At 70.6% G+C, this 57,671-nt stretch carries 37 protein-coding genes and 2 pseudogenes; 15 read left to right on the top strand and 24 right to left on the bottom strand.

Annotated features, from left to right (window positions below; translation table 11 throughout):
* Positions 1-46: 46 nt before the first annotated feature.
* Positions 47-268, bottom strand: a pseudogene (locus A5711_RS27085) (HNH endonuclease signature motif containing protein); the annotation flags it as partial.
* A 564-nt stretch (positions 269-832) separates the two neighbouring features.
* Between A5711_RS27085 and A5711_RS25135 the strand changes: the two are divergent.
* The 8 genes from A5711_RS25135 to A5711_RS25100 all read left to right on the top strand — a co-directional run bounded on the left by A5711_RS25135 (position 833) and on the right by A5711_RS25100 (position 10,277).
* Positions 833-1,303 carry a hypothetical protein gene (locus A5711_RS25135; RefSeq protein WP_067951271.1) on the top strand — a complete coding sequence of 157 codons (471 nt, stop codon included), beginning with the start codon at positions 833-835 and terminating at the stop codon, positions 1,301-1,303.
* Between the two features lie 6 nt (positions 1,304-1,309).
* Positions 1,310-2,053, top strand: coding sequence for a gluconate 2-dehydrogenase subunit 3 family protein (locus tag A5711_RS25130; RefSeq protein ID WP_067951269.1), 744 nt, complete (start codon positions 1,310-1,312; stop codon positions 2,051-2,053).
* Entirely contained in the window at positions 2,053-3,756 is a 1,704-nt protein-coding gene (locus tag A5711_RS25125; RefSeq protein WP_067951268.1) for a GMC family oxidoreductase, read from the top strand. The genes A5711_RS25130 and A5711_RS25125 overlap by 1 nt, the downstream gene beginning before the upstream one ends.
* The gene (locus tag A5711_RS25120) at positions 3,749-5,539 is read left to right on the top strand and encodes a glycoside hydrolase family 15 protein (protein WP_067951266.1); all 1,791 of its coding nucleotides are present in this window, start codon (positions 3,749-3,751) and stop codon (positions 5,537-5,539) included. The genes A5711_RS25125 and A5711_RS25120 overlap by 8 nt, the downstream gene beginning before the upstream one ends.
* 19 nt (positions 5,540-5,558) lie before the next feature.
* Positions 5,559-6,566 carry an SDR family oxidoreductase gene (locus A5711_RS25115; RefSeq protein WP_067951265.1) on the top strand — a complete coding sequence of 336 codons (1,008 nt, stop codon included), beginning with the start codon at positions 5,559-5,561 and terminating at the stop codon, positions 6,564-6,566.
* A complete protein-coding gene (locus tag A5711_RS25110) occupies positions 6,563-7,669 on the top strand; it encodes an enolase C-terminal domain-like protein (RefSeq protein WP_067951308.1) in 1,107 nt (368 codons plus the stop codon). The genes A5711_RS25115 and A5711_RS25110 overlap by 4 nt, the downstream gene beginning before the upstream one ends.
* Before the next feature lie 75 nt (positions 7,670-7,744).
* A complete protein-coding gene (locus A5711_RS25105) occupies positions 7,745-8,473 on the top strand; it encodes a PAS and ANTAR domain-containing protein (RefSeq protein WP_067951263.1) in 729 nt (242 codons plus the stop codon).
* Between the two features lie 19 nt (positions 8,474-8,492).
* Positions 8,493-10,277, top strand: coding sequence for an ABC-F family ATP-binding cassette domain-containing protein (locus A5711_RS25100; protein WP_067951262.1), 1,785 nt, complete (start codon positions 8,493-8,495; stop codon positions 10,275-10,277).
* 9 nt (positions 10,278-10,286) lie between these two features.
* On the opposite strand, the gene A5711_RS25095 is transcribed toward A5711_RS25100, so the two are convergent.
* From A5711_RS25095 to A5711_RS25015, 17 genes and pseudogenes are all read right to left on the bottom strand, one after another.
* Positions 10,287-11,348, bottom strand: a complete 1,062-nt coding sequence (locus tag A5711_RS25095) for a type III polyketide synthase (RefSeq protein WP_067951260.1) — start codon at positions 11,346-11,348, stop codon at positions 10,287-10,289.
* A gap of 127 nt (positions 11,349-11,475) precedes the next feature.
* Complete coding sequence (locus tag A5711_RS25090; RefSeq protein ID WP_067951259.1) at positions 11,476-14,523, bottom strand: type I polyketide synthase; 3,048 nt, start codon at positions 14,521-14,523, stop codon at positions 11,476-11,478.
* Between the two features lies 1 nt (position 14,524).
* Complete coding sequence (locus tag A5711_RS25085) at positions 14,525-20,854, bottom strand: type I polyketide synthase (RefSeq protein WP_067951257.1); 6,330 nt, start codon at positions 20,852-20,854, stop codon at positions 14,525-14,527.
* A 4-nt stretch (positions 20,855-20,858) separates the two neighbouring features.
* Entirely contained in the window at positions 20,859-27,224 is a 6,366-nt protein-coding gene (locus A5711_RS25080; RefSeq protein ID WP_067951255.1) for a type I polyketide synthase, read from the bottom strand.
* A 51-nt stretch (positions 27,225-27,275) separates the two neighbouring features.
* A complete protein-coding gene (locus A5711_RS25075; protein ID WP_067951254.1) occupies positions 27,276-28,337 on the bottom strand; it encodes a type III polyketide synthase in 1,062 nt (353 codons plus the stop codon).
* 109 nt (positions 28,338-28,446) lie between these two features.
* Positions 28,447-29,865, bottom strand: coding sequence for an argininosuccinate lyase (argH, locus tag A5711_RS25070; protein WP_067951249.1), 1,419 nt, complete (start codon positions 29,863-29,865; stop codon positions 28,447-28,449).
* Positions 29,862-31,082, bottom strand: a complete 1,221-nt coding sequence (locus A5711_RS25065; RefSeq protein WP_067951247.1) for an argininosuccinate synthase — start codon at positions 31,080-31,082, stop codon at positions 29,862-29,864. The genes argH and A5711_RS25065 overlap by 4 nt, the downstream gene beginning before the upstream one ends.
* Positions 31,083-31,098: 16 nt before the next feature.
* Positions 31,099-31,593, bottom strand: coding sequence for an arginine repressor (locus A5711_RS25060; RefSeq protein ID WP_067951245.1), 495 nt, complete (start codon positions 31,591-31,593; stop codon positions 31,099-31,101).
* Positions 31,590-32,519, bottom strand: coding sequence for an ornithine carbamoyltransferase (argF, locus tag A5711_RS25055; RefSeq protein ID WP_067951243.1), 930 nt, complete (start codon positions 32,517-32,519; stop codon positions 31,590-31,592). Before argF ends, A5711_RS25060 begins: the two co-directional genes overlap by 4 nt.
* The gene (locus A5711_RS25050; RefSeq protein WP_231972071.1) at positions 32,509-33,690 is read right to left on the bottom strand and encodes an acetylornithine transaminase; all 1,182 of its coding nucleotides are present in this window, start codon (positions 33,688-33,690) and stop codon (positions 32,509-32,511) included. The genes argF and A5711_RS25050 overlap by 11 nt, the downstream gene beginning before the upstream one ends.
* 14 nt (positions 33,691-33,704) lie before the next feature.
* The gene (gene argB, locus A5711_RS25045) at positions 33,705-34,592 is read right to left on the bottom strand and encodes an acetylglutamate kinase (RefSeq protein ID WP_067951239.1); all 888 of its coding nucleotides are present in this window, start codon (positions 34,590-34,592) and stop codon (positions 33,705-33,707) included.
* Positions 34,589-35,842: a bifunctional glutamate N-acetyltransferase/amino-acid acetyltransferase ArgJ gene (gene argJ, locus A5711_RS25040; protein ID WP_231987546.1), complete on the bottom strand. Its 1,254-nt coding sequence runs from the start codon at positions 35,840-35,842 to the stop codon at positions 34,589-34,591. Before argJ ends, argB begins: the two co-directional genes overlap by 4 nt.
* A pseudogene (argC, locus tag A5711_RS25035) lies at positions 35,797-36,856 on the bottom strand (N-acetyl-gamma-glutamyl-phosphate reductase). Before argC ends, argJ begins: the two are co-directional and overlap by 46 nt.
* 40 nt (positions 36,857-36,896) lie before the next feature.
* Positions 36,897-39,383, bottom strand: a complete 2,487-nt coding sequence (pheT, locus tag A5711_RS25030) for a phenylalanine--tRNA ligase subunit beta (RefSeq protein ID WP_067951234.1) — start codon at positions 39,381-39,383, stop codon at positions 36,897-36,899.
* Positions 39,383-40,426 carry a phenylalanine--tRNA ligase subunit alpha gene (gene pheS, locus A5711_RS25025; protein ID WP_067951231.1) on the bottom strand — a complete coding sequence of 348 codons (1,044 nt, stop codon included), beginning with the start codon at positions 40,424-40,426 and terminating at the stop codon, positions 39,383-39,385. The genes pheT and pheS overlap by 1 nt, the downstream gene beginning before the upstream one ends.
* 120 nt (positions 40,427-40,546) lie before the next feature.
* The gene (locus tag A5711_RS25020; RefSeq protein WP_067951307.1) at positions 40,547-41,350 is read right to left on the bottom strand and encodes a rhomboid-like protein; all 804 of its coding nucleotides are present in this window, start codon (positions 41,348-41,350) and stop codon (positions 40,547-40,549) included.
* Between the two features lie 17 nt (positions 41,351-41,367).
* Positions 41,368-42,282: an adenylate/guanylate cyclase domain-containing protein gene (locus A5711_RS25015; protein ID WP_067951229.1), complete on the bottom strand. Its 915-nt coding sequence runs from the start codon at positions 42,280-42,282 to the stop codon at positions 41,368-41,370.
* 191 nt (positions 42,283-42,473) lie between these two features.
* On the opposite strand from A5711_RS25015, the gene A5711_RS25010 reads away from it, so the two are divergent.
* Entirely contained in the window at positions 42,474-43,517 is a 1,044-nt protein-coding gene (locus tag A5711_RS25010) for an oxygenase MpaB family protein (RefSeq protein WP_067951228.1), read from the top strand.
* Here A5711_RS25010 and A5711_RS25005 read toward each other — a convergent pair.
* The 4 genes from A5711_RS25005 to infC form a co-directional block, all read right to left on the bottom strand.
* Positions 43,504-44,295: an RNA methyltransferase gene (locus A5711_RS25005; RefSeq protein WP_067951227.1), complete on the bottom strand. Its 792-nt coding sequence runs from the start codon at positions 44,293-44,295 to the stop codon at positions 43,504-43,506. The two genes, A5711_RS25010 and A5711_RS25005, sit on opposite strands and share 14 nt — an antisense overlap.
* Before the next feature lie 3 nt (positions 44,296-44,298).
* Entirely contained in the window at positions 44,299-44,694 is a 396-nt protein-coding gene (gene rplT, locus A5711_RS25000) for a 50S ribosomal protein L20 (protein ID WP_046184507.1), read from the bottom strand.
* A gap of 76 nt (positions 44,695-44,770) precedes the next feature.
* Positions 44,771-44,965: a 50S ribosomal protein L35 gene (gene rpmI, locus A5711_RS24995; RefSeq protein ID WP_067951226.1), complete on the bottom strand. Its 195-nt coding sequence runs from the start codon at positions 44,963-44,965 to the stop codon at positions 44,771-44,773.
* A 40-nt stretch (positions 44,966-45,005) separates the two neighbouring features.
* Complete coding sequence (infC, locus tag A5711_RS24990; RefSeq protein ID WP_082939437.1) at positions 45,006-45,611, bottom strand: translation initiation factor IF-3; 606 nt, start codon at positions 45,609-45,611, stop codon at positions 45,006-45,008.
* 439 nt (positions 45,612-46,050) lie between these two features.
* On the opposite strand from infC, the gene lysX reads away from it, so the two are divergent.
* The 5 genes from lysX (at position 46,051) to A5711_RS24965 (ending at position 53,416) form a co-directional block, all read left to right on the top strand.
* Entirely contained in the window at positions 46,051-49,386 is a 3,336-nt protein-coding gene (gene lysX, locus A5711_RS24985) for a bifunctional lysylphosphatidylglycerol synthetase/lysine--tRNA ligase LysX (protein WP_082975840.1), read from the top strand.
* A 76-nt stretch (positions 49,387-49,462) separates the two neighbouring features.
* Positions 49,463-50,947: an alpha/beta hydrolase family protein gene (locus A5711_RS24980; protein WP_197520860.1), complete on the top strand. Its 1,485-nt coding sequence runs from the start codon at positions 49,463-49,465 to the stop codon at positions 50,945-50,947.
* Positions 50,948-50,954: 7 nt separating this feature from the next.
* Positions 50,955-51,398, top strand: a complete 444-nt coding sequence (locus A5711_RS24975; RefSeq protein WP_231987545.1) for a DUF6653 family protein — start codon at positions 50,955-50,957, stop codon at positions 51,396-51,398.
* A gap of 5 nt (positions 51,399-51,403) precedes the next feature.
* Positions 51,404-51,637 carry a hypothetical protein gene (locus tag A5711_RS24970; RefSeq protein ID WP_067951302.1) on the top strand — a complete coding sequence of 78 codons (234 nt, stop codon included), beginning with the start codon at positions 51,404-51,406 and terminating at the stop codon, positions 51,635-51,637.
* Positions 51,638-51,667: 30 nt separating this feature from the next.
* Positions 51,668-53,416 (top strand): serine/threonine-protein kinase PknH/PknJ, encoded by a 1,749-nt coding sequence (locus A5711_RS24965; protein WP_067951221.1) that lies wholly within the window; start codon positions 51,668-51,670, stop codon positions 53,414-53,416.
* Between the two features lie 3 nt (positions 53,417-53,419).
* Here the strand turns inward: A5711_RS24965 and uvrA are convergent, their stop codons facing one another.
* Positions 53,420-56,323, bottom strand: coding sequence for an excinuclease ABC subunit UvrA (gene uvrA / locus A5711_RS24960; RefSeq protein ID WP_067951301.1), 2,904 nt, complete (start codon positions 56,321-56,323; stop codon positions 53,420-53,422).
* Between the two features lie 111 nt (positions 56,324-56,434).
* Between uvrA and A5711_RS24955 the strand changes: the two genes are divergently transcribed.
* A complete protein-coding gene (locus A5711_RS24955) occupies positions 56,435-57,121 on the top strand; it encodes an MBL fold metallo-hydrolase (RefSeq protein ID WP_067951217.1) in 687 nt (228 codons plus the stop codon).
* Between the two features lie 7 nt (positions 57,122-57,128).
* Here A5711_RS24955 and A5711_RS24950 read toward each other — a convergent pair whose 3' ends face one another.
* Positions 57,129-57,572 carry a universal stress protein gene (locus tag A5711_RS24950; RefSeq protein ID WP_067951216.1) on the bottom strand — a complete coding sequence of 148 codons (444 nt, stop codon included), beginning with the start codon at positions 57,570-57,572 and terminating at the stop codon, positions 57,129-57,131.
* Between the last annotated feature and the right edge of the window lie 99 nt (positions 57,573-57,671).

Raw genomic sequence — 57,671 nt, 5'->3', positions numbered from 1 at the left:
CCGTCGCGCGGCAGCAGCCAAGAAACCTTGCCGCACCGTCGATTCCGACCTGCTCGTCGCGCCAGCCCCAGAACGTCTTGAGCAAATGATGTTGGCGGCAAAGACATTTGAGGTTCGACGAATGCGTCGGGCCGCCATCGGCGTACGGGATCGTATGGTCGATGTCGCAGTCGACGGCCGGCCGGTCACACCCCGGCGCCCGACACGTCAGGTCCCGGCACCGCACGAAATCGGCCAGCCGGGCCGAGGGGATGTAGCGCGGTTCGGCCCGCTCCCCCGAATCGCGGCACCGCAATACCAGCAAGTCCGCCACCGCCCCCAGCCGTTCCGCTGCCGCCCGGGCCTCGGCACGCCCGGCCGCCCGCACCCGAGCCAGCAATACCGCCGACTCCGGGGTGGACCGCGACGCCAACGCATATTCGAACATAGGTTCGATAGTAGATCGACGGTCCGACAAGTTCGAGCGACACCGCTAGTCCCAGATCCACCGACGGTTTGCGCCGATCGAAAGCGGGTACGCACCCCATGCGCTTCGGTCACGACGCGCCGTCGGGACCACCTCGGTTGAAACACACAGCTGGGCGCTAACCAGTTCTCTGGCAGCCATCGCGAATCTTCATCGCGTGGTGGCTGCTCGAGCGTGTTTCGTTTCAGAAGTGAGGTGACGGATGGGCATGACGGCGGGAGATCTCCGCTGCGGGCGGCTCCCAGTGTCTGATCGCCCGAAACCCGAACGCGCTTGCCTCGCAATACCTTTCGTACGTCCGCGTCGATCAGTGCGCGGAACCGAGCCATGACGCAGGCCAATCGACGAGCTAGGAAGGGAAACCAAATGTTGTTGTTAGGCAACGGAGGAGGCGAGGCCCAACACCTCGCCGAGCGGGCGTTGTACGACGTCGCGCACGGTCGCTTCGAACGCTCGCTGTCCGGGCTGACGGCCATCGCGGCCGTCGTCACGACGGCCGAAATCTATTTCGAGCACTACAAGGCCAGCTTCGGCAACAAGTGGATGTGGAGCCCGATCGTGGTGACGCCGCCGGTGGTGGTGGCCGGGGTCGGCGGGGTGTTCTCCCGGCGCTGGGCCAAAACGTGGCTCCCGATCACCGCGGGGATCTACACCGCCAACGGCCTGATGGGCGAATACCTGCATGCCCGCGGCGTCGCGCGCAAGCCGGGCGGCTGGAAGAACGCGTCCTACAACGTGCCCATGGGGCCGCCGATCGCGGCGCCCGGGTTGATGTGCATGGTCGGGGGGATGGGCCTGCTGGCCTCGGTCCTGCGTCGCGAGCGGTTCCGGGGCTGAGCGGCGATGGCGGACACCTCGCGCCCCGACCACCTGCCCAACCTGCGCGCGGATCGCAAACCGCCGCACCCGTCCTGGCTGCCCAAGCAACGCCGTGGCGTCACGCCCCAAATGATCGGCCGCTACCCGGATTACGACGTGCTGGAAACGACCGACACGTGGGACGGCGCCACCAAGAAGGTGGTGCTGGCCCGGCTGGAACCGCCCGGCCCGCTGCGGTTCTTCACGCCGGAGGAGGAGCCGTGCCTGCGGGCGTTCTGCGACACGGTGCTGGCTCAGGACCGCGAGCCACGAGTGCCCGTGCCCGAGTCCGTCGATTCCAAGCTCGCCGACGGCCGCCTCGACGGCTACCAGTACGCCGACATGCCCGACGACCGCGACACGTGGCGGCTGGTGCTGCGCGCGCTCGACGAGACCGCGTCCCGCCGGTACAGCAAGACCTTCGCCGAAGCCGACCCGGACGCCCGCGAAGCGATCATCGACGAGTTCTCGCAGGGCGCCCTGGAGGGCGGGAGCTGGGAACGCCTCAACGTCAAACGCGCGTGGTCGGTGTGCATGCGAATGACGTTGTCCGGGTTCTACTCCCACCCGTGGGCGTGGAACGAGATCGGCTTCGGGGGTCCGGCCTACCCGCGCGGGTTCATGCGCCTCGGCGGTGCCACCGGACCCGCCGCCGCGCGCGAACCGTTCGAAACCCCGGGCGCCACCGACGAGGACCCGGTCCGCGTGGTCCAAGAGGGAGAGTTGTGATGGGCGACCGACTCCGCGGGCTATTCAAAGGCGCGATCGGGCCGAAGGACAACGAGTCCCGGTTCCTGCTCGACGTGCACTCGCGCGACCTGCCCGGCGAAAAGACCATGCAACGCTACAGCGACGACGACGAGGTCGACCTCGTGGTCGTCGGTGCCGGCGCCGGCGGATCCGTGCTCGCGCAACGGCTGGCGCGGGCCGGCTGGCGGGTCGTGATCCTCGAGGCGGGGCCGTTCTGGCATCCCGACGAGGACTGGGTCTCCGACGAGGCGGGATCGCACTCCCTGTACTGGACGCAGAAGCGGATCATCGGCGGCGACGACCCGATCGAGCTGGGCAAGAACAACTCCGGGCGAGGGGTCGGCGGTTCGATGGTGCACTACGCCGGCTACACGCCGCGGTTCCATCCCAGCGACTTCCGCACCTACACCCTCGACGGGGTCGGAGCGGACTGGCCGATCGGCTACGAAGACGTCCGCCCCCATTACGAGCGGATCGAGCTCGAGTTGCCGGTGGCCGGGCAGAACTGGCCCTGGGGCTACCCACATCGGTATCCCTTTTCCCCGCACCCGATTTCGGGTGCCGCGGCCAAGCTGTGGCGCGGGGCGATGCAGCTCGGCATCGAGATGCGGGTCGGGCCCGTCGGCATCGTCAACGGCACCTTCGGTAACCGCCCGCACTGCATCTACCGCGGCTACTGCTTACAGGGTTGCAAGGTCAACGCGAAAGCCAGCCCGTACGTCACGCACCTGCCCGACGCCTTGGCCCACGCCGTGGAGATCCGCGCCAATTGCATGGCCGCCCGCGTCGAGCTCGACGAGGCCGGCTCCGCGCGCGGGGTGGTCTACTACGACGAGACCGGCGGCACCGAGCGGCTGCAGCGGGCCAAGGTCGTCGCGGTCGCCGGGTATTCCATCGAAACGCCGCGCCTGCTGCTGAACTCGGCGTGCGATCGCTTCCCGAATGGGCTGGGCAACAACGACGACCAGGTCGGGCGTTACGTGATGGTGCAGGGCGCCACCCAGTCCGCGGGTCGGTGGTCGGAAGAGGTCCGGATGTACAAGGCCCCGCCACCGGAGGTGTCCTCGGAGCAGTTCTACGAGACCGACTCCTCGCGCGGGTTCGCCCGCGGCTTCGCCATCCAGACGGTTTCGCCGCTGCCCATCGGGTGGGCCGAACATGTGCTCGCCGACGGCCATTGGGGCCGCGCGCTGCGCGAATACATGCGCGACTACAACCACTGGGCGACCATCGGTGTGCTCAACGAGCTGCTGCCGTGTCCGGACAATCGGGTCACCCTCGCCCAGGAGACGGACACCTACGGCATCCCGGTGGCCCGGTTCGACTACACGTTGTGCGACAACGACAAGGCCAACATGGCCTACTCCACCAACGTGATCGGCGACATCCTGCACGCTGCCGGCGCCCAGGACGTGCTGACCATCGAGCGGTTCGCCCACCTGATCGGCGGCGCCCGGATGGGCACCCGCCCGGACAACTCCGTGGTCGACTCCGATCACCGGGTGTGGGGCGTGCCTAACCTGTTTCTGGCCGACGGCTCGGTGTGTCCGACGCAGGGCTCGGCGAACCCGGCGCTGACCATCATGGCGCTGGCCTCCCGGCTCGCCGAACGGCTGGCGACCGGCAAGATCGACAGCGCCGCCCCGGCCAGGCGCCCATCGGAGGCGGGGGTCCGTGGCTGACCGCACGATCGACATCGAGGCGACCTTCTCGCCGCGGGTGTTGCGCGAGTACGCCCTGCTCGCCGACGGCGAGCGGGGTGCCCTGCTCGGGCCGCAGGGCGACGTCGCGTGGATGTGCGCGCCGCGCTGGGATTCCGACGGCGTGTTCTCCAATCTCATTGGGGGCGGCGGCGTTTACGCGATCACCCCGACCGACGTCCGGCATGTGTGGGGCGGCTATTACGAGCCGGGCAGCCTGATCTGGCGCAATCGCTGGATCACCCGCGACGGCATCGTGGAGTGCCGCGAGGCGCTGGCCTTCCCGGGCGATCCCGACCGGGTGGTGCTGCTGCGCCGCCTCATCGGCTGCCGCGGGACCGCGCGCGTGCGAGTGGTGCTGCAGCCGAGTGCGGAGTTCGGCCGGCACGGTCCCGGCGACATGAGCGTCGACGGCGGGGTATGGAGCGGAAAGTCGGGGCGGTTGCGCTGGCGCTGGCTGGGCGGCTGCGACGTGCGGTCCGTGAAGGCGGCGCGCGGGCGCGGCGAACTGCTCACGTGCGAGATCATCGTCGACGAGGGCGGTCAGCACGACTTCGTGCTGGAGCTCTCCGAGCGGACTCTCCCCGACCTGCCGCCCGACGCCGACATCACCTGGGACGCAACGGAAGCCGCCTGGCATCGCAGCATGCCCGAGCTGAACTGCAGCATCGCGCCCCGCGACGGGCGGCATTCCTACGCGGTGCTGCGCGGGCTGACCAGCAGCGGCGGCGGCATGGTGGCCGCCGCCACGATGAGCCTGCCCGAACGCGCCCACACCAACCAGAACTACGACTACCGCTACGCGTGGATCCGCGATCAGGTCTACGCCGGCATCGCCGCGGCGACCGTGGGGGCGACCGAGTTGCTCGACTGCGCGGTCGAATTCGTCGGGGCCCGGCTGCTCGAACACGGTCCCGATCTCAAGCCGGCCTACACCGTCACGGGTGACAGCGTGCCCGGCGAGGAGACGCTCGACCTGCCGGGCTACCCCGGGGGCGCCGACAAGGTGGGCAACTGGGTCAACCAGCAATTCCAGCTCGACGTCTTCGGCGAGGCGCTGCAGCTGCTGGCATGGGCGGCCAACGCCGACCGGCTCGACGCCGACGGCTGGCGCGCCGCGCAGACCGCCATCGGCGCCATCGAAAAGCGCTGGCGCGAACCGGATGCGGGCATCTGGGAGATCGACGACGAGCACTGGACGCAGTCCCGCCTGGCGTGCGTGGCCGGGCTACGCGCCATCGCGAAGGTTTCCGGCGGCGGCCACGAGGTGGCAGCCTGCGCGTCGCTGGCCGACGCGATCCTGGCCGACACCGCGGCCAGCAGCCTGCACCCGCACGGCGGCTACTGGCAACGCAGCCCGCGGCTGCCCGGCGTCGACGCGTCGCTGCTGCTGCCACCCGTGCGCGGCGCCGTGCCCGCCGACGACCCGCGCACCCGGGCCACACTGGACGCCGTCCGCAAGCAGCTCAGCCACGACGGGTTCGTGTACCGCTTCCGGCACGACGAGCGCGACCTCGGTGACGCCGAGGGCGCCTTCCTGCTCTGCGGATTCATGATGGCGCTCGCCGAACATCAACTGGGGCACGCCCATTGCGCGATGCGCTGGTTCGAACGCAACCGCGCCGCCTGCGGGCCCCCCGGCTTGTTCTGCGAGGAATACGACGTCCGGCAGCGCCAGCTCCGCGGCAACCTCCCCCAGGCGTTCGCGCACGCGCTGATGCTGGAATGCACGGCCACCCTCGCCGACGACGCCGACCACGGCTGAACGAAAGGAGATCTCCACGATGACACAGACTGTGGTAGTCACCGGAGCCAGCGCCGGCATCGGCCGGGCCACCGCCCAACTGTTCGGGCAACGCGGGGCGAACGTCGCCCTGCTCGCCCGCGGGTCCGCCGGGCTGGACGGCGCGGCCCGCGACGTCGAATCCGGTGGCGGCAAGGCGCTCAGCATTCCCACCGACGTCGCCGACCACGCGGCCGTGGCCGCCGCCGCCGACGAGACCGAGGCGACGTTCGGCCCCATCGACGTCTGGGTGAACGTCGCGTTCACCTCCGTGTTCGCGCCGTTCAGCGAGATCAGCGCCGAGGAGTTCAAGCGCGTGACCGAGGTGTCCTACCTCGGATACGTGCACGGCACCATGGCGGCGCTGGCGAAGATGCGGCCACGCGACCGCGGCACCATCGTGCAGGTCGGCTCCGCGCTCAGCCAGCGATCCATCCCGCTGCAATCGGCCTACTGCGGTGCCAAGCACGCCATCAACGGTTTCACCGAATCGGTGCGTTGCGAACTGCTGCACGAGCACTCCAAGGTGCGGATCACCGTGGCGCAGATGCCCGCGGTCAACACCCCGCAGTTCTCCTGGGTGCTGTCCCGGCTGCCGCGCCATCCCCAACCCGTGCCGCCGATCTACCAGCCGGAGGTCGCCGCCCGCGGCGTCGTGTATGCCGCCGATCATCCGGAGCGCAAACAGTATTGGGTCGGCGACAGCACCATGGTGACGCTGCTGGCGCAGAAGTTCGTCGCGCCGCTGCTGGACCGCTACCTGGGCCGCACCGGTTACGACTCGCAGCAGACCGAGCAGCATGTGCGCCCGGGGCGACCGCACAACCTGTGGCATCCGCTGGACGAAGAGCCCGGCAGCGACCACGGCGCCCACGGCGGGTTCGACGACAAGTCCCACACGCTGAGCCCGCAGCTGTGGGCGTCGCAGCACCCGGTCGTCAGCGGTACGAGCGCGCTCGGCGCGGCCGGACTGGGCGCGTGGCTCGCCGCGCGCCGGTGGACGCGATGACCCTCGACGCACGCATCGACGAGGTCACCGCACGGGTCTACGAAATCCCCACCGACGCACCGGAAGCCGATGGCACCCTGCCCTGGTCGTCGACCACCCTGGTGCTGGCCGAGGTTGCCGCGGACGGGCGGCGCGGGATCGGCTACACCTACGCCGACGGCGCGTGCGGCGCGCTGATCAACGGGCCGCTCGCCGGCACGGTCACCGGGCGCAGCGCCCTCGACATCCCCGGCGGGTGGCAGGCGATGGTCCGGTCGATGCGCAACAACGGGCGCCCGGGTCTGGTGTCGTGCGCGATCTCGGCGGTCGACACCGCGCTGTGGGACCTCAAGGGCAAACTCCTGGGCCTACCGGTATGCCGCCTGCTCGGCATGGCGCACGACCGGGTTCCGATCTACGGCAGCGGCGGCTTCACCACCTACGACGAGAACACCACCCGCACCCAACTCGAACGCTGGGTGCAGGAGTGGAAGATCCCACGAGTCAAGATCAAGATCGGCGAGTCGTGGGGCTCCGACGAGCGCCGTGACCTTGACCGCATCGCGCTCTCGCGCAAGGTGATCGGGCCGGACGTCGAGCTATATGTGGACGCCAACGGCGCCTACCGCCGCAAGCAGGCCATTCGGATGGCCCACGCAATGTCCGCCCACGACGTCACATGGTTCGAGGAACCCGTCTCCTCCGACGACCTGGCCGGGCTGCGGGAAGTGCGCGACCAGGTCACCCCGGACGTCACCGCGGGCGAGTACGGCTACGACCTGGCCTACTTCAACCGGATGCTCGCCGCCGACGCGATCGACTGCCTGCAGATCGACGTCACCCGCTGCGGCGGGATCACCGACTGGCTGCGCGCCGCCGCCGTGGCCGCCGCCCGCAACGTCGACGTGTCCGGCCACTGCGCCCCCAACCTGCACGCCCACGTGGCCAGCGCCATCCCGAATCTGCGGCACCTGGAGTACTTCCACGACCACCACCGCATCGAGCACATGCTGTTCGACGGCGCCCTGCCGCCCGACGGTGGGGCGCTGCGGCCGGACCAGGACCGGCCCGGGCTGGGCCTCGAGTTCAAACACGCTGACGCCGAGCCGTATCGAAAAGCCTGATCCATGAATGGACCCGCGCGAAAGTGGGCATTGATATGCGAGGGACATAGTTACGGATCTGAAGGGGCATGCGCGATGACCGTTGACTTTGAAGACGAGGCTGTGGACAGGCCCAACGAGGAGCCCGCCCATCACGGTTCGGCCGACTCGGCGTGCGAGGCGTTCATGTCCGATGCCGTCGACGAGCAAGACCTGAACGCGGTCGACTTGGTCCTGGGCCTCGGCGAGCCGCAGAGTGTCGGCCGGTTCCGGTTCTTCCTGGACGGCCACCGCTGGGAGTGGTCGGCGGCGGTCGCCCGCATGCACGGATACAAGCCGGGACAGGTGCAGCCCACCACCGAGCTGCTGCTCAAACACAAGCACCCAGACGACCGCGAGCGCGTCGCCGCCGTCCTGGAACGCGTGATGCACGGCAAGCCGTTCAGCAGCCGCCACCGCATCATCGACACCGGCGGGCGCACCCACTGCGTCGTCGTCGCGGGCGACCGGATGCTCGACGACCACGGCACCCCGCTCGGGACGTCCGGCTTCTACGTCGACGTCACCGACTCGCTGCAGACCGACATCAACAACGTGCTGTCGGCGGTCGCCGACGCCCGGGCCCGAATCGAACAGGCGAAGGGCGTCCTCATGGCCGCCTATGGCATCTCCGCGGAGCGGGCGTTCGACATCCTGGTCTGGCGATCCCAGGAAACCAACCTGAAACTGCGCGACCTCGCCAGCCGCTTCCTGGACGCGGTGGCCAGCAAGGCATCGGCGGAGACCCAGAGCGAAGTCGACCGGGCGCTGCTGACCCTCGAATAGCCGCAGTAGGGTCGGGCCGGTGGCACACCTATTGGGAGCCGAGGCCATCCACCTCGAATACCCGACCCAGCTGGTATTCGAATCGGTGACGCTGGGCGTGAACGACGGCGCCCGCATCGGCATCGTCGGACGCAACGGGGACGGCAAATCCAGCCTGCTGCGGTTGCTGACCGGCCAGCTGCAGCCCGACTCCGGCCGCGTCACCCGCCGCAGCGGGTTGCGGGTGGGCGCGCTGAGCCAGGCGGACACCCTGGACCCGGACCACACCGTGGGCTGGACGCTGGTCGGCGACACGGCCGAACACCAATGGGCCGGTGACCCGCGGGTGCGCGACGTGGTCGGCGGCCTGGTCTCCGACATCGGCTGGGACGCCGCGATCTCGACGCTGAGCGGCGGCCAGCGCAGGCGCGTCCAGCTGGCCAGGCTGCTGGTCGGCGAGTGGGACGTCATCGCGCTCGACGAGCCCACCAACCACCTGGACATCGAGGGCATCGCCTGGCTCGCGGAACACCTACGCCAACGCTGGGCACGCAATACCGGCGGGCTGCTGCTGGTGACGCACGACCGCTGGTTCCTGGACGAGGTCGCCACCACGACGTGGGAGGTGCACGACGGGATCGTGGAGCCGTTCGAGGGCGGTTACGCGGCCTACGTGCTGCAGCGCGTCGAGCGCGACCGGATGGCCGCCGCCACCGAAGCCAAGCGGCAGAACCTGATGCGCAAGGAGCTGGCCTGGCTGCGGCGCGGCGCGCCAGCCCGCACCTCGAAGCCCAAGTTCCGCATCGAGGCGGCCAACCAGCTGATCGCCGACGTGCCCCCGCTGCGAAACAACGTCGAGCTGGCCAAGCTGGCGACCGCCCGGCTCGGCAAGGACGTCATCGATCTGCTCGACGTGTCGGTCGCGTTCGACGGCCACCCGGTGCTGCGCGACGTCGAATGGCGGATCGCCCCGGGCGAACGCACCGGCATCGCCGGCGCCAACGGCGCCGGGAAGTCGACGCTGCTGGGGCTGATCGCCGGGAGCATCAAGCCGGACACCGGACGCGTCAAGCGCGGCAAAACCGTCCAGCTGGCCGTGCTCGACCAGCAGGGCGACGCCCTGGCCGGGCTCGCCGACGACCGCATCGCCGACGTGCTGGGCCGGCTCCCCGGCGGGTACGAGGTCGAGGGCCGCGAGGTGACGCCCGCCCAACTGCTGGAGCGGCTCGGCTTCGGCCGGGGACAGCTCTCGGCCCGGATCGGCGAACTCTCCGGCGGGCAGCGGCGGCGCCTGCAGCTGATGCTCACGCTGCTCTCCGAGCCCAACGTGCTGCTCCTCGACGAGCCGACCAACGACGTCGACACCGACATGCTCACCGCCATGGAAGACCTGCTCGACTCCTGGCCCGGCACCCTGATCGTCGTCTCCCACGACCGCTACCTGCTCGAGCGGATCACCGACCAGCAGTACGCCGTTCTCGACGGCCGGTTGCGGCACCTGCCCGGCGGCATCGACGAGTACCTGCGGCTGGCCCCCCACCGGGCGGCCCAGGCGGAGGCCGAGCCGCCTGCCGCCGCCGCTCCGGTTGAGCTGGCGGGGATTTCGGGAGCCGAGCGGCGGGCCGCGGAGAAGGAGCTGGCCGGCGTCGACCGCCAGCTCGCGCGGCTGGCCGGGCGGATCGCGGACAAACACCACGAACTGGCCGAGCACGACCAGGCGGACCACGTCGGCATCACCCGGCTCACCCAGGAGTTGCGTGCGCTCGAAGACGAGGTTGCCGCGACGGAGAGCCGCTGGCTGGATCTGTCGGAGGCGCTGGAGTGAGGCGCGCGCTCAGCGCCAGCGCAAGAGCACGAGCTCGGAGCTGAATCCCGGGCCCATCGCGAGCATCAGCCCGGGGCTGCCGCCGGGCGGCGGCTTGGCGATGGTGTCACGCAGGATGTGCAGCACCGAGGCCGACGACAGGTTCGCGATCTCGCCCAGCGAGCGCCAGGTCAGCTCGAGGGCGTCCGGTGCCAGCCCGAGGCTGTTGCCGATCGCGTTGATGACCTTGGGTCCGCCGGGGTGCGCCACCCAGGCGCCGACGTCGTCCGTCGTCAACCCGTGGGCGCCCAGGAACCTGCTCACGTCGCCCGCCAGGTGGCGGTCGATGAGGTTCGTCAGCTCGGGCGACATCACCAGGTGCAACCCGGTCGGGCTGACGTTCCAGGACATGATGTGCAGCGATTCGGGATAGAGCCGACTGCGGGAGTCGACGATGTCGGGCCCGCCGGGGCTCATGCGGTCGGCGCGACGGTCGCCGACAGCTACCACGGCGGCGGCCCCATCGCCGAACATGGCGGTTCCCACCAGACCGGAGACGGTCGGCTTGACCGCGGGGAAGGTGAGGGAGCACAGCTCGACCGACACCAGGACCGCGACGCCGTCCGGCGCGCCGCGCAGGTAGTCGTGCAGTTGGCCCACGCCCGCCGCCCCGGCCGCGCAACCCAGACCGAACAGCGGAACCCGGCGCACGTCCGAGCGCAGTCCGAGCCGGCCGGCGATCCTCGCGTCGAGTGACGGCACGGCAACGCCGGTGACCGTGGTGGTGGCGATCATGTCGATGTCCTGTGGCCGCAGGCCCGCCTCGTCCAGCGCGCCCAGCAACGCTTCGCAGCCGAGTTCGACGGCGCGTTCGATGAAGACCTCGTTCGCCTCGCCGAAATCGGTCAGCGACGGGTACCGCTCCAGCGGCAGGACCAAGTGGCGGCTGTTGACCTTGGCGGCGGCGTGCAACCGCCGAACGACCTCTTCGTGCTCCTTCAATGCGGGGAATTCGACGATCTGGTCGGTGATTTCGGCCTGGCTGTAACGATGCGGCGGCAACGCTCCGCACACGCCCGCGATGACGCTCATGCCCAACCCTCTTGCTTGCGTCCCAGCTCAAAAGGGACTTTCATCAATTCCCGAAGTCTAGGCCGTTCCGAGTGGCCCGGCAAAAAAACGGCGTATTCGACATGTGTTGTATTGCATCGAGATTCCGTCATTCGGCGTCCTCGTCGTCGCCGGAATTCAGCGCCATCGCGATCAGGGCGTCGGGGCTCAACGAGTCGATCATGTCGATGACCGGTTCGGCGACAACGCTTTCCGGGCCCCCGGCGAGCAGCAGAAGTTTGTCGAGCAATCCCGTTCTTCGAAGCTCGGCGAGCGGGATGCCGCGCAGCGTCGACCACACCTTTTCCTCGTCCGATTCGTCGTCTTCGCCGCGGAACAACTGCCGGCGCAGATGATCGGCCAGCGCCGCGGGGGTGGGATAGTCGAAGATCAGGGTCCGCGAAAGCGCCAGCCCGGTCGCCGTGGTCAGCCGGTTGCGCAGTTCGACGCCGGTCAGCGAGTCGAACCCGAGGTCGGCGAAGGCACGATCGCGGTCGATGGCTCGGCCGTCCGGATGACCCGACACGGCGGCCGTGTGCTCGCAGACCAGCTCGGCAAGCCGGCTCTGCTGCTGCGCGGGGTCCAGGGCGTGCAATTGTTCGGCCAGCCCCGGCGACCGGGTTACCTTGCCGGGCAACGCATTATGCTCGTCACCGAGCCAGAACCGTTGCCGGGCAAAGCCATACGTGGGCAGGTCGACCCGGCGCGCATGCGAGCCGTCGAACACGGCCGGCCAGCTCACGCCCACTCCGGCGGTGAAGAGCCGGCCTGCCGCGCTGAGCACCGACTCGATCTCCGGAGCATCCTTGGGCACGGTGACCACCGAGATCGGCCGGTCGGTGGCCAGCGATTGGTCGACCGCGGCGCTCAACCCACCGCCCGGGCCCACCTCGACGAACACCGTCGCCCCCAAGGCCTCGGCGGTGCGCACGCCGTCGAGAAAACGCACCGGCCGGCGCACGTGCTCGACCCAGTAGTCGGCGGACCCGTACCCCGTTCCGGCCGGCTCTCCGGAGACGTTGGACACCAGGCAGATTCGCGGCCGTCGCGGCTCGATGTCGGCCACCCGATGCGCGAACTCCTCGAGCATCGGCTCCATCGACGCCGAGTGAAACGCGTGCGAGACCGCCAACCGGTGCGTCCGCCGGCCGGTGCCCGCCAGCCGGTCGGCCACGGTTTCCACCGCGGCCCGCTCACCGGACAGGACCACCGAATTGGGCCCGTTGACCGCCGCGATGCTCACGCCGTCGTTCAGCAGCGGCGCGACCTCGGCCTCGCCGGCGCTCACCGCCACCATCGCCCCGCCGGCCGGCAGCGCCGCCATCAATTCGCCGCGGACCGCCACGATGCGCGCCGCGTCGTCCAGCGACAACACGTCCGCCACGCAGGCCGCGACGATCTCCCCCACCGAATGACCCAGCACCACTTCGGGTGTCACGCCCCAGGACCGCCACAACGCGGCCAGGGCGATCTCGAAGACGAACAGTGCCGGCTGCGCGAACTCCGTGCCCTGCAACAGCTCGGCGTCGGTGCCCCACATCACCTCGCGCACCGGCGACCGCAGGTGGGCGTCGATCGCCGCCGCGGCCTCGTCGAAGGCGTGGGCGAAGGCCGGAAAGCGTTGATGCAGTTGGCGGCCCATGCCCGGCCATTGCGAGCCTTGGCCGGGAAACACGAAGGCCGTCTGGCCCGCCGGCCCGGCCCGGCCCACCACCACACCGGGGGCCGGCCCTCCGGCCGCCAGTCCGGCCAGGCCGCGCGTCAGCACGTCGCGATCTGAGCCCACCAGCACCGCCCGATGCTCGAACACCGAGCGCGTGGTCGCCAACGACCAGCCCACGTCCGCCGCGGTCACGCCCGAGTGGGCCACCCGCTCCGCCAGCCGCCGCGCCTGGTTGGCCAGGGCCTGCTCCGAGCGGGCCGACAGCACCCACGCCACTGACCCGTCAAACTTATCCGCGTGCGGATCCTGTTGCGCGGGAGCCTGTTCCACGATGACATGCGCGTTCGTGCCGCCCATGCCGAACGACGACACCCCGGCCCGGCGCGGACGGCCCGCCGCCGGCCAGCGCAGCGCATCTACGTTGACCCGCAGGTATTCCAGGTCGGGATTTCCGTCGGCGTAGTTGAGGCTCGGCGGAACCACCGAATGCCGCACCGCCAGCACGGTCTTGAGCAGGCCCGCAATTCCCGCGGCGCCCCCGGCGTGGCCGATGTTGGTCTTCACCGACCCCACCCGCAGCGGATGCTCGCGCGCACCGAACACCTCACCCAGCGCCCGTGCCTCGACCGCGTCGCCGACCTTCGTGCCGGTGCCGTGCGCCTCCACGTAGTCGATGTCGCCGCCGCCCAGGCCGGCGGCGGCAAGCGCCCGCCGGATCACGTCGGCCTCACCGGAAACCGACGGCACCGTCTGGCCGGCGGCCGTGTGCCCGGAATTACCCGCCGCGCTGCCCCGGATGACCGCATGAATGCGGTCACCGTCCCGCATGGCCGCCGGCAGCGGCTTGAGCAGCACCAGTCCCCCACCCTCGCCGCGGACGTAGCCGTCCGCGCGCCGATCGAACGCGTAGGTGTGACCCGACGTCGACAGCGCGCCGAATTCGCGTTCCAGCATTGCCGTTTCGTCGGCCAGGTTCAGGTGAACCCCGCCGGCGATCGCCAGCGCCGACTCGCCCGCGCGCAGGCTTTCGCAGGCCAGGTGCACGGCGACCAACGAAGACGATTGACCGGAGTCGACGGTCATGCTGGGACCCTGCAATCCGAAGGCGTACGAGACCCGGTTGGCGATCATCCCGCGGCTGATGCCGGCGAACGAGTGGTGGTCGAGGTGGTCGGCGATGTCGCGCAGGGTGAGGACGGCGTAATCGTCGGCCATCGCCCCGAAGTACACCGAAATCGCCGTTCCGCGAGCGGTTTCGGGAACCACGAAAGCGTCTTCGAAGGCTTCCCACGTCAGTTCGAGCGCCAATCGTTGCCGAGGGTCCATCGCGGACGCCTCCCGCGGCGAGAGGTTGAAGAAGTCGGCGTCGAACTCCGCGACGTCCCCGGGCAGTTGCGTCGCCTCGCGGCCGTCGCGGATGAGATCCCAGAACTCGCGGGGGCTTGCCGCGCCGGGGAATCGGCACGCGAGACCGATGACCGCGACGTCGGTCATGTTAGGGGCCCATCTCTTCGTCGAGGATGGCGAAGAGCTGACTTTCGGTGGCGGTGGCGATGTCGTCGTCGAACGGGTCGTCGGAGTAGTCCGGGTAGGGCACTTCCGCCGGCCCGGTGAGGGTGTTCAGCAAACCTTCGAGCCGGGCGACGAGCTTTGCTTTGTCGTCGGGGCTCCAGTCGGACCGGCCGAGCAGTGCCTGCAACTCGCGGGCCACGTCGTTGAAGCGGGCCATGCGGTTGGGCGGCTCGCCGCTTGCGCCGGTGCTCAGCTGGCTGTCGAGATGCTCGGCCAAGGCCGCCGGGGTGGGGTGATCGAAAATCAGCGTGGGCGAAAGGGGCAGTCCGGTCGCGATTTTGAGCCTGTTGCGCAGCTCCACCGCGGTCAGCGAGTCGAAGCCGAGGTCTCCGAAGGCCTGCTCGCCGTCGACGTCCGCGGTGCTGTGGCCCAACACCCTGGCGGCGTTGCCGCAGACCAGCTCCACCAGCTCGCGCCTCCGCTGCTCGGGCGCCAGGCCGTCCAGCCGCGCGCGCAGGCCCGTCAGCGACACCATGTCGGTCGGGTCGAGAACCCGCCGCGCCGACCGGGTGGCCAGCTGGCTCAGCAGCGGCGGCAGCGCGGCGCCGGCGTGCGCCAGCGCGGCGGTGTCGAGGCGGGTGGCCACGACCGCCGGCGGCTCGGCCAGCAGCGCGGCGTCGAGCAGATCGAGCGCCTGGCGCGTGGACAGCGGGGCGAGCCCGGCGCGGCTCATCCGCGCCTTGTCGCGGTCGGTGAGGTTGCGGGTCATGGCCGACTCCTCTTCCCACATCCCCCAGGCGATCGACAAGCCGGGCAGGCGGTGGGCGTGGCGGTACGCCGCCAGGGCGTCCAGGAAGCTGTTGGCGGCCGCGTAGTTGCCCTGACCCGGGGCGCCCACGATCCCCGCCATCGACGAAAACATCACGAACGCCGAAAGATCCAGCCCCCGGGTCAGCTCGTGCAGGTGCCATGCCCCGTCGACCTTCGAGCGCAGCACAGCGTCGATGCGCTCCGGGGTCAGGGACGCGATCACCGCGTCGTCGAGCACCCCGGCGGCATGGAACACGCCGCGCAGCGGGTAGCGCGCCGGTACCTGCGCCAGCAACCGCGCGACGGCGTCGCGGTCACCGACGTCGCAGGCGATCACGGACACCTGGGCCCCGGCCTCACGCAGCTCGGCGACCAGTCCGGACAGCCCGTCCGCGCGCTCACCGCCGCGGCTGACCAGCATGACGTTCGGCACGCGGTAGCGCTCGACCAGGTGACGCGCCACCGCCGAGCCGGCCATGCCGGTCCCCCCGGTGATCAACGCCGTGCCGCCGGTCAGCCCGGCAGCCCCCTCGGGCATGGTGAGCACGACCTTGCCGATGTGGCGGGCCTGGCTGACGAACCGGTAGGCGTCCGCGGCGCGACGCACATCGAAGGCCTTGACGGGCAATGGCTTCAGAGCTCCGGCCGCGAACAACCGCATCAATTCCGCCCACATCTCCGCGATGCGGTCCGGGCCCGCCTCCATCAGATCGAACGCGCGGTAGGTTTGGGCGATCGCGTCCGGGTCGCGCAGGTCGGTCTTGCCCATCTCGATGAAACGCCCGCCGGGGCCCAACAACCGCAGCGAGGCGTCGGTGAACTCGCCGGCCAGCGAGTTGAGCACGACGTCCATGCCGGCGCCGCCCGTCGCGGCGGAGAACTTTTCCTCGAAGTCCAGGGTTCGCGAATCCGCGATGTGGTCGTCGTCGAAACCCATGGCGCGCAGGGTGTCCCACTTGCCGCGGCTGGCGGTCGCGAACACCTCGGCGCCCCAATGCCGGGCCAGCTGCACCGCCGCCATGCCCACCCCGCCGGCCGCGGCGTGCACCAGCACGCGCTCGCCGGCCCGCAGGCCGCCGAGGTCCGACAGCCCGTAATACGCCGTCAGGAACACCACCGGCACACCGGCCGCCTGGGTGAACGACCAGCCCGGCGGCACCGGGGTCACCAGCCGCCGGTCGACGGCCGCCTCCGACCCCGTCAGGCCCAGGATGCCCATGACCGCGTCGCCAACGGCCAAATCGGTGACGCCGGGCCCGATCTCGGTCACCACCCCCGCGCCCTCGGCGCCCAACTGCGCGAGGCCCGGATACATGCCCAGGGCCACCAGCACGTCGCGGAAGTTCACCCCGGCCGCGGCCACCGCCACCCGCACCTGACCGGCGGCCAGTTCCGCTGGCGGACCGGATACCACCGCCAGGTCCTCCAGCGTCCCGGCATCACCGGCGGCCAGCCGCCAGACCGACGGCGCTTCGGGGAACCGCAGCACCGGGTGCGCCTTGACCGGCTTGAGCCGGGCACCGTAGGCGACGCCCTCGCGCACGATCAATTGCGGTTCCCCGCAGCCGATTACGGACCCGAGGTCGAGGGACCCATCGGAGTCGACCAGCACCGCACGTCCGGGATGCTCGGCCTGCGCCGACCGCACCAGCCCCCACACCGCCGCACCGGCCAGGTCCGACACGTCCTCACCGGGCAGCGCGACCGCCCCCCGGGTCAGCACCACCAGCGGCCCGGACCCGTCGCCCCGGGACTGCAACACGCCCAACGCCTCGTGTGTGGCGGCGTAGACCGAGCCGACCACGCCCGGGCCGTTCGACGCCGGCTGCCACATCTCGGGGGCCGCTTCGAGGCCGTTGTCCGGCAACGGAACCGGGGACCACACCGCCTCCAGCAGTTCGCCACCACCGGAACGCGCCGCCGCGGCCGCCGACAGCTGTGCGGCCGTGACCGGACGCGTCACCAGCTCGCGCACCGACAGCACGGGCAAGCCCGACGAGTCGGCCAGCTCGACCGCCACGGCACCCGTGCCCACCGGCGCCAGCCGCACCCGGACCCGCGACGCCCCGGCCGCATGCAGACACACCCCTTGCCAGGAGAACGGCAGGACGGTCTCGGCCCGCTCGTCGGCCACCCCCAAAGCGTGCAGGGCCGCGTCCAGTACCACCGGATGAATCCCGAAGCCGCCCACCGTGACACCGGCCTGCTGTGGGGCCTCGACCTCAGCGAAGGTCTCGTCGCCCCGCCGCCACACCTTCCGCAGCCCTTGGAAGGCCGGACCATACCCGTAGCCGCGCGCCGCCAAATCGTCGTAGGCGCCGGACACATCGACCGCCTTGGCGCCGACCGGCGGCCACACCGACAGGTCCGCGGCCGGTGCCGGCGAGCCTTCGCTCAACACACCCTGGGCGTGCAGCGCCCACTCCGGGCCGGCCTGCGAGTACACCGCGGCCGCCCGGGATCCGCCTTCGCCGGCGGCGTCCACCACCACCTGCACGCGCACCGTGCCGGCGGGCGGCAGCGGCAACGGCGCCGATAGCGTCAGCTCCTCGATCACCGGACAGCCGACCTCGTCGCCGGCCCGCAGCATCAGCTCCACGAACCCGGCGCCCGGGAACAACACCGTGCCGGTCACCGCGTGATCGGCCAGCCAGGGCTGGGCCGCCGTCGACAGCCGGCCCGTCAGCACCACCCCGCCCGAATCGGGGCGTTCGACCACGGCGCCCAACAGCGCGTGCCCGGCCGCGGTCAGACCCAGGCCGGCGGTGTCCCGCCCGCCCACCGACTCGCTCGGCAGCCAAAACCTGCGCCGCTGAAAGGCATACGTCGGCAGGCCGACCCGGTGGGCGTCCAGGCCGTCGAAGGCCGCGGCCCAGTCCACGTCGGCGCCGGAGGCGAACAGCTGCCCGGCCGCCAGCAGCAGCGAGTCGACTTCGGGGCGGTCCTTGGGCATCGACACCGCCGAAACGGCCGGCTCGGTCGCCAGGGACTGTTCCACCGCGGCCGTCAACGCCGCGCCCGGCCCCACTTCCACGAACGCGCCGGCACCCAGCGATTCGGCCGACCGCACCCCGTCGACGAACCGCACCGGCCGGCGCACGTGCTCGACCCAGTAGTCGGCGGACCCGTATCCGGGTCCGGCCAATTGCCCGGTCACGTTGGAAATCAAGTCGATTCGCGGCGCCCCGGGCGATATCCCGGCCAGCACCGCGGAGAACTCCCCGATCATGGGCTCCATCAGCGGCGAGTGGAATGCGTGCGAGACGGCCAGCTGCCGCACCCGCCTGCCGCAGTCGGCCAGCCGGTCGGCCGCGGCCGTCACGGCGGCCCGCTCGCCCGACAGCACGACCGCGTCGGGGCCGTTGACCGCCGCGACGCTCACATTCTCGTTCAGCAGCGGTGCGACCTCGGCCTCGGTGGCCGTCACCGCCACCATGACCCCGCCCGCCGGCAGCGCCGCCATCAACCGGCCGCGGGCCGTCACCACCCGCGCGGCGTCTGCCAGCGACAGCACCCCGGCCACGCAGGCCGCGGCGATCTCCCCCACGGAGTGGCCGATCACCACATCGGGCGTCACACCCCAGGACTGCCACAGCGCCGCCAGGGCGACCTCGAGCACGAACAACGCCGGCTGGGCAAACTCCGTGCTCTCCAACAACTCCGGGTCGTTGCCCCACATCACGCCGCGCAGCGGTAGCCGCGCGTGGACGTCCACCGCCGCAACGGCCTCGTCGAAGGCCTGGGCGAACACCGGGAAGCGCTCATGCAGTTGGCGTCCCATCCCGAGTCGCTGCGAGCCCTGGCCGGGAAACACGAACGCGCGCTTGCCGACTGGGCGGGTGCGCCCGACCATCACACCGGGGCCCGGTTCCCCGGACGCCACGCCGGCCAGCCCGGACAGCAGGCTGTCGCGGTCGCCGCCCACCAGCACCGCGCGGTGCTCCAGGGCCGCCCGCGTGGTGGCCAGCGACCAGCCCACGTCCACGACGCCCAGTTCCGGGTCGGCGTCCAGGTGGGCCAGCAGCCGCCCCGCCTGGGCGGCCAGCGCGTCGGCCGACCGAGCCGACACCAGCCACGGGATCGCCGCGTCTTGCCGATCGCCTTGCGGCGCAGCATGTTCCGGCTCCGCCGGTGGCTGCTCGACGATCACGTGGGCATTCGTCCCGCTGATCCCGAACGACGACACCCCCGCGCGGCGCTGCCCGTCCCGCGCCGGCCACGGCTGGGGTTCGGTCAACACCGACACCGCACCCGCCGACCAATCCACGTGCGGCGACGGCACATCCACATGCAGCGTCTGGGGCATCACCCCATGCCGCATCGCCTGCACCATCTTGATCACCCCGGCCACTCCGGCCGCCGCCGACGTGTGACCGATGTTGGACTTGATCGACCCCAGCCACAGCGGCCGGTCCGCCGGCCGGTCCTGCCCGTAGGTCGCCAGCAGGGCCTGAGCCTCGATGGGGTCGCCCAAAACCGTTCCCGTGCCGTGGCCCTCGACCACGTCGACGTCCGCCGCCGTCAACCCGGCGTTGGCCAGGGCGGCGCGAATCACCCGCTGCTGCGAGGGCCCGTTGGGCGCGGTCAGTCCGTTCGAGGCGCCGTCCTGGTTCACCGCCGAACCCCGCAGCACCGCGACCACCGGATGGCCCAACCGCCGCGCGTCGGCCAGCCGCTCCAGCACCAGGACGCCCGCGCCTTCCGACCACGACGTCCCGTCCGCCGCGCCGGCGTACACCTTGCACCGGCCGTCCGGGGCCAGCGCCCGCTGCCGGCTGAACTCCACGAACGCGGCGGGCGTGGCCATCACGGTCACACCACCGGCAAGCGCCAGGTCACATTCACCGGAACGCAGCGACTGCGCCGCCAGGTGCATGGCCACCAACGACGACGAACACGCCGTATCCACCGACACCGCAGGGCCTTCCAGGCCCAACACGTAGGACACCCGGCCCGAGGCCACGCTCAGTGTGGAACCGGTCAGCCCGTAGCCCTCCAGCTCGCCCTTCACCTCTCCGCCGTAGCCGGCGTGGATGACACCGGCGAACACTCCGGTCGCCGAGCCGCGCAGTCCCAGCGGGTCAATGCCGGCGCGCTCCAACGCTTCCCACGAGATCTCCAGCATCAACCGCTGCTGCGGATCCATCGCCAGGGCCTCGCTCGGCCCGACCCCGAAGAATCCGGCGTCGAAGTCCGCCGCGTCGCGCAGGAAGCTGCCCTGCCGGGTGTACATCTTCCCGGCCGCGTCCGGGTCCGGGTCGTACAGCCCCTCGACATCCCAGCCGCGGTCCGCCGGAAAGTCCGACACCGCGTCGCGGCCCGCGTTCACCATTTCCCAGAGCGTCTCCGGCGAATCGACCCCGCCCGCGTAGCGGCAGGCCATGCCCACCACCGCGATTGGTTCGGACAGCCGGCCTTCCAGCTCCGAGACGCGTCGCCGGGCCCGCCGGAGATCCGCCGTCAGGCGCTTCAGATAGTCGACGTGCTGCGTGGTATCCGGCATGGTCTCAGTTGCCGAGTTCTTCGTCGAGGATGGCAAAGAGTTCGCTTTCGGTCGCGGCATCGAGGTCGGCGTCGAGGCCCTCGGGGGCGGGGTGGTCGGCGGGGCCCAGGGCGGCGAGCAGGTTGTGCAGGCGGGCCCGCAGCGCCGATCTGTCGCCGGCGGCCCAGTCGGGCCGGCTGAGCAGCGCCTGCAATTCCCGGGTGATGTCGGTGAAGCGGGCCATCAGGTCCGGCTGGTCGCTCGCCGCCGTGCCGGCCAGTTGGGTGTCCAGGTGCCCGGCCAGCACCGCCGGCGTCGGGTAGTCGAAGATCAGCGTGGGTGAAAGCGTCAGCCCGGTAGCCGTTTTCAGCCGGTTGCGCAGTTCGACGGCGGTGAGCGAATCGAAGCCCAGGTCACCGAATGCGCGGCCGGCGTTGATGTCGGCGGGATTGGGCAACCCCAGCACGGTCGCCGCGTTGCCGCAGACCAGGTCGACCAGCTCGCGCTGGCGCGCCTCGGGAGACAGACCGTGCAGGCGCGCGGTGAGACCCGTCATCAGGGCGGTCGCATCGGCGTCGTCGATGACGCGCCGGGTGGTCCGGGCGGCCAGTTCGCTCAGCAGCGGGGGCAGCGCGGCGGCGTTGTCGGACAACGCAACCCGATCCACCCGGGCGGCCATCAGCACCGGGGTGTCGACCAGCATGGCGGCGTCGAACGACTCCAGCGCCTGCTCGGTGGACAGTGGCGCGATGCCGAGCCTGCTCATCCGGGCCTTGTCGCGCTCGCCGAGGTGGGCCGTCATCGCCGAGGCCTGCTCCCAAAGGCCCCACGCCAGCGACAAGCCCGGGAGCCCGTGCGATCGCCGGTAGGCGACCAGCCCGTCGAGGAAACTGTTGGCCGCCGCGTAATTGGCCTGGCCCGGGGTGCCGACGATGCCGGCCATCGACGAAAACACCACGAACGCAGACAGATCAAGCTCCCGGGTCAGCTCGTGCAGGTGCCAGGCCCCGTCGACCTTGGCCCGCAGCACCGCGTCCACCCGGTCCGGGGTCAATGACAGCACCAGCCCGTCGTCGAGGATGCCGGCCGCGTGCACCACACCGCGCAGCGGATACTCCGCCGGTATCCGCGCCAGCATCGCCGCGACCGCGTCACGGTCGGACACGTCGCACGCCACCACCGACACCCGGGCGCCGGCCTGCTGCAGGCGATCAACCACCTCCGCCACCCCTGCGGCCTCAGCGCCGGCGCGGCTGGCCAGGACCACATGGGCGACGCCATAGCGGTCGACGAGGTGATGCGCCAGCGCCGAGCCGGCCATGCCGGTGCCGCCGGTGATCACCACGCTGCCGCCGGCCAGGCCGCCACACCCGCTCAGCATCGCACCGGGCCCGGACGGGATGGTCAACGCGACCTTGCCGATGTGGCGGGCCTGGCTGACGAACCGATACGCCGCCGAGGCGCATCGCACGTCAAAGGCCTTGAGCGGCAACGGCGTCACGGCGCCGTCCCTCAGCAGCCCGACGATCTGGGCCAGCATCGCCGCGGTGCGGTCGGCGCCGGCCTCCAGCAGATCGAAGGCGCAATACCGCGCGCCCCGATACCGTTCGGCGATGACGCGCGGGTCGCGGACGTCGGTCTTGCCCATCTCGATGAACCGCCCGCCGGGGGCCAGCAGCCGCAGCGAGGCGTCGGTGAACTCACCGGCCAGGGAGTTGAGCACCACGTCGACCCCGGCCCCGCCGGCGGCCGCCGAGAACTTCTCCTCGAAGTCCAGCGTCCGGGAGTCGCCGATGTGGTCCTCGTCGAAGCCCATCGCGCGCAGGGTATCCCACTTGCCGCGGCTCGCGGTGGCGAAGACCTCGGCGCCCCAGTGCCGCGCCAGCTGGACCGCGGCCATGCCCACCCCGCCGGTGGCGGCATGCACCAGCACCCGCTCGCCGGCGCGCAGCCCGGCCAATACCGACAACCCGTAGAGCGCGGTGAGGAACACCACCGGAACTCCCGCGGCCGTGACCAGCGACCAGCCCTCCGGCACCCGCGTGACCAACCGCTGATCGACCACCGCCTCGGAACCGACCACCCCCAGCAACCCCATCACCGCATCGCCGACCGTCAGCCCCGCCACGCCGGGGCCGACCTCGACGACGACGCCCGCGCCCTCGGCCCCCAACTGCCCGCCGCCGGGATACATGCCCAAGGCCACCAACACATCCCGGAAGTTCACCCCTACCGCGGCCACCGCCACCCGGACCTGCCCGGCCTCGAGTTCCACCCGCGGGCACGGGCTGACCACCAGGTCTTCCAGCGTGCCCCCGCCGCCGGCATCCAGCCGCCAGCCCCCGGAGGGCAGCCGCAGCACCGCTCCCCGTCGCGCGGGCCGCATCCGGGGGGCGTAGGCCACTCCCCCGCGCACCGCCAATTGCGGTTCGCCGCAGCCGATAACCGCGCGCGTGTCCAGCGATCCGTCGGAGTCGATCAGCACCACCCGGCCCGGGTGCTCGGCCTGGGCCGACCGCACCAGCCCCCACACCGCCGCACCGGCCAGGTCCGCGACGTCCTCACCGGCGAGCGCGACCGCCCCACGGGTCTGTACCGCCAGCGTTCCGGACCCCTCGTCGCGCAACCACGATTGCAGCTCACCCAGCGCCTCGGTGGTGGCCGCGTGCACCGACCGGACCACGTCGCCGCCGTGGGCGCCCGGCTCCCACAGCGTGGCGTCGGAATCATTGCCGCTCAACGCTATCGGTGCCCACGCCACCTCGAACAACCCCTCGGCGGGTGCGGCCGCGAGCGACAGCTGCTCGGCCGAGACGGGGCGCATCGCCATCGAACGCGCCGAAAACACCGGCAGCCCGGAGCCGTCGGCCAATTCCACCGACACCGCCCCGGCGCCGGAGGGCGCCAGCCGGACCCGCGCCCGCGATGCGCCCGCCGCGTGCAACGACACCCCCTGCCAGGAGAACGGCAGCATGGTCTGGCCCTGCCCCGCGGCGACACCGAGCGCGTGCAGCGCCGCGTCCAACAGCACCGGGTGTATGCCGAAGCCGCCGTCTTGCGCGCCGGCGTCGTCCGGCAGCGCGATGTCGGCGAAGATCTCGTCGCCCCGGCGCCACATCGCCCGCAGGCCGCGGAAGGCCCGGCCGTACTCGTAGCCCCGCTCCGCGAGCCGCGCGTAGGCGTCGGCCACGTCCACCGGCGCCGCGCCCGGCGGCGGCCACACTGACAGATCCCCGGCCGGCGGCACCGCCGCGGGGCGCACCACGCCCTGGGCGTGCAGCACCCAATCCGACTGAGCGGCGGCCGAATACACCGACAGCTCGCGCTGCCCCGACTCGGTGGCGGCGCCGACCACCACCTGCACCTGCACGCCGTCCGCCACGGGCAGCACCAACGGGGCCGACAACGTCAGCTCCTCGAGCGCCGCACAACCGACCTCGTCACCGGCCCGGATGGCCAGCTCCACGAACCCCGCACCGGGGAACAACACCGTGCCGCCCACCGCGTGGTCGGCCAGCCACGGCTGCGCGGCCGTCGACAGTCGGCCCGTCAGGACCACCCCGCCGGAATCGGGCCGCTGCACCACCGCGCCCAGCAGGGCGTGCCGCGCCCCGGCCAGCCCCAGGGTGGCCACGTCCCCGGAACCCGTCGACCCGCCGGGCAGCCAAAACCGCTGCCGCACGAACCCGTACGTCGGCAGGTCCACGCGCCGCCCGCCGAGACCGGCGATCACGGCCCGCCAGTCCACCGGTAATCCGGCCACGTGGGCCTGGCCCGCCGAGAGCCAAAACCGTTGCAGCGAACCGTCGTCGCGACCCAGCGACGGGACCACGAACGCGTCGCCACCGCAGTCGGCCACCGTCTCCTCGACGGCGGCGAGCAGCACGGGGTGCGGGCTGGACTCGACGAACACGCCATACCCGGCCCCGCACGCGTTGCGCACCGCCCGTTCGAACTGGACCGGTTGCCGGATGCTGCGGTACCAGTAGTCGGCGTCCAGGCCCGCGGTGTCGATCAGGTCACCGGTGACGGTGGAATACAGGGCAACCGGGGACGACCGCGGCGCGATGCCGGCCAGCGCTTCGCCCAGCTCCGCGCGGATCGCGTCGACGTGCCGGGAGTGGGAAGCGTAGTCGACGTCGATCCTGCGGGCACGCACGCCGGCGGCCTCGCAGTGCCGCATCAACTCCTCGAGCGCGTCCACCTCGCCGGACACCACCACCGCGGAAACCCCGTTGACGGCGGCGACATTCAACCGATCGCCCCACCCGGCGATCAATTCCTCGGCGCGGGCCAGGCCGCAGGCCAGCGACACCATGCCGCCCGCACCCGACAATAACACCAGCAGCCGGCTCCGCAGCGCCACCACCCTGGCGGCGTCCTCCAGCGAAAGCGCTCCCGCCACATAGGCGGCCGCGATCTCGCCCTGCGAATGACCGATCACCGCATCGGGGACCACGCCCACCGAGCGCCACAACTCGGCCAGCGACACCATCACCGCCCACAGCGCCGGCTGCACCACGTCCACCCGGTCCAACCCGGGCGCGCCCGGCGCCCCGCGGAGGACGTCGATCAACGACCACTCCACGTGTTCGGCGAGCGCCTTCTCGCAGCGCTGCAGGTGTTCGGCGAAAACCGCCGAACTGTCCAGCAATTCGGCCCCCATGCCGAGCCATTGCGAGCCCTGCCCGGGAAACACGAACACCGTCTTGCCCACCGGTTGCGCCCGGCCCACCACCGCACCCGCGCCCGGCGCGCCGGCGGCCACCCCGGCCAGCTCCGCCAGCAAGCGCTCGCGGTCCGCACCCACCAGCACGGCTCGGTGCTCGAACAGCGACCGCGTCGAGATCAGCGACCACGCCACGTCGACCGTCCGCAGGCCCGGGTCGTCGTTCGCCCGCGCCAGCAGCCGGGCCGCCTGGTTGGCCAGGGCGTCGGCCGACCGGGCCGACAGCACCCACGGCGCCGGCGCGTCATCGCCCGCGGGCGTGGAGCTTTCGGTCTCCGGCGGCGGCTGCTCCACGATGACGTGGGCGTTGGTGCCGCTGATCCCGAACGACGACACCCCCGCTCGGCGCGGCCGGTCCAGCGCCGGCCACTCCCGCGCCTCGGTCAGCAGCGACACCGCCCCCGCCGACCAATCCACATGCGGGGTGGGCACATCCACGTGCAACGTCTTGGGCATCACCCCATGCCGGATCGCCTGCACCATCTTGATCACGCCGCCGGCGCCCGCGGCCGCCGAGGTGTGGCCCATGTTGGACTTGATCGACCCCAGCCACAGCGGCCGGTCCGCCGGCCGGTCCTGCCCGTACGTCGCCAGAACCGCTTGCGCCTCAATCGGATCCCCGAGGGTGGTGCCCGTGCCGTGGCCCTCCACCAGATCCACGTCGGCCGTCCGCAGCCGCGCATCGGCCAACGCGGCGCGGATCACCCGCTGCTGCGACGGCCCGTTCGGCGTCGCCAGTCCGTTCGAGGCACCGTCCTGATTGACCGCCGACCCGCGCAGCAGCGCCAGCACCGGATGCCCGAAACGACGTGCGTCGGAAAGCCTTTCCAGCACCAGCACGCCGACGCCTTCGGAGAAGCCCGTCCCGTCGGCCGCGCCCGCGTAGGCTTTGCACCGCCCGTCGGCGGCCAGTGCCCGCTGCCGGCTGAACTCGATGAACATCGCCGGCGTCGCCATCACCGTCACGCCGCCGGCCAGCGCCAGGTCACATTCGCCGGCGCGCAGCGACCGGGCCGCCAGATGCAAGGCCACCAACGACGACGAACAGGCCGTGTCGACCGAAACGGCCGGACCCTCCAAGCCCAGCGCGTAGGCCACCCGTCCCGAGGCCACACTCAGCGTCGACCCGCGCAGCCCGTAGCGCTCCAGGTGTCCCGGCACCCGCCCCTGGCCGCCGTACGAACCGTGGAAGATCCCCGCGAACACACCCGTCGCCGAGCCCCTCAGGTCGGCGGGGTCAATCCCGGCCCGCTCCAACGCCTCCCAGGACACCTCCAGCAGCAGGCGTTGCTGTGGATCCATCGCCAGCGCCTCGCTGGGCGCGATGGAAAAGAACGCGGCGTCGAAGTCGGCCACGTCGGGCAGAAAGCCGCCGCACCGCGCGTAGGACTTTCCCACCGCGTCGGGGTCTGGATCGAACAGCCCCGACAGGTTCCAGCCGCGGTCCCCGGGGAAATCGGAGACCACGTCGCGGCCCTCGACCACCATCTGCCATAAGGCCTCCGGGGAATCCACGCCCCCGGGGTACCGGCAACCCATTCCGACCACCGCCACGGGTTCGGTTGCCGCGGCGAGGTATTCGCGCGCCTCGCGCTTCAGCCGCTCGTTTTCCTTGAGCGAAGCGCGCAGGGCCCTGACGAGCTCCTCGGGGTTGCTGTTCACGGGACGTGACCTGGGCGAGAAAACACGGGGTACAAGAGGTAATGCCTTAGCTCAATGCCAGCGCAACAGTACGAGTTCGGAACAGAATCCCGGACCCATCGCGATCATCAAGCCGGGGCTCCCGCTGGGTGGCGGCTTGGCCCGGGTGTCCCGCAACACGTGCAGCACGGACGCCGACGAAAGATTGCCGATCTCACCCAATGAGCGCCAGGTCAGTTCCAGGGCATCCGGCGGCAGGCCCAGGCTCGCGTTGATCGCCTCGATGATCTTCGGGCCGCCGGGATGGCTCACCCAGGCACCGATGTCGGTCGTCGTCAGCCCGTGCGCACCGAGGAACCCAGTGACGTCCCGCTCGATGTGCTCCTCGACTACTTGGGCCAGGTCCTTGGCCAGCACCAGCTCGAACCCCGTGGCGCCGACGTCGTAGCCCATGGTCCGCAGCGAATCGGGATAGAGCGTGCTGCGCGAGTCGAGGATGGCGGGCCCGCCGGCGCCCACCTGTTCGGCGCGGCGGTCGCCGACGGCGACCACGGCGCCGGCACCGTCGGCGAACAGCGCGCTGCCGACCATGCCCTGCAGCGTCGGCTTGTAGCCCGGATAGGTGAGCGAACAGAGCTCGACCGAGATCAGGGCCGCGGCGCCGTCGGGCGCCCCGCGCAGGTAGTCGTTGAGCCGGGCCACGCCCGCGGCCCCGGCCACGCAGCCCAGGCCGAACAGCGGCACCCGGCGCACGTCCTCGCGCAGCCCCAGCCGCCCGGCGATCCGGGCGTCCAGTGAGGGCACCGCGAGGCCGGTGACCGTCGTCGTGATGAGCACGTCCAGGTCCTGGGGCCGCAGGCCGGCCTCGTCGAGCGCGCCCGAAAGGGCCTCGCAGCCCAGGTTGACCGCGTTTTCGATGAAGATCCGGTTGGCCAGGCCGAAGTCGTTCAGGCTGGGATACCGCTCCAGCGGCAGCACCAGGTGCCGGCTGTTGACCTTTGCGCTGGTGTGCAACTGCCGGACGATGTCCTCGTAGCCCTCGAACTCCGGGATGCTGACGAAGAAGTCGGTGAGCTCGCGCTGGGAATAGCGGTACGGCGGCAAAGCGCCGGAAACGCCAGCGACGACGCTCATTGGTCCCACCCCTTGACGACGAAGATCAGGGCCGAAATGTTCACCCGGATCACTTTCTGCGGGCAGTTTAGTCGGCATGCCGCCGCGCGGCACAGAAACGAAAGTCCTCTCATTCCCCGCCGCCGAGCCGCGCCCTGAGCTCTTCGGACTCGGCCAGGACGGCTTCGAGCTGCTCGGCGACCCGGACCGGCGCGGTCCCGCCGCGACGGTCGCGCGACGACACCGAGCCCTCGATCGTCAACACCTCACGGACCTGCGGTGTCAGCTCGGGGCTGATGGCGGCCAGCTCGTCGTCGGTCAGCTCGTCGAGCCCGACGGAACGCCCCTCGGCCGCCCGGACGGCGGCCCCGGCGGCCTCGTGCGCGGCTCGGAACGGCACCCCCCGCCGCACCAGCCACTCGGCGATGTCGGTGGCCAGCGTGTAACCGGCCGGGGCCAGGGCCGCCATCCGCTCGACGTCGAACGTCAGGCTGGCCACCAGGCCGGCCATCGCCGGCAGCACCAGCTCCAGCTGGGCGACCGAGTCGAACACCGGCTCCTTGTCCTCCTGCAGGTCGCGGTTGTAGGCCAGCGGCTGCGCCTTCAGCGTCGCCAGCAGCCCGGCCAGGTTGCCGATCAGCCGCCCGGACTTGCCGCGGGCCAGCTCGGCGATGTCCGGGTTCTTCTTCTGCGGCATGATCGAGCTGCCGGTGGACCACGAATCGTGCAGCCTGACGTAGCCGAACTCCGTCGAACTCCACAGGATGATGTCCTCGGCCAGCCGTGACAGGTCCACTGCGATCATCGCGAAGATGAAGGCGGCCTCGGCGGCGAAATCCCGGGCGGCGGTCGCGTCGATGGAGTTGTCGGCGGCCTCCGCGAAACCCAGCTTGGTGGCGATCGCGTCCGGGTCCAGCCCCAGCGACGAGCCCGCCAGCGCCCCCGAGCCGTACGGGGACACCGCGGCGCGCCGGTCGAAGTCGACGATGCGGTCGACGTCGCGCAGTAGCGGGTGTGCGTGCGCAAGCAGGTGGTGGGCCAGCAGGACCGGCTGCGCGGACTGCAGGTGCGTCTTGCCCGGCATGATCGCCGTCGGGTGCTCGGCGGCCTGGCCCGCCAGCGCGGCCACCACCTCCAGCGCCCCGTCGGCGACCCGGCGCACCGCGTCGCGCAGCCACATCCGGAACAGGGTGGCCACCTGGTCGTTTCGCGACCGCCCGGCCCGCAGCCGGCCACCCAGGTCGGGGCCGACCCGGTCGATCAGCCCGCGCTCCAGCGCGGCGTGCACGTCCTCGTCGGTCACCAGCGGGGTGAAGCTGCCGTCGGCCACGTCCTCGGCGAGGCTGTCCAGGCCGGCCAGCAGCCCGTCGCGCTGCTCCTCGTCGAGCAATCCGGCGTGAAACAGAATCACGGTGTGCGCCCGCGAGGCGACGATGTCGTAGGGGGCCAGGACCCAGTCGAAGTGGGTGGACTTGCTCAGGGCGGCCAGCGCGTCCGACGGGCCGTCGGCGAACCGCCCGCCCCACAGCGAGCCCTCGCGCGTGCTCACGTCGCGGTCGGACCTTCGTCGGCGGCCAGGTCTCGGCGGGACGCGATCTTGGACGACAGCCCGTGCACGTAGACGAAGCCCTTCGCGGCCGACTGGTCGAAGCTGTCGCCCTCGTCGTAGGTGGCGAGGTTGAAGTCGTAGAGCGACTGGGCGCTGCGCCTGCCGTTGACGGCGATGTGCCCGCCGTGCAACACCATTCGGATCTCGCCCGTGACGTGCTCCTGGGTCTTCGCGACGAACGCTTCCAGCGCGGTCTTCAGCGGCGAATACCAGAGTCCGTCGTAGACCAGCTCCGCCCAGCGCTGGTCGGTGTGGCGCTTGAAGCGGCCCAGTTCGCGCTCCAGGGTGACGTGCTCGAGCTCGGTGTGGGCGGTGATCAGCACCATCGCCCCGGGGGCCTCGTAGATCTCGCGGCTCTTGATGCCCACCAGCCGGTCCTCGACCACGTCCAGGCGCCCGACGCCCTGGCTACCGGCACGACGGTTGAGCTCCTCGATGGCCTGTAGCACGGACACCGGTTTGCCGTCGATGGACACCGGGACGCCGCGCTCGAACCCGACGATCACCTCGTCGGGGGTGTTCCAGTTGATGGTGGGGTCTTCGGTGTAGGCGTAGATGTCCTTGGTGGGCGCGTTCCAAAGGTGTTCCAGGAAACCGGTTTCCACGGCGCGGCCCCACACGTTCTGGTCGATGGAGAACGGCGAGCGTTTGGTGACGTTAATCGGGATCGCGTTCTCCTCGGCGAACGCGATCGCCTTCTCGCGCGTCCACGCGTAGTCGCGGACCGGCGCCAGCACCTCCAAATCCGGTGCCAGCGAAGCGAATCCGACCTCGAACCGGACCTGGTCGTTGCCCTTGCCGGTGCAACCGTGCGCGACGATGCTGCCGCCGTGCTCGCGGGCCGCCGCCACCAGGTGCTTGGCGATCAGCGGCCGGCTGATGGCCGAAACCAGCGGGTAGCGGTCCATGTAGAGCGCGTTGTTCAAGATGGTGGGCAGGCAGTAGCCCTCGGCGAACTCGTCGCGGGCATCGACGACGACGGCTTCCACCGCGCCGCAGTCCAGGGCGCGCTGGCGGACGACCTCCATGTCCTCGCCGCCCTGGCCGAGGTCGATCGCCACCGCCACCACCTCGCGGCCGGTCTCCTTGCCGATCCAGCTGATCGCGACCGAGGTGTCCAGCCCGCCGGAATAAGCCAGGATGACGCGATCTGACATGAACCAATCTCCTTTTTTAGGTGAGCTCTTCCAGGGTGCGGGCCAGCTCGGCGCCGGTCATCGGCTCTCGGGCGGCCACGAAGACCGTGTCGTCGCCGGCGATGGTGCCGACGACGTACGGTAGCGCCGCGCGGTCGATCGCGCTGGCCAAATAGTTGGCACCGCCGGGCGGGGTGCGCAGCACCGCGAGATTGGCGCTCGCGTCGGCGGAGACCAGGAGTTCGCTCAGCAGCCGGGACAGCCGAGCGGTCCCGCCGGATACGCCGCGCACCGGGCTGCCGTCCTCGGGGACGATGTAGACGCCCACGCCGCCGTCGGCGCCGCGCAGCTTCACCGCGCCGAGCTCCTCGAGGTCGCGTGACAGCGTGGCCTGGGTGACCTCGATGCCCTCGTCGGCCAGCCGGGCCGCCAGTTCGCTCTGGCTGCTGATCGACGCCGACGACAGGATCGCGACGATGCGGTCCTGCCGGCCGGCCCGGGTGGTCTCGGCGGCCGCCTTCGAGCGGGTCATCGGGACCGCTCCAGCAGCCACACCAGCAACGCCTTCTGGGCGTGCAGCCGGTTCTCGGCCTCGTCCCACACCACGCTGGCCGGCCCGTCCATCACCTCGTCGGTGATCTCGTCGCCGCGGTGCGCCGGAAGGCAGTGCAGCACAATGGCTTCCGGGTCGGCCAGGCCCAGCAGCCGCTGGTTGACCTGGAACGGCCGGAACGGGGTGCGGCGGTCCAGGCCGTCGCCTTCCTGCCCCATCGACGTCCACGTGTCGGTCACCAGGACGTCGGCGCCGGCCGCGGCGGCGTCCGCGTCCGCGGTCAGGGTGACCGAGCCGCCGGTGGCTTCGGCGCGCTCGAGCGCCGCCGCCGTGAAGGCGGGGGCGGGAGCGAAGCCGTCCGGCGCCGCGATGGTGACGTGCATGCCGGCGGTCACGCCGCCGAGCAGCAGCGAGTGGGCCATGTTGTTGGCGCCGTCGCCGAAGTACGACATCCGCAGTCCGGCAAGCGATCCCTTGCGTTCGGCGATGGTCTGCAGGTCGGCGAGCACCTGGCAGGGGTGGAAATCGTCGGAGAGCGCGTTGACCACCGGCACGCTGGCCACCTCGGCCATGGCCTCGAGCCGGTCCTGCTCGAACGTCCGCCACACGATGGCCTCGACGTAGCGGGACAGCACCCGCGCGGTGTCGGCCAGCGTCTCGTCGCGGCCCAGCTGCGTGCTGCGGGCGTCGACGACGACGGCGTGGCCGCCGAGCTGGGCGATGCCCACCTCGAAGGAGAACCGGGTGCGGGTGGAGTTCTTGTCGAAGATCACCGCGACCCCGCGGGGCCCCTCCAGCGGGCGGTAGCTGAACGGGTCCTTCTTCAGGTCCGCGGCCAGTTGCAGCACCTCGGCCTGTTCCTGGGGTGACAGGTCGTCGTCGCGCAGAAAGTGCCTAGGCGTCATCCGCGGCCCTGTCCAGGATGCCCGGCAACGCGGCGACGAAGCTGTCGAGCTGGGCTTCGGTGACGATCAGCGGCGGAGCCAGCCGGATGACATCGGGTGCGGCGGCGTTGACCAGGAAACCGGCCGCCCGCGCGGCGTTTTCGGCTTCCTTGGCGCGCGGCGCGGTCAGCACCATGCCTTGCAGCAGGCCACGCCCGCGCACGTGGTCGATCATGGGGTGGTTGAGGGACTCGATCCCGTCGCGCACCGACTTGCCCAGCACGTCGGCGTGCCGGACCAGGTCCTCGTCGGCGATCACCCGCAGCACCGCCCGTGCCGCCGCGGCGCAGATGGGGTTGCCGCCGAACGTGCTGCCATGCAGGCCGGGCGCCATCAGGTCGGCGGCCCGGCCGACGGCCAGGCACGCGCCGATGGGCAGCCCGCCGCCGAGCCCCTTGGCCATGGTCACGACGTCCGGGGTGATGCCGTCGTGCTGGTGGGCGAAAAACGCTCCGGTGCGGCCCATCCCGGTCTGCACCTCGTCGAGCACCAGCAGCGCGCCGTGCCGCGCGGTGATCTCGCGCGCGGCTGTCAGGTAGCCCTCTGGTGGGACGACGACGCCGCCCTCCCCCATGATCGGTTCGAGGAACACCGCGGCGGTGGCGTCGTCGACCGCGGCCGCCAGCGCGTCGGTGTCGCCGTAGGGCACGTGGGTGACGTAACCCGGCAACGGCTCGAACGGCGCCCGCTTGCTCGGCTGACCGGTCAGCGCCAGCGAACCCATGGTGCGGCCGTGGAAACCGCCCTGCGCGGCAACGAGATTGGTGCGTCCGGTCAGCCGCGACAGCTTGAACGCCACCTCGTTGGCCTCGGTCCCCGAGTTGCAGAAGAACACCCGCGTCGGCGCTCCGGTCTTGTCGGCGCCCAGCAGGGCCGACAACTCCTCGGCCAGCGCGATGCCCGGTTCGCTCGCATACAGGTTGGAGGTGTGGCCCAGCGTCGTCATCTGCCGTGTGACGGCCTCGATGACCGCGGGGTGACGATGGCCGAGGACGTTGACCGCGATGCCGCCGAGCAGGTCGAGGTAGGTGTTGCCGTCCACGTCGGTGACCACGACGCCGTCACCGCTGGCCAGCGCAAGCGGCGGGGTGCCGTAGTTGTTCATCATCACGGCTTCCCAGCGCTGCTTCATCGCCGCGGACTCAGTCACTTGCTCACCACCTTGGTGCCGGTGCCCGCATCGGTGAAAAGCTCGACCAACACGCAGTGTTCGACCCTGCCGTCGATGACGTGTGCGCTGGGCACACCCGCTGTCACGGCCCGCAGGCACGCTTCGACCTTGGGAATCATGCCCGCCTCCAGCGTGGGTAGCAGTTGCGCGAGGGTGGCGGTGTCGATCTCGCTGACCAGCGATTCGCGGTCCGGCCAGCTGGTGTAGAGGCCCTCGACATCGGTGAGCATCAACAGCTTTTCGGCGCGCAGGGCCTCGGCCAGCGCCGCCGCGGCGGTGTCGGCGTTGATATTGTGCACCACGCCCTCGGCGTCCGGGGCGAGCGTCGACACCACCGGAATGCGGCCCGCCGCAATCAGATCCAGCACGGCCGCGGTGTTGACCCGCTCCACGTCCCCGACCAGCCCGATGTCGGTGGCCACGCCGTCCACGGTGACGCTGCGCCGCACGGCGGTGAACAGCTGCGCGTCCTCGCCGGTGATGCCGACGGCGTAGGGGCCGTGCGCGTTGATCAGGTTGACCAGTTCGCGGCCCACTTGGCCGAACAGCACCATCCGCGCCACGTCGAGCACTTCGGGTGTGGTGACCCGGAAGCCGCCCTTGAAACCGCCCGCGATGCCGAGGCGCCGCAGCATGGCGGTGATCTGCGGGCCCCCGCCGTGCACGACGACGGGGTGGATGCCGCAGTTGCGCAGGAAGGCCATGTCGGCGGCGAAGGCGTGCCGCAGCGTGTCGTCGGTCATGGCATTGCCGCCGTACTTGATGACGACGATCTTGCCGTGCAGCTGCTTGAGCCAGGGCAGCGCCTCGGCCAGCACCTGCGCCTTGACCGCGGTGGACAGCTCTCGCGTGTTGACTGTCATGAGCTGTATGCCGAGTTCTCTTCGACGTAGGCGTGCGACAGGTCGGTGGTGCGTACGGCCGCGGAGGCGTCACCCACGCCCAGGTCGACGGTGATGTCGATGTCGGCGCCGGACAAGTCCACCTCGCGCGCGCCGGGCGCCCCGACGCCGTCGACGCACACGGCGAACCCGTTGAAGGACACGGTGATTCGATCCGGGTCGAGCGTGACCGGCGCCATGCCGACGGCGGCCAACACGCGACCCCAGTTGGGGTCGGACCCGAACACCGCGGTCTTGACCAGGCTGTCGCGGGCGATCACCCGCGCCGCGGTCAGCGCGTCGTCGTCCGAGGTGGCCCCGGTGACGGTGACGGTGACGCGCTTGGTGACGCCCTCGGCGTCGGCCTGCAGTTGCGCGCACAGGTCGTCGCAGACCCGCAGCACGGCATCGTCGAGATCGGCCTGGCTCGGCGTGATTTCGCTGGCCCCCGACGCCAGCAGCAGCACCGTGTCGTTGGTCGAGCAGCTGCCGTCGATGTCGAGCCGGTCGAAGGTGCGCGCGGTGGCCCGGCGCAGCGCCCGGTCGAGCGCGGCGGCATCGACGGCCGCGTCGGTGGTGAGCACGCAGAGCATGGTGGCCAGCGACGGCGCCAGCATGCCCGCGCCCTTGGCCATTCCGCCGACGGTCCAGTTGCCCGGGTGGTGCAGCGCAACCTGTTTCGGCACGGTGTCGGTGGTCATGATCGCGCGCGCGGCCTCGTCGCCGCCCGACAGCCCGCCGGCCATGTCTTGGACGATCGTGCGCACCCCGGCCAGCATCTTGTCCATCGGCAACCGGTCGCCGATCAACCCGGTGGAGCAGACCGCGACCTCGATGGCGCCGGTCTCGGTGCCCCAGTCGGACAACGCGGCCGCGACGGCCTCGGCGGTGGCGTGGGCGTCCTGGAAGCCGCCCGGGCCGGTGCAGGCGTTGGCACCGCCGGAGTTCAGGATCACCGCGCGCAGCGCCCCGGTGGTCAGCACCTGCTGGGTCCACAGCACCGGCGCCGCCTTGACCTTGTTGCGGGTGAACACGCCGGCCGCCGCGTAGTCGGGTCCCTCGTTGAAAACCAGGGCCAGGTCGCGGTTGCCCGACGCCTTGATGCCGGCGGCGATGCCGGCGGCCCGGAACCCGGCCGGCGCGGTGACGCCCTGTTCGTGCACCAGGCGCGCCTCGGCTGCGCGAGTCACGGCGCGACTCCGACCACCGAAAGACCCTGCGTCTCCGGCCATCCCAGCGCCAGGTTCATCGACTGCACCGCCGCGCCGCCGGTGCCCTTGACCAGGTTGTCGATGGCGGCGATGGCCACGAACGTCTCCGCGGCCGCGTCCACCGCGACGGCCAGGTGCGCCGCGTTGCTGCCGATCACCGATCCGGTGCGGGGCAGCTGGCCCTCGGGCAGCAGATGAATGAAAGGTTCGGCGTCATAAGCCTTTTCGTAGGCCGCCCGCAGCTGCGAGAGCGGCGCACGGGTGCGCGCGGTACAGGTGGCCAAGATGCCGCGTGAGGTCGGGATCAACACCGGGGTGAACGACACCGTGACGTCGCGGTCGGTGACGGCCCGCAGGCCCTGGGCGATCTCGGGGGTGTGCCGGTGGCCGCCCGCGATGTTGTAGGCCCGCGCGGATCCGATGACCTCGGAGCCGAGCAGATCGGTCTTGGCGGCCCGGCCCGCCCCGGAGGTCCCGCTCACGGCGACCACCGTGACGGCGGGCTCGATCAGATCCTCGGCCACCGCGGGCAGCAACGCCAGTAGCGCCGCAGTCGGGTAGCAACCCGGGACGGCGATGCGCCGCGCGCCGCGCAACCGCTCCCGCGCGCCCGGCAGTTCGGGCAGCCCGTAGGGCCAGCTGCCGGCGTGCGGGGAGCCGTAGAACCGTTCCCAGGCGCCGGCGTCCGTAAGCCGGAAGTCGGCGCCGCAGTCGATGATCAGGGTGTCCGGGCCGAGCTGTTCGGCCAGCGCGGCCGAATGCCCGTGCGGCAGGGCCAGGAACACCACGTCGTGGCCGGCCAGCACGGCGAGTTCGGTGGGCTCGACCACCCGCTGGGCCAGCGGCGTCAGGTGCGGGTGGTGCTCGCCGAGCGTGCTGCCGGCGCTGGTCGCGGCGGTCAGCGAACCGATTGCGAGGCGGCCGTCGGCATAGGCCGGATGGCCGAGCAACAGGCGGAGGATTTCACCGCCGGCGTAGCCGCTGGCCCCGGCGATCGCCACCCTCAGTACGTCGGCCATTCCGCCGATTCTGCATGGTTATGCATTGCTTTGCAAATCCATTCCAGCGTCGGCGGCTAGGCCCGCAGTTCGGCGCCGACCGCCTCGGCGGCGCGTCGCACCGCGGCGTCGCGGGCCGCGCTGGCGTCGTCCTCGGTCAGCGTGCGGTCCGGGGCGCGGAACCGCAGTGCGAAGGTCAGCGATTTGCGGTCTTCCCCGAGCTGCGGGCCGGTGAAGACGTCGAAGAGTTGCAGGTCTTCCAGCAGCTCGCCGGCGCCTTCCCGGACCGCGTCGGCCACCGCCTGGGCGGCCACGTGCGCGGGCACCACCAGGCTGAGGTCCTGGAAGACGGCCGGGAACGGCGAGACCCTGGGCGCCGGCAGCGCCTGGACGATCGGGATCGCGTCGAGGTTCAGTTCGACGGCGCAGGTGCCCTTTGGCAGGTTGGACCGCTCGATCACGGCGGGGTGCAGCTGCCCGGCGTGACCGACGACGGTCTCCCCGACGAGCACCTCGGCGCATCGGCCCGGATGCCAGGGCAGGAGTCGGGCCGCCCGCAGGCTCACCTCGACGCCGCTGGCGCGGGCGATGATGCGCGCCGCGTCGAACGCGTCGGCGGCCTCGGCCCGCCGGCCGGGCCCCCAGGGGCCGCGGCGTTCGCGCAGGCCCGCCAGCACCACCGCGGCGTGCTGCGGCTGGCGGGGCAACGAGGCGTCCAGCAGGGCGATCTCGTGATCGGTCGGCCGGCGGTGCACGGGAATGGGCTGCACGCCGCGGGTCTGCTCGGTCGGTTGCACCACCTGCGCCAGGGCATACAGCCCGACGTCCACCAGCCCGCGGGATACGTTGCGCACCAACGCTTCCAGCAGCGCGGGCAGCAGCGTGGTCGCCAGATGCGGCCGGTCGGCTTCCAGCGGGTTGAGCACCCGCGTGGTGGCGCGTCGCGGGTCGTCTTCCGGCAGGCCCCACAGGTCGAACACGCCCGCGGGCAGGAACGGCGTCGGCAGGATCTCGACGTACCCCGATTCCGCGAGCGCTCTGCCGATGGCGCGGCGACGTTTCTGCCCCGCGGTGAGGCCCCGGCCCGCCGGGGCCGCGGGCAGCACCGACGGAATGGTCTCGAGCCCCTCCAGCCGCAGCACCTCCTCCACGAGGTCGGCGGGCTGCAACAGATCGGGTCGCCAGCTCGGCGGCGTCACGGTCAGGATCCCGCCGCCGTCGCTCACCGAAGCCCCGATCTGCGTCAGGCGCCGCGCGGTGGCGCCCGCGGGGTAGGCCACCCCGGCGACACGGTCGGGCAGGTCGGCCGGCATCCGGATCGGCGGTAGCGACCAGTCGTCGGTCGGCGGGTCGCCCCGCCAATCGGTCAGCTTCTCCTCCACCGCTCCCCCGGCGATCTCGACGAGCAGCGCCGCGCAGCGGTCCAGTGCGGCCACCGAGACGGCCGGGTCCACGCCGCGCTCGTAGCGCCGGGCCGCCTCGCTGGGCAGGTACAACCGGCGCTGGGTGCGCGAGACGGCCGCCGGGTCCCAGACGGCGGCCTCCAGCAGCACGTCGGTGGAGTCGGCGCGCACCTCGGTGCTCGCCGCGCCCATCACGCCACCGATCGCCGCGGTCGCCCGGTCGTCGACGATCAGGACGTCGGCCGGATCGAGCCGGCGCTCGATGTCGTCCAGGGTGACGACCGTCTCGCCGGGACGGGCGAACCGCACGACGAGGCCCCCGGAGATGCGGTCGCGGTCATGGGCGTGCATGGGGTGACCGAGTTCGAGCATCACGTAGTTGGTGACGTCCACCGCCGGCGACGTCGCACGGATCCCGGCCAGCAGCAGCCGCCGTTGCAGCCACCACGGCGACACCGCCGCCGGGTCGATCCCGGTGACGGGCCGCAGGGCGAATCGGCGCACGCCGGTCTCGGCGTCCACCGTGAGCGGCCACGCCTCGCCCTCGGCCGGCAACGGCTTGATGTCCGCCGGGTCGACGAAATTCAGGTCGAAGGCGCAGGCGATCTCGCGGGCGAGCCCCCGCACCGACATGCCGTAGCCCCGGTCGGGGGTGATCGCGAGGTGAAAGACCACGTCGTCCAGGCCCAGGACCGCGGCGCCCTCGGCGCCCGGCTCGGCGGTGCCGGGCGGCAGCACCAGGATCCCGGAATGGTCAGCGCCCAAACCGAGTTCGGCCGCCGAGCAGATCATGCCGTCGGAGTCGCGGCCGTAGGTCTTGCGTGCGGTGATAGCGAACCCGCCCGGCAGCGTGGTGCCGGGCAACGCCACGACCACCAGATCGCCGACGACGAAATTCGTTGCACCGCAAACGATGTCGCGCTCCGCGCCGTCGCCGACATCCACCCGGCAGGCGCGGATCGGCTTTTTGAAGCCGGTGAGCTCCTCGATGCCCGTCACCCGTCCCACGGTCAGCGGCCCGTCGACCGGGCCGAGGGTGACGACCTCCTCGACCTCGTGGCCGATGCGGATCAACGCCTGCTCGAGGTCGCCGGGCGCGACGTCCCAGCCCGGGGCGCCCGCCGCTACCACTTCTTGCAGCCAGCTGTAGGGGATGCGCATCAGGCACCCACCCCGAACGGCAACGAGAACCGGACGTCGCCCTCGACCATGTCGCGCATGTCGGGTATGCCGTTACGGAACTGCAGGGTGCGTTCCAGGCCCATCCCGAACGCGAACCCGGAGTAGACGTCGGGGTCAATCCCGGCCGCCCGCAACACGTTTGGGTGCACCATGCCGCAGCCGCCCCACTCCACCCAGCCGGCGCCACCCTTCTTGCCGACGAACCACACGTCGACCTCGGCGGAGGGTTCGGTGAACGGGAAGAAGTGCGGGCGGATCCGGGTGCGCGCCTCCGGGCCGAACTCGGCCCGGGCGAACGCGTCGAGGGTGCCCCGCAGATGCGCCATGGACAGGCCGCGGTCCACCGCCAGCCCCTCGACCTGGTGGAAGACCGGCGTGTGGGTGGCGTCGAGCTCGTCGGTGCGGAAGGTGCGGCCGATCGAGATGATGTAGACGGGCAGCTCGTGGGCCAGCAGGGTGCGCACCTGCACCGGCGACGTGTGGGTGCGCAGCAGCTGCCGGGAATCGTCCGGCGCGATGTAGAAGGTGTCCTGCTCGCTGCGCGCCGGGTGGTCCGCGGGGAAGTTGAGGGCGTCGAAGTTGAACTGCTCGGTCTCGACTTCCGGCCCCTCCGCCAGCTCCCACCCCATCGCGACGAAGGTGTCGGCGATGTGATCGGCCAGCTGGGTGATCGGGTGTCGGGCGCCGGTCGGCTGCCGGCCCGACGGCAGGGTGACGTCGATGCCCTCGGCGGCCAGCACCGCCGCGTCGCGTTCGGCCCGCAGCGCCGCCAGCCGATCGTCGTAGCTGCGCTGCACTTCGGTTCGCGCGGAGTTGACCCGCTTGCCGGCGTCGGCCCGCTCGTCCTTGGGGACGCTGCCCAGCGCCTGGCGGGCCAGCGCCAGCGGTGAGCGGTCACCGAGGTGCTCGGTCTTCACGCGCGCCAGCGCGTCCAGATCGCCGGCGAGCGCGATCGCCTCCCGGGCGGCGCCGACCGCCTCGGCCAAGGCATCCGGTGACAGGTCGACGGGCTGAGCACCCACGCGGCGACACGCTCCTTGCTGATGAGGGGCTGGGAGGAAGGTCCCCAGCGGCAAGTGCCGATCATAGTGATGCGGTGCGCGCGGCCCGGCGGGCGCTTCGGGGTAAGGGCGAGCCGGTGTCTAGCCGGCCGCGACCGGCTGCGCACCGGCCAGGGCGGCGTCGTCCGCCACCGCGCGCCCGGTGGCGAACCGCACGAGCTTGTGCGCGGCCAGCGCGCCCAGGACGCCGAAGGCGGGCGCCGCGGCCATCGTGCCCCAGTGATGGGCCAGCAGCAGAAAGCCGAAGCCCGACGAGGCGGCCAGCATCATGATGCGGACCGGCGTCCAGTGGATGGGCTGGCGGAGCCGGGCGGAGACCAGCACGCCCAACACCACCGCGACGGTATGGCCGGCATCGGTGAAATCGCCGCCGATGATCGCCGAGGCGATGCCGGCCGACACCCACCAACCGACCCAGGCGGCCCGCCAGCGCTGCGGAATCACCGCCGTCATCGCCCCGAGCACCGCCAGGGCGCCGTAGCTCATCCCGACGTCGCTGGCCCGGGTGATCGACACCGGCATCCACTCGAACTCGACCGCGGCGGCCAGGGCGGCGGCCACGAGCAGCGTCGCGCCGATGTGCCCGACGAGGAACGCGACCACCAGCCGGATGGTGCGCAGGTGCAGTTCGCCGAGCGCGAGCAGGCAGGTGAGGAACGGCAACCAGAAGTAGAGCGGACCGGCGTCGACGACCAGCGCGCTGCCCAGCAGCGTGCCCACGTGGCCATGGGCCAGGTTGTGCAGGTTGGTGCTGGCCCGCTCGACCAGCACGTCGTGCGCGTGCGGGCCGAGCGCCAAGATGGCACAGCTGACGGCGAGCAGCATCGCCACGTATCCCACCGTGAACTGGACCCGGGCGAGCCGGGCGAAGACGCCCCCAAACATTGCGTCCATTATGTCGATTAATTTGTTTCGGAAGTGTGATCGGGCGCTGTCAACTCCCTATGAGTCCTCAAACGATATATCGCCAAGTCGGCCGGGACGCCCGTCGTCTTGCCCGCAAAAACCGGTTTACGTGCACGTTTGGCGACCACGCCCATTGCGTCCAGTTCGCTCTGGGCGATCAGGTCGAGTGTCGAACCTGACACCATGACCCCGCCTTTGGTGGCCCGTTCCATCACCCGCGCGGCGATGTTGACGTCGACACCGAGCCAGTCCGCCGCCAACCGCTGGGGCCGCCCGGTGTGAATCCCGACCCGCATCCGCGGCGTGTAGCCGGCCACCTCGACGGACTTCAGCGCATCCTTGGCTGCCAGGACGGCCCGCAGCGCGACCGTGGGATCGCCGAAGACGGCCATCAGGCCGTCACCCATCCGTTTGACGATGTGGCCACCGGCGTCCAGCAGCGGCGGCTCGACGGCCCGCGCCACCTGTCGCAGCAGGGTGAGCGCCGCCTCGTCACCGGCCTGCAAGGACCACGACGAGAAGCCGACCAGGTCGGTGAACACCAGCGTCACCTCGGGATTCGCGGGGCGCCGGGCGACCGACTCGGTCAGCGCCTGCCACACCTGCAACAGCCCGAGGCTGACTTCCCGCGACACCGCGTCGCGATCCCCCAGCAGTCGGTCGGCGGCACGCGCCGCGGCGCGCGGTCCACCGTCGCCGGCGGTGGACAGCGGGTCGCCGAACTCGGGGTCGCCGGGCAGCAGACGCCGCGCCCGGCGGATGAACGCCACGGCGCCGGGACTGTGATTCCGGTTGTGCAACCACTGCGAGGCGCCGTGCGCCGAGACCGCGGAACGCGGCGGCGAATCGGACGACGTCGCCGTCGGTTGTCCGGGCTCGCCCGAGTCCGAGTCGCGACGCGCGAGTTCCACCTGGCCAGGTTATTTGGTTGCGCCGGAGGCGGGCAATGAAGGCTTCGCGGTTTGTGTCACAGCTCGCAACGTATCGCCTGATCACAGGGACGCCACACCGCTATGGACGCTGCGTAACACCCATCGGCGTGCGCGGCCGAAATCGTAGACAACGCGCGTTGTCAAAGTTATCGTGAGCCGAGGAGGCCGAGATGACTGCCATTCCAACGAGATCCGACGATCCGCTCGGGCCCGATTCCCTGACCTGGAAGTACTTCGGCGATCTACGCACGGGAATGATGGGCGTCTGGATCGGCGCGATCCAGAACATGTATCCCGAGCTTGGCGCGGGCGTCGAGGAGCATTCGATCCTGCTGCGCGAGCCCCTGCAGCGGGTGGCCCGCTCGGTGTACCCGATCATGGGCGTCGTCTACGACGGTGACCGGGCGGCCCAGACGGGACGGCAGATCACGAGCTACCACCACACCATCAAGGGCGTCGACGCGTCCGGGCGCCGGTATCACGCGCTGAACCCCGAAACCTTCTATTGGGCCCACGCCACCTTCTTCATGCTGGTGATCAAGGTGGCCGAGTACTTCTGCGGGGGCTTGACGGAGGCCGAGAAGCGGCAGCTGTTCGACGAGCACGTCCGGTGGTACCGGATGTACGGGATGAGCATGCGACCGGTGCCCACCTCCTGGGAGGAGTTCCAGGAGTATTGGGACCGGGTCTGCCGCGAGCAATTGGAAATCAACCAGGCGACGCTGGACATCTTCCGAATCCGGATCCCCAAGCCGAAATTCGTGCTGATGCCGACGCCGGTCTGGGACCAGATGTTCAGGCCGCTGGTCGCCGGCCAGCGCTGGATCGCGGCGGGGCTGTTCGAGCCCGCGGTTCGCGAGAAGGCGGGCATGCGCTGGACGCCCGGCGACGAGGTGCTGCTGCGGCTGTTCGGCAAGTTCGTCGAACTGGCCTTCCTGGCGGTTCCCGACGAGATTCGGCTGCACCCCCGGGCGCTGGCCGCGTACCGCCGGGCCGAGGGGCGGCTGCCCGACAACGCGCCGTTGGTGGAGGCTCCGCCGTTCATGGCGCCGCCGCGCGACCGGCGCGGGCTGCCCATGCACTACTTCCCCCCAAAGCCCCGCTCGCCGCTCGACCCGGCCAAGGCGCTCATGGAGCGCGCCGGCTCGCTGGTACACGGGACGCTGTCGCTGGCGGGTCTGCGGCCCGCCCGGGGTCGCGTCAGGGCCGCTTGAACAAGCCGAGCGCCTGCGCGCTCTGGTAGAGGCAGATGGCCGCGGCGGAGGCCACGTTCAGGCTCTCGGCACCGCCGGCCATCGGGATGCGCATGCGGTGATCGGCCGCGGCCGCGATTTCGGTTGGCAGACCCTGTGATTCGGGCCCGAACAACCACGCGGTGGGCCTGGCGAGCAGCGCCGCGGCGTCGTCGAGGCGGGTCTCGCCGTCCACCGTGGTCGCCAACACCTGCAGCCCGGCGGCGCGCACGGCGCCCAGCGCGGCGGCCGCGTCGGGCTCGGCGACCACCGGAATCGAGAAGATGCTGCCGGTCGAGGCGCGCAGACACTTGCCGTTGTACGGGTCGACGCTGTGCCCGCCGAGGATCACGCCCTGTGCGCCCATGGCGTCGGCGATGCGAATGACCGTGCCGGCGTTGCCCGGTTCGCCGAGCTCGACGGCGACCGCGATCAGCCGGGGTGAGCCGGCCAGCACGTCCGCCAGGCCGGTCGCGGGCATTTCGCAGACGGCCACCAGCCCGGTGGGGGTGACGGTGTCCGACAGCGCCTTTGCGGCCCGTTCGCTGACCAGATGGACCGGACAGCGCTGCGCGCCAAGCAAAGCCGCATACCGCTGCGACGCGGCTTCGGTGACGAAGACGTCGCGGACCAGGCCGCGGGCGGCCGCCGCCTCGACCAGGTTGGGGCCTTCGGCCAGGAATCGGCCCGCCCGCCGCCGGCCGACGTGGCGATGCAGTTTGACCGCCGCGGCGACCCGGGCCGAACGTTCGGTCAGCAGGGGCTAGGCGGCCTCTCCGGAATCCGAGGGCGCGTTGACGTCCTCGGGCAGTGCGGCCCGGGCGACGTCAACCAGCGCGGTGAACGCCGCGGGATCGGTGATCGCGATGTCGGCGAGGTTCTTGCGGTCCACTTCCACACCGGCGGCCTTCAGACCCTGGATCAGCCGGTTGTAGGTGATGTCGTTGGCGCGCGCCGCCGCGTTGATCCGCGAGATCCACAGCTTCCGGAACTCGCCCTTGCGCGCGCGGCGGTCGCGGTAGGCGTAGTTCAACGAATGCAGCTGCTGCTCTTTGGCTTTGCGGTAGAGCCGCGAGCGCTGGCCGCGATAGCCCTTCGAGGCCTTGAGAATGCTGCGCCTCTTCTTGTGGGCGTTGACCGCCCGCTTCACGCGTGCCATGGGTGTTCCTACTCTCGTTCTAAGTAAATGGGTCGGGTGCCGGCACCGACGGGCCCCGGCGCTCGGATGGTGAAGATCAGCCGTTCAGCAGCTTGTTGATCCGCTTGGTGTCGTTGGCCGCCACGGTCGTGCGGCCTTCCAGCCGGCGAGTCCGGGTGGACGGCTTGTGCTCGAACAGGTGGCGACGGTTCGCCTTCTCGCGCAGGATCTTGCCGGTTCCGGTGCGCCGGAACCGCTTCGAAGCCCCGCTGTGGGTCTTGGCCTTGGGCATGTTTCCTCTACTTCTGAAAATTCTCGCTAGTGGTCTCGGGTCAGTTGGGTGAAGGGGTGTCGGCGCCCGCGTCGGCGTCCGATGCCGCGCCGTCCCCGGGTCCTTCGGGGTGCCGCGCCCTGGCACGAGTCTTCGCGCCGCGGTGCGGGGCCAGCACCATCGTCATGTTGCGGCCGTCCTGCTTGGCGGACGTCTCGACGAAGCCGTACTCGGCGACGTCCGCGCCCAGCCGCTGCAGCAAGCGGTAGCCCAACTCGGGCCGCGACTGCTCACGTCCGCGGAACATGATGGTGACCTTCACCTTCGAACCCGCCTCCAGGAAGCGGATCACGTGACCCTTCTTGGTCTCGTAATCGTGATCGTCGATCTTTGGTCGCAGTTTTTGCTCTTTGACGACGGTCTGCTGCTGGTTCCGGCGGGATTCGCGCGCCTTTTGCGCCGCCTCGTATTTGAACTTGCCGTAGTCCATGATCTTGCAGACCGGGGGTCTGGCGTTGGGGGCGACTTCGACGAGGTCGAGATCGGCGTCCGCAGCGACGCGCAGTGCGTCTTCGATGCGCACTATGCCTACCTGCTCTCCCCCGGGGCCGATCAATCGGACTTCAGGTACGCGGATGCGCTCGTTGACGCGGGTCTCAGTGCTGATGGGGCCTCCCTTGTTGGGCTTATAGATATCCTGCGCTCACGGCCAGGGCCTCGGTCGGGATCCAGCGGCGGAAACACCACACCACCAGCAGAAAAGCCCTGCAATAGCAGGGCCCAATGCCGACCGATCACGGCTTGCAACTAGTCAAGCCGCCCGCGTTGCTCGCGGAACAGACATGCGCGATGTCTGTGACCGGACCGCCAAGCCTTGAAGGAAACTTCGTGGCACGCGGTGGGAGTGGGACTCCACTTACTGATCCTGGCCTTCGCCGGGATGGTCGCGGACGCCAGTTTAGCAGCCACGGGGCGGCTTTTTGCACTTCGCCCCGGACCCCCGTCCGGCGCGCACGAGCACGCTTGGGCGACCGGACCAATTATTGCCAGCCCCTCTTCGCGCTTCGCCAAGCTTTTCACGGATTGAGGGCATATCCTCGCGGTCTGTGACTCTCGCTTCATCTCGTTCGGGGTCCCGTTCGGGGGCTCGCGGCCGGTCGCAATCCCGGTATCGCTGGGTACCGGCGGCGGCCGGGTGGATTGTGGGCGTCATCGCCACCGTGTCGCTGCTGGCCAGCGTCTCCCCGGCGATCCGGTGGCTGATCAAGGTCCCCCGGGAGTTCATCAACAACTACCTGTTCAACTTCCCCGACACCAGCATCGCGTGGTCATTCGTGCTGGCATTGCTGGCCGCGGCCCTGACCGCCCGGAAACGGATCGCCTGGCTGGTGCTGCTCGGCCAGATGATCCTTTCCGCCGGCCTGAACGTCGCCGACATGGCCGCGGGCGACAACACCGCGGCCGAAACCTTCGGGGAGAACCTCGGGTTCGCGGTGCACATCGTGGCGATCGTGCTGCTGGTGCTGGCGTACCGGGAGTTCTGGGCCAAGGTCCGCAAAGGCGCTCTGGTCAAGGCGGCCGCGGTGCTGGTCGCGGGGGACGTGGTCGGAATCCTGGTCTCGTGGGGCCTGGTGGAGTTGTGGCCCGGAACGCTGGCGCGCCAGGACCGCCTGCCCTACGTGGCCAACCGGGTGGTCGGATTCGCCCTGGCCGATCCGGACCTGTTCACCGGCAAGCCGCACGTGTTCCTCAACGCGATCTTCGGCCTGTTCGGAGCGCTGGCGCTGATCCTGGCGACCATCGTGCTCTTCCAATCCCAGCGCGCCGAGAACGCGCTCACCGGTGAGGACGAGTCGGCCATCCGCGGGCTGCTCGAGCTGTACGGCAAGCACGACTCGCTCGGATACTTCGCGACCCGCCGCGACAAGTCGGTGGTGTTCGCGCAAAGCGGCCGCGCCGCCATCACCTACCGCGTCGAAGTCGGCGTCTGCCTGGCCAGCGGCGACCCGATCGGCGACCCGCGGGCGTGGCCGCAGGCCATCGACGCGTGGCTGGGGCTGTGCCAGACCTACGGCTGGGCGCCGGGCGTCATGGGTGCCAGCACGCAGGGGGCGCGCGTCTATCGGGAAGCGGGGCTCAACGCGCTCGAGTTGGGCGACGAGGCCATCCTGCGGACCGCCGATTTCCGGCTGTCCGGCCCCGACATGCGCGGGGTGCGCCAAGCCGTGACCCGGGCCCGCCGGGCGGGGCTGACGGTGCGCATCCGCCGGCACCGCGACATCTCGGCCGAGGAGATGACCCAGACGATCACCCGCGCCGACGCCTGGCGCGACACGCAGACCGAGCGCGGCTTCTCCATGGCGCTGGGCCGGCTGGGCGATCCGGCGGATGGCGACTGCCTGCTGGTCGAAGCGCTGGACCGCGACGGCGCCGTCGTGGCGATGCTGTCGCTGGTCCCGTGGGGAACCACCGGGGTCTCCCTGGACTTGATGCGCCGCTCGCCGCAGTCCCCCAACGGCACCATCGAGCTCATGGTCAGCGAGCTCGCGCTGACCGCCGAAACCCTTGGCATCAGCCGCATTTCGCTGAACTTCGCGATGTTCCGCTCGGCGTTCGAACAGGGCGCCCAGCTCGGCGCGGGCCCGGTCGCCCGGCTGTGGCGGGGGCTGCTGCTGTTCTTCTCGCGGTGGTGGCAGCTGGAGACGCTGTACCGGTCGAACATGAAGTACCAACCGGAATGGGTCCCGCGCTACGCCTGCTACGAGGACGCGCGGCTGATCCCCCGGGTCGGCGTCGCCTCGGTGATCGCCGAGGGCTTCCTGGTGCTGCCGTTCACCCGGCGCGAGAAGGTGCACACCGGCCATCACCCCGCCGTGCCGCCCAGGCTGGTGGAGTCGGGCCTGCTGCATCACGACGGCTCGGCGCCCGACGTCAGCGAGCTTCAGCAGCGACGGGACGACGCGGAACTCGAAGAGTCGAGGGCCCGCCTGCCCGAGCAGGTACGGGTGCGCCTGGCCAAGCTGAAGATATTGCGGCGCAACGGCATTGACGCATACCCGGTGGGATCACCGCCCAGTCACACGATCGCCCGGGCGCTGGACGCCGACGATCAGGAAACCGTCTCGGTGGCGGGCCGGATACTGCGGATACGCGATTACGGCGGGGTGCTGTTCGCCCAGCTGCGGGACTGGTCGGGCGAATTGCAGGTGCTGCTGGACAATTCACGCCTGGAACACAGCCGCACCGCGGACTTCACCGCGGCCATCGACCTCGGCGACCTGGTCGAGATGACCGGGCACATGGGCTTTTCCAAGAACGGCACCCGCTCGTTGATCGTGCGCGACTGGCGGATGATCGGTAAGTGCCTGCGGCCGCTGCCGAACAAGTGGAAGGGGCTGACCGACCCCGAGGCGCGGGTGCGGACCCGCTACGTCGACCTGGCGGTCAATCCCGAGTCGCGCGAGCTGGTCACGGCCCGCAGCAGTGTCTTGCGCTCCGTCCGGGAAACCTTGTTCGCCAAGGGGTTCATCGAAGTCGAGACGCCGATCCTGCAGCAGATCCACGGCGGAGCCACCGCCCGGCCGTTCGTCACCCACATCAACACCTACGACATGGACCTGTTCCTGCGCATCGCGCCGGAGCTGTACCTGAAGCGGCTGTGCGTCGGCGGCGTGGAGCGGGTCTTCGAGCTGGGCCGGGCCTTCCGCAACGAGGGGGTCGACTTCAGCCACAACCCGGAGTTCACCCTGCTGGAGGCCTACCAGGCGCACGCCGACTACATGGTCTGGATCGACGGCAGCCGGGAGCTCATTCAAAACGCCGCGCAGGCCGCCAACGGCGAGCAGACCGTGCTGCGGCCCGGCGCCGACGGCCGCCTCGAACCGATCGACATCTCCGGGGACTGGCCGGTGAAGACCGTGCACGACGCGGTGTCCGCGGCGCTCGGGGAACACATCGATCCCGACACCCCGCTGTCCGTTTTGCGCAAACTTTCCGACGCGGCCCACATTCCGTATCGCGCGCAGTGGGATGCCGGCGCCGTGGTGCTGGAGCTGTACGAGCACCTGGTCGAGGACCGGACCGAGCGGCCGACCTTCTACATCGACTTCCCGACGTCCGTCTCGCCGTTGACCCGGCCGCACCGCAGCCGGCGCGGCGTCGCCGAAAGGTGGGACCTGGTGGCCTGGGGCGTCGAGCTGGGGACCGCCTACAGCGAGCTCACCGACCCGGTCGAGCAGCGCCGCCGCCTGCAGGAGCAGTCGCTGCTGGCCGCCGGCGGCGACCCCGAGGCCATGGAGCTCGACGAAGACTTCCTGCAGGCCATGGAGTACGCGATGCCGCCCACCGGCGGGCTCGGCATGGGCATCGATCGGCTCGTCATGCTCATAACCGGCCGTAGCATCCGTGAAACGCTGCCATTTCCGCTGGCCAAGCCCCACTAGGCGGCCCCGGACACGCGGGCGGCCCACCGGCGAACATTCGGTGAATATGTTCCAGGCCGGTTAACAATGGATCACAATGAATGCCGTGACCGCGTCGACGACCAATGCCGCGACGCAGTTGCTGGCAAGTAGTCACACGTCGCTGATGCACGGCTGGGTGCCCACCACGATCCAGGTGGTGACCGCGGTCGTGCTGACGCTGGCCGTCGGCTGGCGGTCGCGTCGGTGGCGGACGGTGTGGTTGCCGGCGGCTGCGCTGGCCGGCGCTGCCGTGGCCTACCTGACGCACTGGTACATCGTCGACCGCGGCCTGTCCGACGAACCCGCGCCGGTGGCGCTGTGGCTCTGGATCACGTTGACCGGCATGGCGGTGGCCGTGCTGCTCCTGGGTTGGCGCGGCGCGCGACGCTGGCGGCGCGGGGCAGGCCTGCTGGCCGTGCCGTTGTGCGCGCTGTGTGCCGCCCTGGTCCTCAACCTGTGGGTCGGCTATTTCCCGACCGTGCAGGCCGCGTGGAGCCAGATCACCTCCGGTCCCCTGCCCGATCAAACCGACCCGGCCACCGTCACCGCGATGGCCGCCAAACGGGCGCGGCCGCCGCACGGCAGCGTGGTTCCGGTGGCGATCCCCTCTGACGCCTCGCATTTCAAGCACCGCGGTGAGCTGGTTTACCTGCCGCCCGAATGGTTCACCAGCAGCCCGCCGCCGGCGCTGCCGACCGTCATGATGATCGGCGGCCAGTTCAACACCCCGGCGGACTGGACCCGCGCGGGCAACGCGGTCAAGACAATCGACGACTTCGCGGCCGCCCACGACGGCAAGGCACCGGTGCTGGTGTTCGTCGACTCCGGCGGGGCCTTCAACAACGACACCGAATGCGTCAACGGAGTCCGCGGTAACGCCGCCGACCATCTGACCAAAGACGTTGTGCCGTACCTGGTTTCCAAGTTCGGCGTCAGCCGCGACCGGTCGCAGTGGGGCATCGCCGGCTGGTCGATGGGCGGGACCTGCGCCGTGGACCTGACCGTCATGCACCCCGACATGTTCAGCGCGTTCGTCGACGTCGCCGGCGACTTCTTCCCGAATGCCGGAAACAAGACGCAAACCATCGCGCGGCTCTTCGGCGGGAACGCCGACGCGTGGGCGGCATTCGACCCGACCACGGTGATCAGCCGGCACGGGCGGTACAGCGACGTCGCGGGCTGGTTCGCCATCTCCTCCGACGGCCCGCCCGCATTGCGCCACGACCCGATGATGACCGACGGCGGCGCGATACGCCTCGCCGCCCGGGAAGCGGCCGCCGACCCCGGCAACCAGACGGCGGCCGCTTATTCGCTGTGTTCACTCGGGCGCGCCAACGGAATCGACTGCGCGGTGCTGGCGCAGCCGGGCAAGCACGATTGGCCGTTCGCCGACCGGGCCTTCGCCGCCGCGCTGCCGTGGCTGGCCGGCAGGCTGGACACGCCGGGAATTCCGCGGACCGCGCTGCCCGGCGCCGCGCCACCCGCGCCCGCCACCCCGGTCGTCATCCCGGCCGACCATTCCAATCCCGCCAGGCGGTAGCCGGCCGGTGTTTGCTGTTGCGCGGGTTCGGCGCGCGATCTTTGCGCGGCACTGCAATCCGTGGAGCGCCTGGACCCGCTGGGCGAGCACCCCGCTGATCCTGGTGCCGCCGTGGACGCGGCGCTGGAGCCATGCGGCGTGGCTCGGGCTGTGGCTGGCCGTCAACCCGTTCGTTTTCGGCAAGCCGGCGCACGAGCGGGCATGGTCGACGCGGGCGATGCTGGGCGAGGAGCTGTGGATCAGCCGTCGCCCCCGGGACGCTGCCATGGTCATCAGCGTGCTGACGTCGGTGGCCGCGCTCGCCGCCGTCGCCGCCGCGCGTCGCCGCCGCCTGGCCGCCGCGGCGGCGGCCATCGCGGTGCAGATGGCGTTGACGCTGGTCTATTGGGAACAAATGGTGCGCTATCTGGAGCGCGAGCGGCGGCCGGCCGCCGGGCTTTTAGTAGCGTGACCTTCATGCCCGACGAACCCACCCCGCCCGATCCCGGGTACGACAGCGCCGGCGTGCCGACCTTCGAATCCGTCCGCGAGAAGATCGAAAACCGCTACGCGACTTCCTTGGGCGACGCGGAATTGGACGCCGAATCCCCCGAGGGCCGCACCGTCGCCGAGCAATACGACGAGCGCGAGCGCGCCGCGGCCGAACGGCTGGCCGAAATCCGCGAGTCGATGCGCACGGATGAGGGCTAGGGCGGCTGGCTTAGCGTCGGGGGGACGTCGATGAGTGAAACGCAGCCTGGTTCGCGGATCGGGAGCCGGTTCGGGCCGTACCAACTGCGCCGCCTGCTGGGCCGCGGCGGGATGGGCGAGGTTTACGAGGCCTACGACACCGTCAAGGACCGCGTCGTCGCGCTCAAGCTGGTCTCCGAGGAAGTCAGCTCCGACGACGTGTTTCGCCGGCGCATGCAGCGCGAGGCGCGGACCGCCGGCCGGCTGCAGGAACCCCATATCGTGCCGATTCACGACTTCGGGGAGCTCGACGGTCAAGTGTTCATCGACATGCGCCTGATCGAAGGGCGTCACGTGGGCACGGAGCTGAGCCGCACCGGGCCGCTACCACCACCCCGCGCGGTCGCGATCGTCGAACAGGTCGCCTCCGCGCTCGACGCCGCGCACCGCGCCGGGGTCATTCATCGCGACATAAAACCCGAGAACATCCTGCTCACCGAGGGCGACTTCGCCTACCTGGTCGACTTCGGCATCGCCGCGGCGGCCACCGATCAGCGGGCGACCAGGATGACGAAAACCGGTGCCGCCATTGGCAGCTGGAACTACATGGCCCCCGAGCGATTCGGCAACGACGACCCGACCTACCGCGTCGACATCTACGCTCTCGCCTGCCTGCTTTTCGAATGCCTCACGGGGACAACACCTTTCCAGGCCACCAGCCTCAGCAGCCTGATGGCCGCACACCTGGTGGAGCCGATCCCGCGCCCCAGCCAACGCAATCCCGCCGTCCCGGCGGCGTTCGACGAGGTCGTCGCCCGCGGGATGGCCAAGGACCCGAACGACCGCTACCCGACCGCGGGTGATCTGGCGAAGGCGGCCCTGCACGCGCTGAGCACGCCGGACCAACGCGAGGCGACCGAGTTGATCCAGCACAGCCGGCATTTCGCGCCGCCGCCGCGCTTTGAGCCGTTTGCCGCCCAGCCCGCGCCGCCGCCTCCGGCGTGGTTCACGGCCCCGCCCGGCGCGCCGTGGCCGCCGCCCGCGCACCCGCGGCGCAGGCTGGGGCTGGTCATCGGCGCGCTCGCGCTCGTCGTCGCGGTCATCGCCGGCACCGGGGTGTGGTTGGCGGTCGGCAAGTCCGGTGATCCCCCGCCCGACGCCTCCCCAACGACGACCACCGCGGCTCCCTCCACCACGAGTGCGGCGACCACCAGCGCGGCCCCCACAGTGGGTCCCGCACAACTGGATTCGCTCCTGCTTCCGGTCGACCAGATCAACGCCCTGGTCGGCAACACCGGGATCATCGTCGAGGGCAGCACGCGCGAGATGACGGACCCCGACCCGACCAGCACCGTGTCCGACGACAAGTGCACCGGGGCGTTCATCGGTCTCCAAACCCGGACGTACAAGAGCAGCGGCTACACCGCGATGCTCGCCCAGGTGATGAAGAAACCGCAAAGCGACCCGCCCAACGTCGTGGTCCAGGGGGCGGTGATCTTCGCGTCCGCGGACCAGGCCCGGGGGTTCGTGAACAACCAATGGCCGCAATGGCGGGACTGCGGCGGGAAGACCGTGACCCAGCTCGGCGAGAAGGGGTCACTCCAATGGACCTTCGGGCAGATCAGCGGCAATCCGCCCAACATCGCCCTGCAGCACACGTTGGCCAACAGCCCGGTGGTGTGCCAGCACGTCCTCGAAGCGGCGTCCAACGTGGTTTTCGACGTGGACGTGTGCGGGCTCGGAGTCATCAACCAGGCGAGGTTGATCGCCAACCAAATGGCGACCAAGATCGCCGGCTGAGAATCAGGCGGTGGCTTTGCGTCGCCGCTTCGGCCGCTGCGGCGGGGCGGCGCGGCCGATCACCTCCGCGAGGAACTTCCCGGTGTAGCTTTCCGGCACGGCGGCGATGTCCTCCGGGGTGCCTTCGGCCACAACGGTTCCGCCCTCGGCGCCACCCTCGGGCCCCATGTCGACGATCCAGTCCGACGTCTTGATCACGTCCAGGTTGTGCTCGATGACGATGACCGTGTTGCCCTTGTCCACCAGCCCGTTGATCACGGTGAGCAGCTTGCGGATGTCGTCGAAATGCAGCCCGGTGGTGGGCTCGTCGAGGATGTAGACGGTGCGCCCCGTCGAACGCTTCTGCAGTTCGGCGGCCAGCTTGACGCGCTGCGCCTCACCGCCGGACAGCGTCGGGGCGGGCTGGCCCAGCCGGACATAGCCCAGGCCGACGTCGACGAGCGTGCGCAGGTACCGGTGGATGCCGGTGATCGGCTCGAAGAACTCCGCCGCCTCCTCGATCGACATGTCCAGCACCTCGGAGATGGTCTTGCCCTTGTAGTGCACTTCCAGGGTTTCGCGGTTGTAGCGCGCGCCGTGGCAGACCTCGCAGGGCACGTACACATCCGGCAGGAAGTTCATCTCGATCTTGATGGTGCCGTCGCCCGTGCACGCCTCGCAGCGGCCGCCCTTGACGTTGAACGAGAACCGGCCCGGTTGGTAGCCGCGGACTTTGGCCTCCGTGGTGGCCGCGAACAGGGTGCGGATCTTGTCGAACACGCCGGTGTAGGTGGCCGGGTTGGACCGCGGTGTGCGCCCGATCGGCGACTGGTCGACGCGCACCAGCTTGTCCAGGTGGTCCAGGCCCGTCACCCGGGTGTGCCGGCCAGGGACGAGCCGGGCGCCGTTCAGCCGGTTGGCGAGCACTGTGGCCAGGATGTCGTTGACCAGCGTCGACTTTCCGGAGCCGGACACGCCAGTCACCGAGGTCAGCACGCCGAGCGGGAACGAGACGTCGATGCCACGCAGGTTGTGCTCGCGGGCGCCGACGACGGTGAGCTGACGCTTGCGGTCTATCGCACGCCGGATCGCCGGCATCTCGATGGCCTCCTTGCCCGACAGGAAGGCGCCGGTGATCGAGTCCTCGTTGGCCAGCAACTCGGCGTACGTCCCGCTGTGCACGATCTGCCCGCCGTGCTCGCCGGCCCGGGGCCCGATGTCGACGATCCAGTCCGCGTGGGCGATGGTGTCCTCGTCGTGCTCGACGACGATCAGCGTATTGCCCAAATCCCTTAGCCGTGTGAGGGTTTCGATGAGGCGACGGTTGTCGCGCTGGTGCAGCCCGATCGACGGCTCGTCGAGCACGTAGAGCACGCCCACCAGCCCGGACCCGATCTGGGTCGCCAACCGGATGCGTTGCGCCTCACCGCCGGACAGCGTGGCCGCCGCGCGCGACAGCGACAGGTAGTCCAGCCCCACGTCGAGCAGAAAGCCGAGCCGAGACTGGATCTCCTTGAGCACCTGCCCGGCGATGGCCTGCTCCCGGTGCCCCAGGGTGAGCGCGTTCAGGAAGTCCGAGCAGTCCGAGATCGACAGCTCGGAGACCTCGGCGATGGACTTGGCGCCCCGGTCCCCCGCGGACAGCGTCACCGCCAGGATCTCCGGCTTGAGCCGGGTGCCCTCGCACTCCGGGCAGGGCACGTCGCGCATGAAGCCCTCGTAGCGTTCCTTCATCTGCTCGGATTCCGTCTGCGCCATCTTGCGCTGCAGGAACGCCAGCACGCCCTCGAAATCGGCGTAGTACGAACGGGTTCGGCCGTACCGGTTGCGGTAGCGCACGTGCACCTGGTGATCCGAGCCCTCGAGAATCGCCTTGCGCGCCTTGGCCGGCAGCTTGCGCCAGGGCGTGTCGACGTCGAAGCCCATCTCGTCGCCGAGCCCGGCCATCATCCGGGTGAAGTACTCCGCGGTGTGGCCCGTCGACCAAGGGGCGACCGCACCTTCGGCCAGCGTGCGTTCGGGATCGGGCACCACCAGGTCGGGGTCGACCTCCTTGCGGATGCCCAGGCCGGTGCACTCGGGGCAGGCGCCGTACGGCGAGTTGAAGGAGAACGATCGCGGCTCCAGGTCGTCGACCGCCAGGGCGTGGCCGTTGGGACACGCCAGCTTCTCGGAGAACCGCTGCTCGCGGTTGTGCGCGTCGTGCTCGTGATCGACGAACTCCAGCACGACGATGCCGTCGGCCAGGTTCAGCGCGGTCTCCACGGAATCGGTGAGCCGCTGCTTGGCGCTCGCCTTGACGGTGAGGCGGTCCACCACCACCTCGATGTCGTGCTTCTCCTGCTTCTTCAGCTTGGGCGGGTCGGTCAGCGAGTGCACCACGCCGTCGACCCGGACCCGGCTGTAGCCCTGCGCGTTCAGCTTCTCGAACAGGTCGGCGAACTCGCCCTTGCGGGTGCGCACCACCGGCGCGAGCACCAGGAAGCGGGTGCCCTCCGGCATCGCCAGCACCTGGTCGACGATTTGCTGGGGAGTCTGGCGGGCAATCCGCTCGCCGCACACCGGGCAGTGCGGCGTGCCGGCGCGCGCGTAGAGCAGCCGCAGGTAGTCGTACACCTCGGTGATCGTCCCGACGGTCGATCTCGGGTTGCGGTTGGTCGACTTCTGGTCGATCGACACCGCCGGGGACAGACCCTCGATGAAGTCGACGTCCGGCTTATCCATCTGGCCCAGGAACTGGCGGGCATACGCGGACAGCGACTCGACGTACCGGCGCTGGCCCTCGGCGAAAATCGTGTCGAAAGCCAGCGACGATTTGCCCGACCCCGACAGCCCGGTGAAGACGATCAGCGCGTCGCGCGGTAGGTCGAGGTCGACGCCCCGCAGGTTGTGTTCGCGGGCGCCCTTGACGATCAGGCGGTCAGCCACGCTGCCCTCTCTCAGTGGATCTTTTACGTTCTGCGGCCGGTAATGCGCACGGCGCATTCCATGCTATGTGCCCGTACCGACAAGAAACGTTTGACCAGTAACGTGGCCGCTATGACTGCCCCCGACAAGGTGAGCGACAACTACACCGGACACGTCGACCCTGGTACTGCGGCCCGCCGGACCCTACCCGGCGCCACGATCCTAAAGGTGTCGGTGGGCCCTATGGACAACAATGCGTATCTGGTGACGTGTTCGGAGACCGGGGAGACGTTGTTGATCGACGCCGCCAATGACGCGGACGTCCTGATCGGGCTGATCCGGCAGAACGCACCCAAGGTGTCGCTGATCGTGACCAGCCATCAGCACTTCGACCACTGGCAGGCGCTGGAGGCCGTGGCCGCGGCCACCGGGGCGCCGACCGCCGCCAACGAGATCGACGCCGAGGCGTTGCCGGTCAAACCGGACCGTTTGCTGGCGGGCGGCGACACCGTGCGGATCGGCGAGCTGCAGTTCGAGGTCATCCACCTGCGAGGGCACACGCCCGGCTCGATCGCGCTTGCCCTCGACGGGCCCGCCACGGGCGGGGTCACCCAGCTGTTCACCGGCGACTGCCTCTTCCCGGGCGGCGTCGGCAAGACATGGCAGCCCGGCGATTTCGCGCAGCTACTGGACGACGTCACCACCCGGGTGTTCGACGTGTACGACGACTCCACCGTCATCTACCCCGGCCACGGCGACGACACGGTGCTCGGCGCCGAGCGCCCTCACCTGGGCGAATGGCGCGAGCGGGGCTGGTAGGCCCCCGCTACGACGTGGTATGGACGATCAGCACGTCCACCTTGGCGCGCCGCGACACGTTGGCCGGCACCGATCCGAGCAGCCGGCCCGCGATTGTGCTGAGTCCGACGTTTCCGACCACCAGCAGGTCGGCCTTCTCGTCCTCGGCCAGCTTGACCAGCGCGTCGACCGGGGCGCCTTCGATCGGGCGCTCCTCGACGTTCTTGGCCCCGGCCTTGTGCGCCCGCTCCTTCGCGTCCTGCAGGATCGCGTAGATCGGCGCGGTGCCGGACACCTTGTAGCTTTCGTTGCGCAGCGCGTCGGCGGCCCGGGTGTCCTCATGCTGGGGCAGGTACGCCGAAGCGACGATCAGCCTGGCGTCCGGCCCGGCGATCTGCGCCGCCTTGTCCACCGCACGCATTGACGAGTCCGAGCCGTCGGTTCCCACCACCACAGTCTGATAGGCGCCCATTAACCCTCCCAGTTTCGGTTGGTCAGCCAACCCAAGACACTATCGCGTTTGCCCGTTGCAGAGGGAACAGATTAGCGACACCGCGTGGCGCGGCGTGTC

Origin of the sequence: Mycobacterium sp. E2238 (assembly GCF_001672665.1) — a bacterium.
Classification (GTDB): Bacteria; Actinomycetota; Actinomycetes; order Mycobacteriales; family Mycobacteriaceae; genus Mycobacterium.
Note: the sequence above shows the minus strand (reverse complement) of the source record. Positions and strands in the feature narration are given on the sequence as shown.

Excerpts from the sequence above, each read along its gene's own strand:
- A5711_RS25135 (WP_067951271.1), top strand. The coding sequence starts at position 833 with ATGTTGTTGTTAGGCAACGGAGGAGGCGAGGCCCAACACCTCGCCGAG.
- A5711_RS25130 (WP_067951269.1), top strand. The coding sequence starts at position 1,310 with ATGGCGGACACCTCGCGCCCCGACCACCTGCCCAACCTGCGCGCGGAT.
- A5711_RS25125 (WP_067951268.1), top strand. The coding sequence starts at position 2,053 with ATGGGCGACCGACTCCGCGGGCTATTCAAAGGCGCGATCGGGCCGAAG.
- A5711_RS25115 (WP_067951265.1), top strand. The coding sequence starts at position 5,559 with ATGACACAGACTGTGGTAGTCACCGGAGCCAGCGCCGGCATCGGCCGG.
- A5711_RS25110 (WP_067951308.1), top strand. The coding sequence starts at position 6,563 with ATGACCCTCGACGCACGCATCGACGAGGTCACCGCACGGGTCTACGAA.
- A5711_RS25105 (WP_067951263.1), top strand. The coding sequence starts at position 7,745 with ATGACCGTTGACTTTGAAGACGAGGCTGTGGACAGGCCCAACGAGGAG.
- A5711_RS25095 (WP_067951260.1), bottom strand. The coding sequence starts at position 11,348 with ATGAGCGTCATCGCGGGCGTGTGCGGAGCGTTGCCGCCGCATCGTTAC.
- A5711_RS25090 (WP_067951259.1), bottom strand. The coding sequence starts at position 14,523 with ATGACCGACGTCGCGGTCATCGGTCTCGCGTGCCGATTCCCCGGCGCG.
- A5711_RS25085 (WP_067951257.1), bottom strand. The coding sequence starts at position 20,854 with ATGCCGGATACCACGCAGCACGTCGACTATCTGAAGCGCCTGACGGCG.
- A5711_RS25075 (WP_067951254.1), bottom strand. The coding sequence starts at position 28,337 with ATGAGCGTCGTCGCTGGCGTTTCCGGCGCTTTGCCGCCGTACCGCTAT.
- A5711_RS25065 (WP_067951247.1), bottom strand. The coding sequence starts at position 31,082 with ATGTCAGATCGCGTCATCCTGGCTTATTCCGGCGGGCTGGACACCTCG.
- A5711_RS25060 (WP_067951245.1), bottom strand. The coding sequence starts at position 31,593 with ATGACCCGCTCGAAGGCGGCCGCCGAGACCACCCGGGCCGGCCGGCAG.
- argF (WP_067951243.1), bottom strand. The coding sequence starts at position 32,519 with ATGACGCCTAGGCACTTTCTGCGCGACGACGACCTGTCACCCCAGGAA.
- A5711_RS25050 (WP_231972071.1), bottom strand. The coding sequence starts at position 33,690 with ATGAAGCAGCGCTGGGAAGCCGTGATGATGAACAACTACGGCACCCCG.
- argB (WP_067951239.1), bottom strand. The coding sequence starts at position 34,592 with ATGACAGTCAACACGCGAGAGCTGTCCACCGCGGTCAAGGCGCAGGTG.
- argJ (WP_231987546.1), bottom strand. The coding sequence starts at position 35,842 with ATGGCCGGAGACGCAGGGTCTTTCGGTGGTCGGAGTCGCGCCGTGACT.
- pheT (WP_067951234.1), bottom strand. The coding sequence starts at position 39,383 with ATGCGCATCCCCTACAGCTGGCTGCAAGAAGTGGTAGCGGCGGGCGCC.
- A5711_RS25020 (WP_067951307.1), bottom strand. The coding sequence starts at position 41,350 with ATGTTTGGGGGCGTCTTCGCCCGGCTCGCCCGGGTCCAGTTCACGGTG.
- A5711_RS25010 (WP_067951228.1), top strand. The coding sequence starts at position 42,474 with ATGACTGCCATTCCAACGAGATCCGACGATCCGCTCGGGCCCGATTCC.
- rplT (WP_046184507.1), bottom strand. The coding sequence starts at position 44,694 with ATGGCACGCGTGAAGCGGGCGGTCAACGCCCACAAGAAGAGGCGCAGC.
- rpmI (WP_067951226.1), bottom strand. The coding sequence starts at position 44,965 with ATGCCCAAGGCCAAGACCCACAGCGGGGCTTCGAAGCGGTTCCGGCGC.
- A5711_RS24980 (WP_197520860.1), top strand. The coding sequence starts at position 49,463 with ATGAATGCCGTGACCGCGTCGACGACCAATGCCGCGACGCAGTTGCTG.
- A5711_RS24970 (WP_067951302.1), top strand. The coding sequence starts at position 51,404 with ATGCCCGACGAACCCACCCCGCCCGATCCCGGGTACGACAGCGCCGGC.
- A5711_RS24965 (WP_067951221.1), top strand. The coding sequence starts at position 51,668 with ATGAGTGAAACGCAGCCTGGTTCGCGGATCGGGAGCCGGTTCGGGCCG.
- A5711_RS24955 (WP_067951217.1), top strand. The coding sequence starts at position 56,435 with ATGACTGCCCCCGACAAGGTGAGCGACAACTACACCGGACACGTCGAC.
- A5711_RS24950 (WP_067951216.1), bottom strand. The coding sequence starts at position 57,572 with ATGGGCGCCTATCAGACTGTGGTGGTGGGAACCGACGGCTCGGACTCG.